44 protein-coding genes and 1 pseudogene (1 of these 45 only partly in view) are annotated in these 57,671 nt (G+C 71.4%); 31 read left to right on the top strand and 14 right to left on the bottom strand.

What is annotated here, in order from left to right:
• Positions 1-101: 101 nt before the first annotated feature.
• Entirely contained in the window at positions 102-845 is a 744-nt protein-coding gene (locus tag AB0K10_RS10935; protein ID WP_363682145.1) for a glyoxalase, read from the top strand.
• Between the two features lie 45 nt (positions 846-890).
• Here AB0K10_RS10935 and AB0K10_RS10930 read toward each other — a convergent pair whose 3' ends face one another.
• Positions 891-2,141, bottom strand: a complete 1,251-nt coding sequence (locus AB0K10_RS10930; protein ID WP_363682143.1) for an MFS transporter — start codon at positions 2,139-2,141, stop codon at positions 891-893.
• 81 nt (positions 2,142-2,222) lie between these two features.
• Between AB0K10_RS10930 and AB0K10_RS10925 the strand changes: the two genes are divergently transcribed.
• Entirely contained in the window at positions 2,223-3,107 is an 885-nt protein-coding gene (locus AB0K10_RS10925; RefSeq protein WP_363682141.1) for a LysR family transcriptional regulator, read from the top strand.
• Between the two features lie 3 nt (positions 3,108-3,110).
• Here AB0K10_RS10925 and AB0K10_RS10920 read toward each other — a convergent pair whose 3' ends face one another.
• Complete coding sequence (locus AB0K10_RS10920) at positions 3,111-4,151, bottom strand: RNA polymerase subunit sigma-70 (protein WP_363682139.1); 1,041 nt, start codon at positions 4,149-4,151, stop codon at positions 3,111-3,113.
• Positions 4,152-4,277: 126 nt separating this feature from the next.
• Between AB0K10_RS10920 and AB0K10_RS10915 the strand changes: the two genes are divergently transcribed.
• A complete protein-coding gene (locus AB0K10_RS10915; RefSeq protein ID WP_363682137.1) occupies positions 4,278-4,850 on the top strand; it encodes a dihydrofolate reductase family protein in 573 nt (190 codons plus the stop codon).
• Positions 4,851-4,885: 35 nt separating this feature from the next.
• Here AB0K10_RS10915 and AB0K10_RS10910 read toward each other — a convergent pair whose 3' ends face one another.
• Positions 4,886-5,296, bottom strand: coding sequence for an NUDIX domain-containing protein (locus AB0K10_RS10910; RefSeq protein ID WP_363682135.1), 411 nt, complete (start codon positions 5,294-5,296; stop codon positions 4,886-4,888).
• Positions 5,297-5,353: 57 nt separating this feature from the next.
• Between AB0K10_RS10910 and AB0K10_RS10905 the strand changes: the two are divergent.
• The 5 genes and pseudogenes from AB0K10_RS10905 (at position 5,354) to nrfD (ending at position 12,339) form a co-directional block, all read left to right on the top strand.
• Positions 5,354-5,784, top strand: a pseudogene (locus tag AB0K10_RS10905) (ASCH domain-containing protein).
• 287 nt (positions 5,785-6,071) lie between these two features.
• Positions 6,072-6,869, top strand: coding sequence for a PrsW family intramembrane metalloprotease (locus tag AB0K10_RS10900; protein WP_363682133.1), 798 nt, complete (start codon positions 6,072-6,074; stop codon positions 6,867-6,869).
• A gap of 146 nt (positions 6,870-7,015) precedes the next feature.
• Positions 7,016-10,291 (top strand): formate dehydrogenase, encoded by a 3,276-nt coding sequence (gene fdh, locus AB0K10_RS10895; RefSeq protein ID WP_363682131.1) that lies wholly within the window; start codon positions 7,016-7,018, stop codon positions 10,289-10,291.
• A 3-nt stretch (positions 10,292-10,294) separates the two neighbouring features.
• A complete protein-coding gene (locus AB0K10_RS10890; protein WP_363682129.1) occupies positions 10,295-11,338 on the top strand; it encodes a 4Fe-4S dicluster domain-containing protein in 1,044 nt (347 codons plus the stop codon).
• Positions 11,335-12,339, top strand: coding sequence for an NrfD/PsrC family molybdoenzyme membrane anchor subunit (gene nrfD / locus AB0K10_RS10885; protein ID WP_363682127.1), 1,005 nt, complete (start codon positions 11,335-11,337; stop codon positions 12,337-12,339). Before AB0K10_RS10890 ends, nrfD begins: the two co-directional genes overlap by 4 nt.
• Positions 12,340-12,401: 62 nt before the next feature.
• Here the strand turns inward: nrfD and AB0K10_RS10880 are convergent, their stop codons facing one another.
• Positions 12,402-13,958 carry an OFA family MFS transporter gene (locus tag AB0K10_RS10880; RefSeq protein WP_358099443.1) on the bottom strand — a complete coding sequence of 519 codons (1,557 nt, stop codon included), beginning with the start codon at positions 13,956-13,958 and terminating at the stop codon, positions 12,402-12,404.
• A gap of 161 nt (positions 13,959-14,119) precedes the next feature.
• Entirely contained in the window at positions 14,120-14,719 is a 600-nt protein-coding gene (locus tag AB0K10_RS10875) for a winged helix-turn-helix domain-containing protein (RefSeq protein WP_363682125.1), read from the bottom strand.
• Between the two features lie 242 nt (positions 14,720-14,961).
• On the opposite strand from AB0K10_RS10875, the gene AB0K10_RS10870 reads away from it, so the two are divergent.
• Complete coding sequence (locus AB0K10_RS10870) at positions 14,962-19,374, top strand: S8 family serine peptidase (RefSeq protein ID WP_363682123.1); 4,413 nt, start codon at positions 14,962-14,964, stop codon at positions 19,372-19,374.
• Between the two features lie 92 nt (positions 19,375-19,466).
• Here the strand turns inward: AB0K10_RS10870 and AB0K10_RS10865 are convergent, their stop codons facing one another.
• Positions 19,467-19,970: a winged helix-turn-helix domain-containing protein gene (locus tag AB0K10_RS10865; protein ID WP_363682121.1), complete on the bottom strand. Its 504-nt coding sequence runs from the start codon at positions 19,968-19,970 to the stop codon at positions 19,467-19,469.
• Between the two features lie 279 nt (positions 19,971-20,249).
• Between AB0K10_RS10865 and AB0K10_RS10860 the strand changes: the two genes are divergently transcribed.
• The 4 genes from AB0K10_RS10860 to AB0K10_RS10845 are packed head-to-tail and all read left to right on the top strand — an operon-like array spanning position 20,250 to position 24,007.
• Entirely contained in the window at positions 20,250-21,311 is a 1,062-nt protein-coding gene (locus AB0K10_RS10860) for a phosphatase PAP2 family protein (protein WP_363682119.1), read from the top strand.
• Positions 21,312-21,327: 16 nt separating this feature from the next.
• Positions 21,328-22,023 (top strand): response regulator transcription factor, encoded by a 696-nt coding sequence (locus AB0K10_RS10855; RefSeq protein WP_363682117.1) that lies wholly within the window; start codon positions 21,328-21,330, stop codon positions 22,021-22,023.
• Complete coding sequence (locus AB0K10_RS10850; protein ID WP_363682115.1) at positions 22,020-23,486, top strand: HAMP domain-containing sensor histidine kinase; 1,467 nt, start codon at positions 22,020-22,022, stop codon at positions 23,484-23,486. The genes AB0K10_RS10855 and AB0K10_RS10850 overlap by 4 nt, the downstream gene beginning before the upstream one ends.
• Positions 23,483-24,007, top strand: a complete 525-nt coding sequence (locus AB0K10_RS10845; RefSeq protein WP_363682113.1) for a hypothetical protein — start codon at positions 23,483-23,485, stop codon at positions 24,005-24,007. Before AB0K10_RS10850 ends, AB0K10_RS10845 begins: the two co-directional genes overlap by 4 nt.
• Positions 24,008-24,023: 16 nt before the next feature.
• Here AB0K10_RS10845 and AB0K10_RS10840 read toward each other — a convergent pair whose 3' ends face one another.
• Genes AB0K10_RS10840 through AB0K10_RS10830 form a run of 3 tightly spaced genes read right to left on the bottom strand, consistent with a single transcriptional unit; the run spans position 24,024 to position 27,297 of the window.
• Positions 24,024-25,043, bottom strand: a complete 1,020-nt coding sequence (locus tag AB0K10_RS10840) for a D-alanine--D-alanine ligase family protein (RefSeq protein ID WP_363682111.1) — start codon at positions 25,041-25,043, stop codon at positions 24,024-24,026.
• Complete coding sequence (gene alr / locus AB0K10_RS10835) at positions 25,040-26,197, bottom strand: alanine racemase (protein ID WP_363682109.1); 1,158 nt, start codon at positions 26,195-26,197, stop codon at positions 25,040-25,042. The genes AB0K10_RS10840 and alr overlap by 4 nt, the downstream gene beginning before the upstream one ends.
• Positions 26,194-27,297, bottom strand: coding sequence for an acyltransferase (locus AB0K10_RS10830; protein WP_363682107.1), 1,104 nt, complete (start codon positions 27,295-27,297; stop codon positions 26,194-26,196). Before AB0K10_RS10830 ends, alr begins: the two co-directional genes overlap by 4 nt.
• A gap of 164 nt (positions 27,298-27,461) precedes the next feature.
• On the opposite strand from AB0K10_RS10830, the gene AB0K10_RS10825 reads away from it, so the two are divergent.
• Positions 27,462-28,331 (top strand): LLM class F420-dependent oxidoreductase, encoded by an 870-nt coding sequence (locus tag AB0K10_RS10825; protein ID WP_363682105.1) that lies wholly within the window; start codon positions 27,462-27,464, stop codon positions 28,329-28,331.
• A gap of 67 nt (positions 28,332-28,398) precedes the next feature.
• Here AB0K10_RS10825 and AB0K10_RS10820 read toward each other — a convergent pair whose 3' ends face one another.
• The gene (locus AB0K10_RS10820) at positions 28,399-30,660 is read right to left on the bottom strand and encodes a catalase (RefSeq protein ID WP_363682103.1); all 2,262 of its coding nucleotides are present in this window, start codon (positions 30,658-30,660) and stop codon (positions 28,399-28,401) included.
• Between the two features lie 215 nt (positions 30,661-30,875).
• Between AB0K10_RS10820 and AB0K10_RS10815 the strand changes: the two genes are divergently transcribed.
• The 10 genes from AB0K10_RS10815 (at position 30,876) to AB0K10_RS10770 (ending at position 42,174) form a co-directional block, all read left to right on the top strand.
• The gene (locus AB0K10_RS10815; protein ID WP_363682224.1) at positions 30,876-31,739 is read left to right on the top strand and encodes an alpha/beta hydrolase; all 864 of its coding nucleotides are present in this window, start codon (positions 30,876-30,878) and stop codon (positions 31,737-31,739) included.
• A 131-nt stretch (positions 31,740-31,870) separates the two neighbouring features.
• Positions 31,871-32,653 (top strand): ATP-binding cassette domain-containing protein, encoded by a 783-nt coding sequence (locus tag AB0K10_RS10810; RefSeq protein ID WP_363682101.1) that lies wholly within the window; start codon positions 31,871-31,873, stop codon positions 32,651-32,653.
• Positions 32,650-33,372, top strand: coding sequence for an ABC transporter ATP-binding protein (locus tag AB0K10_RS10805; protein ID WP_363682099.1), 723 nt, complete (start codon positions 32,650-32,652; stop codon positions 33,370-33,372). The genes AB0K10_RS10810 and AB0K10_RS10805 overlap by 4 nt, the downstream gene beginning before the upstream one ends.
• A 28-nt stretch (positions 33,373-33,400) precedes the next feature.
• Positions 33,401-34,279, top strand: a complete 879-nt coding sequence (locus AB0K10_RS10800) for a branched-chain amino acid ABC transporter permease (protein ID WP_363682097.1) — start codon at positions 33,401-33,403, stop codon at positions 34,277-34,279.
• A complete protein-coding gene (locus AB0K10_RS10795; RefSeq protein WP_363682095.1) occupies positions 34,276-35,391 on the top strand; it encodes a branched-chain amino acid ABC transporter permease in 1,116 nt (371 codons plus the stop codon). The genes AB0K10_RS10800 and AB0K10_RS10795 overlap by 4 nt, the downstream gene beginning before the upstream one ends.
• Positions 35,392-35,471: 80 nt before the next feature.
• Positions 35,472-36,758 (top strand): ABC transporter substrate-binding protein, encoded by a 1,287-nt coding sequence (locus AB0K10_RS10790; RefSeq protein ID WP_363682093.1) that lies wholly within the window; start codon positions 35,472-35,474, stop codon positions 36,756-36,758.
• Positions 36,759-37,027: 269 nt separating this feature from the next.
• Positions 37,028-37,639, top strand: coding sequence for a TetR/AcrR family transcriptional regulator (locus AB0K10_RS10785; RefSeq protein WP_363682091.1), 612 nt, complete (start codon positions 37,028-37,030; stop codon positions 37,637-37,639).
• Positions 37,640-37,709: 70 nt separating this feature from the next.
• The gene (locus AB0K10_RS10780; protein WP_363682090.1) at positions 37,710-40,481 is read left to right on the top strand and encodes an AAA family ATPase; all 2,772 of its coding nucleotides are present in this window, start codon (positions 37,710-37,712) and stop codon (positions 40,479-40,481) included.
• A 60-nt stretch (positions 40,482-40,541) separates the two neighbouring features.
• Complete coding sequence (locus AB0K10_RS10775) at positions 40,542-41,690, top strand: acyl-CoA dehydrogenase family protein (protein WP_363682088.1); 1,149 nt, start codon at positions 40,542-40,544, stop codon at positions 41,688-41,690.
• Positions 41,691-41,706: 16 nt separating this feature from the next.
• On the top strand, positions 41,707-42,174 hold the full coding sequence (locus AB0K10_RS10770; RefSeq protein ID WP_363682086.1) for a MaoC family dehydratase: 468 nt from the start codon (positions 41,707-41,709) through the stop codon (positions 42,172-42,174).
• Between the two features lie 268 nt (positions 42,175-42,442).
• On the opposite strand, the gene AB0K10_RS10765 is transcribed toward AB0K10_RS10770, so the two are convergent.
• The 3 genes from AB0K10_RS10765 to AB0K10_RS10755 form a co-directional block, all read right to left on the bottom strand.
• Complete coding sequence (locus tag AB0K10_RS10765; RefSeq protein WP_363682084.1) at positions 42,443-43,639, bottom strand: cellulose binding domain-containing protein; 1,197 nt, start codon at positions 43,637-43,639, stop codon at positions 42,443-42,445.
• Between the two features lie 268 nt (positions 43,640-43,907).
• Positions 43,908-44,918: an acetylxylan esterase gene (locus AB0K10_RS10760; protein ID WP_363682082.1), complete on the bottom strand. Its 1,011-nt coding sequence runs from the start codon at positions 44,916-44,918 to the stop codon at positions 43,908-43,910.
• 14 nt (positions 44,919-44,932) lie between these two features.
• Complete coding sequence (locus AB0K10_RS10755) at positions 44,933-45,967, bottom strand: substrate-binding domain-containing protein (RefSeq protein WP_363682080.1); 1,035 nt, start codon at positions 45,965-45,967, stop codon at positions 44,933-44,935.
• Between the two features lie 316 nt (positions 45,968-46,283).
• Here AB0K10_RS10755 and AB0K10_RS10750 point away from each other — a divergent pair, with 316 nt between their 5' ends.
• The 6 genes from AB0K10_RS10750 (at position 46,284) to AB0K10_RS10725 (ending at position 55,334) form a co-directional block, all read left to right on the top strand.
• The gene (locus AB0K10_RS10750) at positions 46,284-48,689 is read left to right on the top strand and encodes a glycoside hydrolase family 3 N-terminal domain-containing protein (RefSeq protein ID WP_363682078.1); all 2,406 of its coding nucleotides are present in this window, start codon (positions 46,284-46,286) and stop codon (positions 48,687-48,689) included.
• Positions 48,686-49,678, top strand: a complete 993-nt coding sequence (locus tag AB0K10_RS10745) for an ABC transporter permease subunit (protein ID WP_363682076.1) — start codon at positions 48,686-48,688, stop codon at positions 49,676-49,678. The genes AB0K10_RS10750 and AB0K10_RS10745 overlap by 4 nt, the downstream gene beginning before the upstream one ends.
• A complete protein-coding gene (locus AB0K10_RS10740; RefSeq protein WP_363682074.1) occupies positions 49,675-50,613 on the top strand; it encodes a carbohydrate ABC transporter permease in 939 nt (312 codons plus the stop codon). Before AB0K10_RS10745 ends, AB0K10_RS10740 begins: the two co-directional genes overlap by 4 nt.
• Before the next feature lie 45 nt (positions 50,614-50,658).
• Positions 50,659-52,302, top strand: a complete 1,644-nt coding sequence (locus AB0K10_RS10735) for an extracellular solute-binding protein (protein WP_363682072.1) — start codon at positions 50,659-50,661, stop codon at positions 52,300-52,302.
• 163 nt (positions 52,303-52,465) lie between these two features.
• Positions 52,466-53,152 carry a hypothetical protein gene (locus AB0K10_RS10730; protein ID WP_363682070.1) on the top strand — a complete coding sequence of 229 codons (687 nt, stop codon included), beginning with the start codon at positions 52,466-52,468 and terminating at the stop codon, positions 53,150-53,152.
• 43 nt (positions 53,153-53,195) lie between these two features.
• Entirely contained in the window at positions 53,196-55,334 is a 2,139-nt protein-coding gene (locus AB0K10_RS10725) for an alpha-glucuronidase (protein WP_363682068.1), read from the top strand.
• Between the two features lie 4 nt (positions 55,335-55,338).
• On the opposite strand, the gene manD is transcribed toward AB0K10_RS10725, so the two are convergent.
• Positions 55,339-56,547, bottom strand: a complete 1,209-nt coding sequence (manD, locus tag AB0K10_RS10720; protein ID WP_363682066.1) for a D-mannonate dehydratase ManD — start codon at positions 56,545-56,547, stop codon at positions 55,339-55,341.
• A 309-nt stretch (positions 56,548-56,856) separates the two neighbouring features.
• Between manD and AB0K10_RS10715 the strand changes: the two genes are divergently transcribed.
• A protein-coding gene (locus AB0K10_RS10715; protein ID WP_363682064.1) for a PHB depolymerase family esterase crosses the window boundary here: on the top strand, positions 56,857-57,671 show its 5' portion. It continues 586 nt past the right edge of the window; the window shows 815 of its 1,401 coding nt (coding positions 1-815); its start codon is at positions 56,857-56,859; its stop codon lies beyond the right edge, outside the window.

The raw sequence follows: 57,671 nt of genomic DNA, 5'->3' as shown, positions 1-57,671 counted from the left end.
GGTCGGAGTGCGCCTCCTCCCTGGGTAGGAGGCCGGGTCCGGCGCGGCCCACCGCGACTGCTGGCACAATGACCGGCCTGCCGAGCGGACCGGGAGTGACCATGACGACCAGTGCGGACCGTGTGCGGCCGAACGAGACCACAGTGCCGCTGCTGCCCTGCCCGGCGCCGGAGGAGACCCTGGCCTTCTGGCGTGCGTTGGGCTTCGAGGTGCCCCACGAGCAGTTGCGGCCGTACGTGTACCTGGTCGTGCAGTTCAGCGGGTTCGCGCTGCACTACGGGCCCGCGCCGCAGGGCCTCGACCCGGCGAAGGAACAGACCGGCGGCTGCCTGGTGATGGTCGACGCCGTAGCGCCGTACCACGCCGCCTTCGCCGAGGCGATGCGCCGTGCCCACGGCAAGGTGCTGGTCAAGGGCCTGCCCCGGCTCACCCGCTATCGTGCCGGGGCGTCCCGGTTCAGCGTCGTCGACCCGTCGGGCAACACCATCATCTTCATCCAGCGCGACGAGCCGGAGGATCTGGAGTACGGCGGCTCGACGGAGCTTGAGGGGTTGGCCCGGGTGCTCGACAACGCGCGGATCCTGCGCGAGTTCAAGATGGACGACCGGGCCGCCTACCGGGCGCTCGACTCGGGGATGCGCCGTCGCGCCGAGGACGCCCCGGCGGTCGAGCAGGCGACGGCGCTGGCCGGCCTGATCGAGCTGTCGATCGCGCTGGGGAAGTCCGATCGGGTGCCCGAGTGGGGCGCCCGGCTGCGCGCGCTGACGTTGACCGAGGAGGAGCGTACGCAGGCGCGGGCCTATGTCGCGGACCCGGTGGTCCTCGAACCGTGGTGGTCCGAGTGACCGCCGAGGCCGGGGTCGGGCCGCGTCGGCCCGGCCCCGGCCGGGTCAGCGGGCTGCGGAGCTGCGGCGGAACAACACCCTCACGCCGGCGAGCAGGACGAGCAGCAGCCCGGTGAACCAGGTCATCGCCGTGATCGTGCTGACGGTTCGGGTGGCGGTCCCGATGCCGACGGCCGGCAGGCTCATCCCCAGGTAGGCGATGAGGAACAGCCCGGCAAGGGCCTCGCCGCGCCGGGCGGGCGCGGCCATCGCCGCGACCGTGCCGACGGCGGCCTTGAACAGCACGCCCGCGCCGACACCGGCGACCACACCACCGACCAGGAACGCGGTCAGGCTGGCGGTGTGCATGCCCACCAGCACGACGGGCACGCCTACCGCCTGCGCCAGCAGCCCGAGCCGTACCTTCGTCGGGGCGGGGAGCCGGTTGGTGACGGTCTGCGCCACGGCGGCGCCGCCGAACACGGCGAACACGACAGCGCCGGCAAGCGCCCGCGACGGCAGGTGCAGGGCGCCCGCGACGAAGCCCGGAGCGACGGAGGTGAACAGGCCGAACACGGCGAACGACGCGAAGCCGGCGGCGGCAGCGGCCACGTACCCGGGCCGGTCGCCGTGGTCGGCGCTGATCCGTTGCGGCCGGTAGGTCGGCTTGACCAGACGCTCCTCGACGGTCTCCGGGGTCGCCGCGACGGCCACGATGCTGGCGGTCAGCAGCACGGCGAACACCAGGTACGGGGTGCGCAGCGGCGCGTGGACGTACTGGGCGAGGACGCCCGCGACCAACGCGCCCACGCCGAGCCCACCGATGTTGGCGGCCGTCGAGACCACCTCGAAGCGCTGACGGGACGCGCCGGGTCGGTGCGCCGCGTGCAGTTCCTGCAGGTACGCGGTGGCGGTCGCGGTGATCATGCCGATGCCCAGTCCGCTCACCAGGCGGGCGACCAGCAGCACCGGCAGGGACGCGTCGCCCAGGAACAGCGCGGCGGCGACCAGCTCCAACGCCAGCGCCGGAATGAGGATCTTCTTCCGGCCGACCCAGTCGGACACGTGCCCGGCGAGCAGCAGGCTGATCACCACACCCACCGCGTACGCCGCGAACACGATCGTGACCATGAACGTGGAGAAGCCGTCCCGGGCCATGTAGAGCGGGTAGAGCGGGGACGGCACTGTGCAGAACGCCATCGCGGTCAGGAACGCCAGGGCGATCGCCCAGAAGCCCCGGCCATGGCGGCGAGCGGATCCTCCGTCGCGGGCGGTCGCGGTGGCGGGCCGGCGGGAGGACAGGGTGGTCAACGACATGAACCCACTGTCACCCCATTCGATCATCACGTCCAACGAAAGTTGGCGCTAGTAACGATCGCGATCGGTGATACTTGCGGCGTGGAACTCCGCCAACTCGAGTACTTCGTCGCCGTGGCCGAGGAGCAGAACTTCACCCGCGCCGCCGCCCGCCTGCACGTCGTCCAGTCCGCCGTCTCCGCGGCCGTCAAGACCCTGGAACGCGAACTCGGGGCGCCGCTGCTGGACCGCAACTCCAAACGCGTACTCCTGACCGACGCCGGCGCGGCGCTGCTGCCCCGCGCCCGCGTCGCCCTCGACGCGGCCCGCGACGCCCGCGACGCCGTCGCCGAGGTGCACGGCGGCCTCCGTGGCACCCTGCGCATCGGCACGATGACCTCGACCAGGCTCCTGCACCTGCCGGCACTGCTCGGCGAGTTCCACCGCCGGCACCCCGGGGTGCTGCTGCACACAAGCGTCGCCCCCGCCGGCTCCCAGGGGCTCATCGACGCGCTCACCGAACGCCGGCTCGACCTCGCGTTCGTCTCCCTGCCCGGCGCACCGCCGGCGGAGATCCACCTGACCGAGCTGGCCCGCTCGGTCATCGACCTCGTCGTGCCGGACGACCATCCGCTGGCGGCCCGCGAGGCGGTGACGCTGGGCGACCTCGCCGGCCTGGACTTCATCGACTCCCCGGTCGGGTACGGCAACCGCGCCGTCACCGACCGGGCGTTCGCCACCGCCGGGCTGTCCCGGCGCGTCACGATCGAGATCCCCGACATCGGCACCGGCGCCGAGCACGTGCGGCACGGCCTCGGCATCGCGCTGCTGCCCCGCTTCGCCGTCGGCGACGCCGAGGGCGTACGCACGCTTACCGTCACCGACGCCGACCTCGACTGGACGGCGTCGCTCGCCACGCCTGTGGACCGCCCGGTGGGTGCCGCCGCCCGCGCCCTCATCGCCCTGACCGGCGACTTCCTGCCCTGACGGCTATCCCACCCGGCCGCTCGTCTGAGTCCGCCGCAGGCTGGTCAGGGGCGTTGACGCAGGCACCAGTTCCGGCGCGTGGCCCGCGATTGTCGCCGGGAGTCCGAACCTGTCGAACATCGCCGGGTCGACGAATGTCACGCAGCAGCGGATCAGGCCACCCCGCACGCTGAAGAGCTGGAGTGAGTGCGCCCGGACGCCCCCCGTATCCGGGTCCGGTGCGTACGCCGCCAGCGCCGTGGTGCCGTTGGCCCGCACGGGCACCAGGCGCCAGCCCGCGCCCCGCATGGCGAAGACGCGTTCCAGGAACCGGCGGTAGTGCGTTTTGCCGACGAGCCAGAGCGCCACCGGGGGCATCTCCAGCACCACGTCATCGGAGAGCAGCCGGGTCAGGCCGGCGAGGTCGGCCGCCTCGAACGCCACCAGGTAGCGCTCGACCACGGCGCGTTCGTCGGGGTCGGCGGGCTCGCGCAGCTCGTCGAGCACCGGCCCGGCGGCCCGCAGCGTCGCTCGGGCCCGCTGGAGGCTGCTGTTCACCGAGGCCACGCTGCTGTCCAGAGCCTGCGCCACCTCGACGGCCGACAACTGGAGCACCTCCCGCAGCACGAGCGCCGCGCGCTGTCGAGCGGGCAGCAGTTGCAGCGCCGCGACCAGGGCGAGTCGGAGCCCCGCACGCTGCTGGACGGCGTCGGCGGGGTCGCCGAGCCGTGCGTCCGGAAACGGTTGCAACCAGGGAACGTCGAGGCGGGGGATGAGCGGCGCGGACGGGTCACCGGCCGGGTTCAGCCCGCTCGGCAGCGGCCGACGAGCCCGTCCCGCCAACGCCGTGAGGCAGGCGTTTGTCGCGATGCGGTGCAGCCAGGTACGCAACGACGACAGCTCCGGGTCGTACTGGTCGGCGGCCCGCCAGGCCCGCAGCAGCGTCTCCTGCACCAGGTCCTCGGCCTCGTGCAGGGAACCGAGCATCCGGTAGCAGTGCGCCAGCAGGTCGCCACGGTACGCCTCGTACCGGTCGTCCCGGTCCTGCGCTGTCGCCTCGGCCACGCCGGAGAGCGTACGCCGAGGCGCGGCCAGGATTCCCTCGCATGGACCGATGAGTTCGGCGCGCGGCGTCGGTAGGTGTCAGGTACAGGCGGTCCACGGCGGGCCGCCGCGGTGAGAGGAATCCGCATGGGCGACATCATCGTCATTTCGTTCTCCACCCTGGACGGGGTGGTCTCCGACCCCGACGGGCGCTGGGGCACCGGCCACGGCGGGTGGGCGTTCCGGCACGGGGCGGGGCCGGTCAGCGGCGACAAGTTCCGCCTCGGGGCTCGGATGGAGCAGGGCGTCCAGCTCTACGGCCGGCGCACCTGGGAGCACTTCGCCAAGCTGTGGCCGGGTCGCGACGGGGGCTACGCCACGCTGATGAACACCGTGCCCAAGCGGGTGGCCACCACCAGCGGCATCGACGCGGCGGCCTGGCCGAACTCGGCGCCGATCGACGGCGACCCGGTCGCCTGGGCCACCGACGAACGCACCCGGCGCGACGTCGTCGTGGTCGGCAGCCTGAGCCTGGTCCGACTGCTGGCCGCGGCCGACGTCGTCGACGAGTACCGGCTGATCACGTTCCCGACGATCGTCGGCGCGGGCGACCGTCTGTTCGCCTCCGGCACGCCCGCCGACTTTCGGTTCGATGTGGTGGAACCCGTCGAAGCGGGCGCGTTCACCGTGCTGCGGCGCGATCGGGCACAGGAGCGCTGAGCGTGGACCATCGGGGCAACCACCCACACCGGATGTCAAGAGTCCCCGAGGTGCAGCGACAGCGCCACCACGGTGGAGGCCGCCAGTTCACGATCGCGCACCTCGTCGTGCCGGACGAACACCATGGCCTGGCCCTCGCCGAGCACCACGTCCTCCTGTCGCGCGGTGGTGGTGCCACGGAAGACGTGCACCGTCACCGTGTGCGGGAAGCCGGCCTCGTACGGGCGCGGGCCACTCCACAGCAGACGCAGCTCACCGGCGCTCAGGCCCGTCTCCTCCAGCAGTTCGCGGCGGGCCGCCTGCTCGGGCGACTCGCCGGGCTCGACGTGGCCGCCGGGAAGGCTCCACTGGTTCGGCGAGACGGGAGCGTGCTCGTCGCGATGCTGCATCAGCACCGCCCCGCAGGAGTCGACGAGCAGGACGAGGGCGACGTCGTAGGTGGCCATCCACGAGACCATGCCACGCCGGCCCTCGTCACCTGTGGTCGGGCGTACCCTCCGTTAATGAGTTTGGATGATCTTCCGGTGGTGGAGTTCGGGTTTCCCGGGCCGCTGCGGGACACGCTGGTGGCCGCGGTCCTGTCCGGCGCGAAGACCTCCACGTCCGCGCTGCTGCTCGGATACGAGCACGCCAACGAGTCGCTGCCCGAGGTCGGTCAGCGATCCGCGGTGGTGGACTCCGACGGCCGGCGGGTGGCGGCGATCGAGGTGACCGACGTGCGGGTGGTCCGGCTCGCCGACGTGGACCTGGAACACGCCCTTGCCGAGGGGGAGGGCGACGAGTCGGTGGCGCAGTGGCGAGCGGGGCACGAGTCGTTCTGGCACAGCACGGAGGTGCGCGCCGAGCTGGGCGACCCCGGTTCACCGTCGACGACGACACCCTGGTGGTGACCAAGCGCTTCCGGCTGCTCCGGCCCACCAGCCTAGACGAATAGGTCCTCACTCCAGACGGGGTTGGGTTGCGGCGAAGGGCGCTGGCCATCCGTGTTGGCTGCCCGCCGTGTCGATGTGCTGTTGAGCGATATACCGCAGAGGTATGAATATGACTCTGCGGTATACCGCTGACGGCCGCGTCCGCTCCCACGGAGGTGACCGACGGTCACCGCCATCGGTTGTCCGACCCGCCGACGCGGCGACCCGAAATGGGCGAGGTACGTCGGCAGTCGCGGGATCTCAGCGCCGAGGCTGGTCTTCGTAACACCGATCCGCGAGACTGCGCGGTATGCGTGATCGTTCTCGCCGGTGGGCGTGGGTCGGGGTCCTCGTCATCGGGCTGATCCTGTACGTGGCGGTGCTGCGGACCCTCGTGCGCACCCAGAATCCGAACTTCGTGCCGGCGCTGATCCTGCTCGGCGCGACCCTGGCCCCCCTGACGTTCCTCACGTTCGCCCAGGCGCGTACCGGGCGTTGGCAGGTTCCGGCGTCGGTGCTGGTGACGTCGGCGTTCTTCGGCGGGGTGATCGGCACGGTGGTCGCCGGCACCCTGGAGTACGACACCCTGCGCGGCCTGGGCACCCTGCCCATGCTGTTCGTGGCACTGATCGAGGAGTCGGCGAAACTGATCGTCCCCGTGGTGCTGCTGTTCACGGCCCTGGCGCAGCACCGTCGCCGCCTGCCGTCCGACGGCCTGGTCATCGGTGTGGCGGCCGGCATGGGCTTCGCGGCTCTGGAGACGATGGGGTACGCCTTCACCGCGCTGCTGAGCTCGCACGGCAACATCGGCGCGGTGGAGCAGACGCTGTTCATCCGCGGTCTGACCGCGCCCGCCGGGCACACCGCGTGGACCGGGCTCACCGCCGGAGCGCTGTGGGCGCTGCTGGCCAGCCCGAGCGTCGGCCGGCTGTTCGGGTTCCTCGGCACCTTCGGAGGCGTCGTCGTCCTGCACACCCTGTGGGACACGTTCTCCGGTTCGCTGATCTTCGTCGTGCTGGCGATCGTCAGCATCGGCTGGCTGTTCTGGGAGCTGCACCGCTACCGGACCTTCGGCGACCGCCTGGTCGCCCCGCAACCGCCGAGCTGATCGCGACCTCATACACCCTGCCTCCCTCGGCCGGCGGAAAGTGGCCGGGGGAGGCATCGCTCTGCTGATCCCGCTGCGCCCGGGCCGACACCTCATCTAGTGTCGGACTGTTCACATTTAGTGGCTTTCGTCGGGAAGGTGCAGCGATGGGGGTGCGCCGCTGGGTCGAGCGCTGGCCGCTCTATCGCCAGCTCACCGGCCCCGACCCGTTGGGCCGGGGCGCTGCGGCCAAGTCCGTCCGGTCGCTGACGCTCACCGCCCGCACCGACACCGCCGACTCGGTCGCCCGGTCCGTCTGCCCGTACTGCGCCGTGGGGTGTGGTCAGCGGGTGTACGTCGCCGACGGGCAGGTCACGCAGATCGAGGGTGATCCGGACAGTCCGATCTCGCGGGGTCGGTTGTGTCCGAAGGGCGCGGCGAGCAAGAGCCTGGTGACCAGTCCGCTGCGGCAGACGACTGTCCGCTACCGACGGCCGTACGGCACCGAGTGGGAGGATCTCGACCTCGACACGGCGATGAACATGATCGCCGACCGTGTCCTCGCCGCCCGGGACGAGACCTGGGAAGACCGTGACGACGAGGGCCGGCCGCTCAACCGGACGCTGGGAATCTCCAGCCTGGGTGGGGCGACGCTGGACAACGAGGAGAACTACCTCATCAAGAAGTTGTTCACCGCGATGGGGGCTCTCCAGATCGAGAACCAGGCGCGTATTTGACACTCCGCCACCGTCCCCGGTCTGGGGACCAGCTTCGGTCGCGGCGGCGCCACCCAGTTCCAGCAGGACCTGTCGAACTCCGACATGATCGTCATTCAGGGTTCGAACATGGCCGAGGCGCATCCGGTGGGTTTCCAGTGGGTGATGGAGGCCAAGCGCCGTGGGGCGAAGGTGTTCCACGTCGATCCGCGGTTCACGCGCACGAGCGCGGTGGCGGACGCGTACCTGCCGATCCGGGCGGGCACGGACATCGCCCTGCTCGGTGGCGTGATCCGCTACATCCTCGACAACGAGCTGGACTTCCGCGAGTACGTCGTGGCGTACACGAACGCGGCCACCATCGTGACCGAGGAGTACCGGGACACCGAGGACCTGCACGGGCTCTTCTCCGGCTTCGCCGAGGAGAACGCCAGCTACGACCAGAGCAGTTGGCAGTACGAGGGCGCCGAGCAGAACGTCTCCTCGCAGGACACCGAGACGCAGCGGGAGACGGCGGCCGGTCTGGAGCACGAGTCGCACGGCGCGCCGGTGGGCGGCGACACCCAGCGCGACGAGACGTTGCAGCATCCGCGCTGCGTGTACCAGATCCTCAAGCGGCACTTCTCCCGCTACACGCCGGAGATGGTGGAGCGGGTCTGCGGCATCCCACAGGACAAGTTCCTCGAACTGGCCCAGGCGTGGGCGGCCAACTCGGGCCGGGAGCGGACGAGCATGCTCGTCTACTCGGTCGGGTGGACCCAGCACAGCGTGGGCGTGCAGTACATCCGCGCGGGGGCGATCATCCAGTTGCTGCTGGGCAACATGGGCCGGCCCGGTGGGGGCGTCATGGCGCTGCGGGGACACGCCAGCATCCAGGGCTCCACCGACGTGCCGACGCTGTTCAACCTGCTGCCCGGCTACCTGCCCATGCCGCACCACGCCGACCACCCCACGCTCGACGAGTGGGTGGACAGCATCCGGCATCCGGGGCAGAAGGGCTTCTGGGGCAACGCGCGCGCCTACGGCGTGAACCTGCTCAAGGCGTACTGGGGTGACGCCGCGACCGCCGACAACGACTACTGCTACGGCTACATGCCCCGCATGACCGGGGACCACGGCACCTACCAGCAGGTGCTCGACATGATCGACGGGAAGATCAAGGGATACTTCCTGCTCGGGCAGAACCCGGCCGTGGGCTCGGCGCACGGGCGGGCGCAGCGCCTGGGCATGGCCAACCTGGACTGGCTGGTTGTGCGGGACCTGTTCATGATCGAGAGCGCCACGTTCTGGAAACACGCCCCGGAGATCGAGACGGGCGAGATCGTCCCGGAAGAGTGTCGTACCGAGGTGTTCTTCCTGCCCGCTGCCTCCCACGTGGAGAAGGAGGGCTCGTTCACCCAGACGCAGCGGCTGCTGCAGTGGCGGGAGAAGGCCGTCGAGCCGCCGGGCGACGCCCGCTCCGAGCTGTGGTTCTTCTACCACCTCGGCCGCATCGTCAGGGAACGGCTCGCCCGCTCGACCCGGGCCCGCGACCGGGCGCTGCTCGACCTCACCTGGAACTACCCCACGCACGGTCCGCACGCCGAGCCGAGCGCCGAATCGGTGCTCTACGAGATCAACGGGTACGACGTGGCAAGCGGCCGCCCGCTGTCGAGCTACACGGAGATGAAGGACGACGGGACCACCGCCGGCGGCTGCTGGATCTACACCGGTGTGTACGCCGACGGCGTCAACCAGGCCGCCCGCCGCAAGCCCGGCTCGGAGCAGTCCCTGGTGGCGCTCGAGTGGGGCTGGGCGTGGCCGTCCAACCGGCGGATCCTCTACAACCGTGCCTCGGCCGACCCGGACGGCAGGCCGTGGAGCGAGCGCAAGAAGTACGTCTGGTGGGACCCGGACAAGGCCGAGTGGACCGGCTACGACGTGCCGGACTTCGAGAAGAACAAGGCGCCCTCGTACCGGCCGCCGCCGAACAGCTCGGGCGTGGCGGGCATCGCGGGCGACGACCCGTTCATCCTCCAGGGCGACGGCAAGGGCTGGCTCTACGCGCCCAGCGGTGTGCTGGACGGGCCGCTGCCGACGCACTACGAGCCGGTGGAGTCGCCGGTGCGCAACCCGCTCTACCGGCAGCAGGCCAACCCGGCCCGCAAGGTCTACACCCACCCGATCAACACCCTCAACCCGAGCCCTCCGGAGCAGCACAGCGACGTCTTCCCGTACGTCTTCACGGTCAGCCGGCTCACCGAGCACCACACGGCCGGCGGCATGAGCCGGACCGTCGGGCACCTCGCCGAGCTGCAACCGGAGATGTTCGTCGAGGTGTCGCCGGAGCTGGCCGCCCTGCGGGGATTGAGTCACCTGGGCTGGGCGCACCTGGTCAGCGCCCGCGCGGCAATCGAGGCGAAGGTCCTGGTGACCGACCGGATCACCCCGCTGCGGGTGGACGATCGGATCATCCACCAGGTCTGGCTGCCGTACCACTTCGGCTACGAGGGTCTGGTGACCGGTGACTCGGCCAACGACCTGTTCGGCATCACGCTCGACCCCAATGTCCTCATTCAGGAGAGCAAGGTCGGCACGTGCGACGTGCGGCCCGGCCGACGCCCGAGGGGCCAGGATCTGCTGGACCTCGTCGTCGACTACCGGCGACGGTCGGGGGACCTGAGCCACCGTTACCCACCGCTGGTCACGACCGACGTCGCCGACAGCAGCAGCGACCAGGAGGCCTGACCGATGCCCCACGCCAACGCCCTGTACGGGCCGCTCGATCCGGCCTCGGACGCCGGTTACGGGGACGCGCCGCCGCGGATGGGGTTTTTCACCGACACCAGCGTGTGTATCGGCTGCAAGGCGTGTGAGGTGGCCTGCAAGGAGTGGAACGGCGTTCCGGAGAGTGGTCTGGATCTGCTGGGCATGTCGTACGACAACACCGGTGCGTTGACCGCGAACTCGTGGCGACACGTCGCGTTCGTCGAGCAGCCGCGCTCGGTCGGCCGGGAGACGCCGGCGTTCGAGGGCTATCCGGACGGGCCGGCGGTCAGCCCGGCGACGGCGGCCGTGGGCGCGCGGACCAGCACCGACACCGGCACGGACCCGGGTCTGCCACCCGGCTCACCGGTCGCGGCGGCCCGCATGTCGGGCGGGCCGGAGTTCCTGGGGATGCCGGGTGGGCAGCCGCCGGGGCGGGGTACGGGTGTGGAGCAGCGGTCGGATTTTCGGTGGTTGATGATGTCGGATGTGTGCAAGCACTGCACGCATGCGGCCTGCCTGGATGTGTGCCCGACGGGGTCGTTGTTCCGGACGGAGTTCGGGACGGTGGTGGTGCAGGAGGACATCTGCAACGGCTGCGGTTACTGCATTTCCGCGTGCCCGTACGGGGTCATCGATCAGCGTAAGGATGATGGTCGGGCGTGGAAGTGCACGTTGTGTTACGACCGGTTGGGTGCGGGGATGACGCCGGCGTGTGCGCAGGCGTGTCCGACGGAGTCGATTCAGTACGGGCCTTTGGACGAGTTGCGGGAGCGGGCGGCGGCGCGGGTCGAGACGTTGCAGGAGCGGGGTGTGCCGGAGGCGCGCCTGTACGGGCATGACCCGAATGATGGTGTGGGTGGTGACGGGGCGTTCTTCCTGCTGTTGGACGAGCCGGAGGTGTACGGGTTGCCACCGGATCCGGTGGTGACGACGCGGGACCTGCCGGCGATGTGGAAACACGCAGGCCTCGCCGCGCTCACGATGGCAGCCGCCACGGCTGTCGCGTTCCTGGGCAGGCGGCCATGACCGACGCGACGCGTCGCCGCCACGGTCGCGGCCACGGCGGCGAGCAGCTCACCGTGCCGCCGGCCGAATTCCGCTCCTACTACGGCCGACCGATCCTCAAGGCGCCGGTGTGGAAACGCGACATCGCCGGTTACCTGTTCAGCGGCGGCCTCGCCGCCGGCGGTGCGCTGATCGGCGCGGGAGCCCAGCTGACCGGCCGCCCCGCCCTGCGCCGCGTGGGCCGCTGGACGGCCCTCGGCGGAACCGTCGGCAGCGCGTACCTGCTGGTGCACGACCTCGGGCGGCCGGAGCGTTTCCACCACATGCTCCGGGTCGCCAAGCTGACCTCACCGATGTCGGTGGGCACCTGGATCCTCACTGTGTTCGGACCGGTCGCCGGTGTGGCGGCGATCGCCGAGCTCGGGCCACGGCTCCCGCAGCACGGTGTGCTCGGCCTCGCCCGCCGGCTCGCTCCCTCCGTCGGCGACGTCGCCGGCCTGGCAGCCGCGGCCACCGCCCCGGCGCTGGCCACGTACACCGGGGTCCTGCTCGCCGACACCGCCGTACCGGCCTGGCACGACGCGTACCCCTATTTGCCGTTCGTCTTCGGCGGCAGCGCCCTCGCGGCGGCCGCCGGGGTCGGTCTCATCGCGGCGCCCGCCGCCGAGACCGTGCCGCTGCGGCGGCTCGCCGTCGCCGGCGCGGCCATCAAGTTGGTCGGCGGTCATCGGATGGAGCGGTTGAGGATCACCGGTGAGCCCTACCGGCACGGTCACAGCGGCCGGCTGGTCCGGGCCGGAAACGTGCTGCTCGGCGTGGGCGCGGTCGCCGCGCTGCTCAGTCGGCGCAGTCGGGCACTGTCGGTGCTCGCCGGCGCGGCCCTGGTGGCCTCGTCGGTCGCCACCCGGTTCGGCATCTTCGAGGCGGGCACGGTGTCGGCGCGCGATCCGCGGTACACGGTCGTACCCCAGCGGGAACGCCTCGCCGAGCACGGCCCGACGGTGGCCGACGGCCGACTCTGAGCGGTGCGCGGGGGGCAGCGCCCCGCGCGAGGCACCGCCCGCGCGCGACGCGGCCCGAACGATCAGCCGGTGAACAGCTTCGCGGCGGTGATGGCGGTCTGGACGATGCCGTAGCCGAGCAGCGCCGCGACGAGCAGCCAGGACAACCAGAGCCGCCCGGTCTGGCCGCCGACGTGCTCGGGCACCGGCGGCCTGCTCTGCGGACCGAGGGCGACCGGCTCGGTCACGCTGGCGCGCGCCACGGGCGAGGTCGAACCCCGGTCCGGCTCGTGGAACCGGTCGGGCACGGCGCGGACCAGGAGGTTGGCGACGAAACCGATGGCGAGGACGCCGACCATGGTGAACAGCGCGGGACGGTACGCCGAGGCGGTGAGCGTGCCGGGCTTGCCCTGCGTGTCGAGGATGCGGTTGACGATCAGCGGCCCGGCGACACCCGCCGCCGACCAGGCCGTCAGCAGCCGGCCGTGAATGGCGCCGACCTGGAAGGTGCCGAAGAGGTCCCGCAGGTACGCGGGCATGGTGGCGAAGCCACCGCCGTAGAAGGAGATGATCAGCGCGGCGATCAGCACGAAGACGGCCGTGGCGGCGTGCCCGGCCACGGCGAGCAGGGCGTAGAGCACCATGCCGACGCCGAGATAGATCAGATAGATGGGCTTGCGGCCGATGAGGTCGGACGTCGTCGACCAGACGAACCGCCCGGCCATATTGAACAGCGACAACACACCCACGAAGCCGGCCGCCGCCGACACCGAGACGGCTGTGGAGCCGTTGTCCCGGAAGAAGTCCTGGATCATCGGGCTGGCCTGCTCCAGGATGCCGATGCCCGCCGTGACGTTGCAGAACAGCACGATCCACAGCAGCCAGAACGAACGGGTCCGTACGGCGTTGGACGCGGACACGCTGGCCCTCGTCACCAGCGACCGGGTGGCGACGCGAGCGGGGTCGAACCCGGCGGGCCGCCAGTCCGGTGGGGGAACCCGGACGTTGAACGGGCCGAACATCATGATCACGAAGTAGCCGATGCCGAACGTGACGAACAGCCCCACCAGCGCGGAGCCGGACGCCACCGCGGCGGGGTTGGCCGGGTTGTAGTCGGAGTCGTAGAGCGACAGCAACTGACGCGCGAGCGGACCGGCGACCAGGGCGCCGCCACCGAATCCCATGATCGCCAGACCGGTGGCGAGACCCGGCCGGTCCGGGAACCACTTGATCAGCGTGGACACGGGCGAGATGTAGCCGATGCCCAGCCCGATACCGCCGATGACGCCGTAGCCGAGGTAGAGCAGCCACAGTTGCTGGGTCGCGATGCCGAGCGCGCCCACCAGGAAACCGGTGGCCCAGAAGCAGGCCGATACGAACATGGCCCGGCGGGGACCATTGCGCTCCACCCACCGGCCACCCACCGCCGCCGATGAGCCCAGCATGACGATGGCGATGCTGAAGATCGCCCCGATCGCCGTCTGGCTGGCGTCGAAGTGCGCGATGAGGGAGTTCTTGTAGACGCTCGTCGCGTAGACCTGGCCGATGCAGACGTGCACGGCCAGCGCCGCGGTCGGGATGAGCCAGCGGCTGTATCCCGGGGGAGCGACGGTGTGCCGAGGGTCGAATACCGACAGCATGGGCTCCGCACCTCCTGCGGCTGAGTGGGCAGGGGCCCGACGCACGTCCGGCGTTCGCCGTTGATCGGCTGCTTCTCACGGTACGTGGTCGCCGGCTCACCGCTCCCGGTTACCGGAAAACGGGCGGTGCGTGCTGAGAAACTGCCTACATCAGGCAGCCGTCAGGCACGCCCGATTCGCGGCTCCTGTCGGCCGGTGAGGCGCAACCCGACACCGCGTACGGCCTCGATCGTGGCACCGGTGCCGAGGGTCCGCAACTTGCGCCGCAGCCGCTTCACCAGGGACTGCACGTCCGCCCTGCGCTCGCGCCCCTCGTCGTGCCAGACCGACCGGTGCAGCTCGGCATAGCTCCAGATCCGGACCGGCTCGGTGATCAGGCAGGTCAGCAGGTCGTGTTCCAGCCGGGTCAGGTCCACCTCGCGAGCCGCGTACCGCGCGGTGGACCGGGCCGAGTCGATGACCAGGGCGGCTTCGGGCTCGGTGGTGGGCGTCCGGCTCGGCGGTGGCCCGTCGGGCGGCCCGGTCCGTTGCTGCGGCACCGCGATGAGCCGACGCAGCTCGTCGAGGTCGGCCACCAGCAGCAGCGGCGCGATGCCGTCGAGACGCTCCGCGAGCCGGATGCGCTCGGTCGGCGACGGTGTCACCGCGATCAGCAACGGAAACGGTTCGTCGGCCGGATCAGCCCCGGCCAACGTCGTTTCGTCGTCCTCGGCCACCACACCGCCCGGGATCGATGGGCATCCCTGCCCAGCTATCGTCATGGTCCTGACAATGTTTGGCAAGCGCGCCGCCAGCAGGGCAACCGTTAGCGACAAGTTGCTCACAGCAAGTTCTTGATCGTCCTTTCCTCTCGATCATAGTGTCCACTCGGGCAACCGGCGTGACCCGCGCGGTGCATGGGGAGGCATGAGGGGTCCGTTCGCTCGGTTCCGTCGAGCGGGATCTCGCGCACTTCTCACATGGCCCATCACACCCCTGGGTCGTTCTGAGGGAGGCAGCACCGATGATCAGACGTCCACAATGGAGACGCACGGCCAGATCGCTGGTCAGCGCCAGCGCGGCGATGATTCTCGCCGCCACGTGCCTGGCCAGCGTCGGCTCGGCCGCGCAGGCCGCGCCCGGTTCGCTGGGAGCGGGCACCGCCGCCGGGGACAAGATCCGACCGGAGCTCGCCCGGCAACTTGAGGCCAAGAGCGCAGGGGACTTCTGGATTCGGTTCAAGGACCGGGCCGACCTGAGCAAGGCCAGCGCCATCAAGGACTGGACGAAGCGCGGCGCGGCCGTCGCCCAGACGCTGCGGGAGACCGCCGCCGGGAGCCAGGGCAAGATCCGCGCCGAACTCGACAGCTCGGGCACGAAGTACGAGACCTTCTGGGCCACCAACGCCATCAAGGTGAACAGCGGCTCCCTGGCGATGGCCCAGAAGTTCGCCGCCCACGCGGAGGTCGAGGGTCTCTACCCCCCGGTCGCCTACCAGCTTCCCGAACTCACCAAGGGCACCGACGAGAAGACCGTCAACGCCGTCGAGTGGGGCGTCGCCAACATCAACGCCGACGACGTCTGGTCCCAGTACGGCGTCACCGGCGAGGGCGTCACCATCGCGAGCATCGACAGCGGCGTGCAGTACGACCACCCGGCGCTTGTGAACTCCTACCGCGGCAACAACGGCGACGGCACGTTCGACCACAACTACAACTGGTTCAACGCCGCCGGGACGTGCGCCGACGCGCCCTGCGACGACGACGGCCACGGTACGCACACCATGGGCACCATGGCCGGCTCCGCCGGCGCGAACCAGATCGGTGTCGCGCCCGGGGTCAAATGGATCGCGGCGAACGGCTGCTGCCCCACCGACGCGGCGCTCATCGAATCCGGCCAGTGGATGCTCGAGCCGACCGACCTGAGCGGTCAGAACCCGGACGCCAGCAAGCGGCCGAACATCATCAACAACTCCTGGGGCACCAGGGAGCCGTCCAACGAGCCCTTCATGGAGGACGTGACGCTGGCCTGGACCGCCTCGGGCATCTTCGGTGTCTTCTCCAACGGCAACAGCGGGCCGGCGTGCGAGACCAGCGGCTCGCCGGGCAGCCTCGCCAGCAACTACTCGGCCGGCGCGTACGACGTCAACAACAGCATCGCCAGCTTCTCCGCCCGGGGGGCCGGGCAGAACGGCGAGATCAAGCCCAACATCTCCGCTCCGGGCGTGAACGTCCGGTCGAGCATTCCCGGCAACGGGTACGGCACCGCCAGCGGCACGTCGATGGCCGCCCCGCACCTGGTCGGCGCGATCGCTCTGCTGTACTCGGCGGCGCCGTCGCTTGTCGGTGACGTCGACGGGACCCGAGCCCTGCTCAACGGCACCGCGATCGACAAGGCCGACGACCAGTGCGGTGGCACCGCCGCGGACAACAACGTCTACGGCGAGGGCCGACTGGACGCCCTCGCACTGCTCAACGCCGCCCCGACAGGCGACATCGGCACCCTTGCCGGCACGGTCACCGACGCGGCCACCGGCGCGCCGATCGCCGGCGCGACAGTGACCCTCACCGGGCCGGCCTCGCGTGAGATCACCACCGGCGCCGACGGCAAGTACTCGACCCAGGTCCCGACCGGCGACTACCAGGTCGTCGTGTCGGCCTTCGGGTACGGCAGCACCACGAAGACCGCGACTGTCACCAACCGCGCGACCACCACTCTCAACGTCGCCCTGACGGCGGTGCCGCGCGTCAACGTCACAGGCGCGGTCACCGACGGCTCCGGCCACGGCTGGCCGTTGTACGCCAAGGTGACAGTGAGCGGCGTGTCCGGCGTCTACGACTACACGACGCCGTCGAACGGCCGATACAGCATCACGCTGCCGGCCGGGCAGACGTACACCCTGACGTACGAGTCGCAGTACCCGGGCTACCAGACCGTCACCAAGGAGGTGGTGGTCGGCACGCGCAACGTGACCGCAAACGTCGCGGTGCCGGTGGACACCACCACCTGCACGACGGCGCCCGGCTACACGTTCGGCTCCGACGGCGAGTACGAGACCTTCGACGCCACGACCACGCCGGCCGGCTGGACGGTGGTCGACAACGCGGGCAGCGGCGACGTCTGGAAGTTCACCGACGACGGCGACCGGGGCAACCTGACCGGTGGCAGCGGCAACTTCGCGATGATCGACAGTGACGCGTACGGCGCGGGCACCACACAGGACACCTCCCTGGTGAGCCCGGTGGTGGACCTGACCGGCGTCACGGCCCCGGTCATCCGGTTCAACCAGGACTTCAACCAGTTGAACGACGACACCGCCGACGTCGACCTCAGTATCGACAATGGCGCGACCTGGACGAACGTGCTCCGCCAGGAGACCGACGTGCGGGGCCCGAAGCTCACCGAGATCCCGATCCCGCAGGCGGCCGGCAAGGCGCAGGTCCAGGTGCGGTTCCACTACTACGACGCCTCGTACGAGTGGTGGTGGGAGGTCGACAACGTCCTCATCGGCAGCCAGGTCACCTGCGTACCTGTCGACGGCGGTCTGGTCGTGGGCAACGTCCGCGACAAGAACGACAACAGCTACATCAACGGCGCCACCGTCACCAGCAACGACCGGCCCGCCGAGAAGGCGGTCACCGTGGCGACCCCGGACGACCCGGGGCTGCCCGACGGGTTCTACTGGATCTACTCGACGCTCACCGGCACCCACAAGTTCACCGCGACGGCCGGCAACTACGTCAGCCAGAGCAAGCAGGTCGACGTCGAGGCCGACTGGGCCACCACCGCGAACTTCGTCCTCGCGGCCGGCCGGTTGTCGGTGACACCCACCCAGCTGAGCGCCACGGTCCAGATGCCCAACGGAAAGGCCAGCAGGACGTTCACCGTGACCAACACCGGCGGCGCGCCGGTCGAGGTCGGCTTCGGTGAGCGTGACGACGGCTTCGAGCTGCTGCGGGCGGACGGTTCCCGGGTGACCCGGCAGCAGACGCTCGGCGCGGCCGGCGCACCGGAGCAGCGGTTGAGCGTCACGACGTCGTTCGCTGCCAAGGCGTCCGGCAAGGCGTCGACGGCGACCCCCGCCGCGGCCGGCCCGCAGGCCGCACCGTGGACGGACATCACCGACTTCCCGGCCAACATCATGGACAACCGGGTGGTCACCCTGGACGGCAAGGTGTACTCGATCGGCGGTGGCGACGGAAGCGCCTCCACCGTGAAGACCTACGCCTACGACCCGGTCGCGCAGACCTGGACGGCGGTGGCCGACCTGCCCGATGCCCGTAACGCGCTCACGGTGGGCGTGATCGGCGGGAAGATCATCGCAACGGGTGGTTGGGGCGCCGCCGGCCCGGACGCCACCACCTGGTCGTACGACCCGGGGGCCAACACCTGGACCGAACTGGCCGACAACCCCGCGCCGCGCGCCGCGGCAGGGCAGGCGGTCGTCGACGGCAAGCTCTACGCCGTCGGTGGCTGTACCACCTCGGGCTGCGTGCCGATGTCGAACAGTGTGGTCCGCTACGACCCGGGCACCAACGCCTGGGAGACGCTGGCGAACTACCCGAAGTCGGTCGCCTTCGCCTCCTGCGGCGGCATCGACGGCACCCTCTACTGCACCGGTGGCAACGACGGCACCGCGGCGCAGAAGGCCAGCTACGCCTACGATCCGGGCGCCAACACGTGGACCCCGATCGCGGACGCGCCAGTCGACAACTGGGCCAGCTCGTACGCGGTGGCCAGCGGCAAGCTCCTCGTCGTGGGCGGTTCGCAGGGCGGCGCCATCAGCAACGCCGGCTTCGCCTTCGACCCGGCCACCAGCTCGTGGTCGAACCTGCCGAACGCCAACACCGCCCGGTACCGGGGTGGCGCGGCGTGTGGCTTCTACAAGATCGGCGGCTCGTCGGGCAGCTTCAACGCGGCACCGGACAGCGAGGTGCTGCCGGGCTTCGAGGGGTGCGCCGAGGCGGCCGCCGACGTCAGCTGGATGACCATCGACAAGTCGACGGTCACCCTCGCGCCGGGTGAGAAGGTCACGGTCACCGTCGGGATGACGGCGAACGTGGACCAGCCGGGCACCTACTCCGGTGCGGTCACGATCAGGGAGAACACGCCGTACTCGGTGGCGCCGGTGACGGTGACCATGACGGCGACGCCCCCGAAGACCTGGGGCAAGCTGATGGGGACGGTGACCGGTACGAGCTGCCAGGGCGCGACCTCGCCGCTCGCCGGCGCGGTGGTCCAGGTCGACTCGTGGGCGATGTCGTGGACGTTCGCGACCGACAGCGCCGGCAAGTACGCCTACTGGGTGGACCGTCGGAACAACCCGCTCACGATGATCGTCGCCAAGGACGGCTGGAAGCCCCAGACCCGTCAGACGAAGATCGACACCGCCACTCCCGCGGTGGAGAACTTCGCGTTGGCACCCATCCGGTGCTGACACCTGAGCGGTAAGCGGTAGCGCACCGATCCGGCCCGCCTGGTCCTCGACCAGGCGGGCCGGACCAGCCTCCGCGACGATCGGGCGTGCGCTCAGACGGGGGCGAGCCGGAAGCCGACGCCGCGGACCGCGTGGATCGTGGCGGCGGCGTCCAGCCGGGCGAGCTTGCGGCGTACCCGACGGACCACGGAGTGCATGTCGGACCCGCGGCCGAGGTGTCGGTTGCCCCACACCTCAAGGTGCAGTCGCTCGTAGGTCCAGACCTGCCCGGGAGCGTCGACCAGGCAGAGCAGCACGTCGTGCTCCAGCCGGGTCAGGTCGATCTCCTGGTCGCGCCAGCGCACCACCCGGCGGTCGGAGTCGACGCTGAGATCCGGCGGTGGCTGCGGGCTCGGCGCGACCTCCGCGAGCACCGTCGGAACCGGGGGAGGTGCGACGGGGGGCATCTCGACCACCCCGAGGAACTCCCGCGCCTGGTCCACGTTCGAAACGATCAGGAAGGCGTCGGTCCCGCCGAGCAGACGGGCCAACTGCCGGCGCTCGGCCGGCGAGGACGCGATGCCGATGACCAGCGAGGCGACCGAAATACCCTGCATTGCCCAACCCCTTCCGGTTCCCCACAATCACTCCGGATGGTTTTCGCACCGCCGAGGACTGCCATCGATCGGCGTCCTGACCCTAGTGGTGGCTCGTCTCGGCTGGGTAAAACATAGTTGCATGTAAGCATGTGAATGCTGGCTCACGTCAGGGCAGCGCGGACGGCTTGGCGACACCACGCCGGATCGCCCGGTTTCTCCGGTGCTCATCGGCAGTTGTGACAGAACGAAGACAATCCACGGACGGCGTCCGGACCTGGCGGGCCGAGCATTGTCGACATGTCACACGGATCGTCGTACCCCGTCGGATTGTCGTCGCCCGGCCCGGCGCGAGCGCTGCCCTCCGGTCGCGCCGCGGCGCCGCCGGGCCTGCGGCTGCTGGGAGCGGCCGTCGGTTTCCTGGTCGCCCTGGGTCTCACGGGTGTGCTGTTCGTGTGGACCGGCCCGGGGCAGTGGATCGACGGACTGCTCCTGCCGCGCGCCGAATCCGGTGGCGGTTACGAGCAGGACAGTGACCTGGTCGGGCCGGCGAAGACCGTCCTGGCGACCTTCGGCAGCCCGACGCTGCTGGCCGTCCTGCTCGGTGGGGTGCTGGTGGTGGGCGTGTTCGGCCGCCGGCTGCTGGCCGGCGTCGTGGGCGTGGGCGTGGTGCTCTGCGCGGTCGCGACGGCCGGTGCGGTGAAGTCAGTGCTGCCCCGCCCGGACCTCACGATCGAGGGTGCGACCTCCCACAACAGCTTCCCCAGCGGTCACGTCGCGGTCGCGACGGCTCTGGTGTTGGCCTTCCTGCTGGCCCTGCCCGGCTGGGCTCGACGGTGGCTGGTGGTGCCGGGCGCGGCGGGTGTCTCGGTGATCGGCGCGGCCACCATGATCGCGGGATGGCACCGGTTCAGCGACGTGCTCGGCGGCGTCCTGCTGAGCGTGACGTTGTTCTGCCTGGCCGCGGCGGCGCTGACGCTCCGGCCCGGCCACGACACGCCGCCCCCGCGTGCCACACCTGTCGCCGGCCGCGCCTGGCGCGCGGTCGCGCAGGGGGTGGTGGGGTTGATCGTGCTCGGCTGGGTGGTTCGGGTGCTGGTGCCCGGTCTGGCCACCTCGCTGCGGTGGGGGCCGCTCGTGGCCATCCTGGCGGCGGCGGGGCTGAGTGTGGTGGCGGTGGGCGTGGCCGTCTTCCTGGTCCGGTCGGTGGAGTTCGTCGGGCCTGTCGGTTCGCCACAGCGGCAGCGGCCGACCGACCCGGGGGCCATGGAACGCCTGGTGACGACGGACGTCCGGACGGCATGGCCCCGGCGGGTCGATATCACCCACGAGACATCGACCAAAAGCGAGCAATTCTCATGATGGGATACTTGACGGCATGCCACAGGTCCTGCTGATCGAAGATCACCAGACGGTCCGCGACGGACTGCAGTTGGCGCTCACCCGTCAGGGTCACACGGTGGTGGCCGTGGAGACCGGCGAACAGGGGCTGGAACGGCTGCGGACGACGGCGTCCGACGTGGTGGTCCTCGATCTCATGCTGCCCGGTATGGACGGTTTCGAGGTGTGCCGCCGGATCCGGCAGCAGGGCGACCTGCCCATCATCATGCTCACCGCCCGCAACGACGACATGGATGTGGTGGCCGGCCTGGAGGCGGGCGCCGACGACTACGTGGTCAAGCCGGTGCAGGCCCGGGTGCTCGAGGCGCGCATCCGGGCGGTGCTGCGCCGCACCGGCGGCGACGCGCGGCGTCCCGGCCCGGAGCGGCCCGGGCTGCACCAGCACGGTGCGTTGACCATCGACCGGGCCGCGCTGGTGGTCAGCAAGGACGGGTCTCCGGTCAGCCTGGCCCCGACGGAGCTGCGGCTGCTGCTCGAACTCGCGCACACTCCGGGCCAGGTGCTCAGCCGCCAGCAGTTGCTGGAGGCCGTGTGGGAGCACGGGTACCTCGGCGACTCGCGGCTGGTGGACGCCTGCGTCCAGCGGCTGCGCGCCAAGATCGAGGATGAGCCGTCCGCGCCGGTCTACATCCAGACGGTACGCGGCTTCGGATACCGGTTCGGGCCGCTGTGACCCCCTGGCACTGGGCCCGCGCCATGGCGCTGGGTCTGCGCGTACGACTGCTCCTGGCCTTCGCCCTGCTGGGGGTGACCACCACGGCGGTGGTGGCCAGCGGAAGCTACTTCCAGGCCCGGACCGTCATCCTCCAGCAGGCGCAGGACGCGGCGGTGGCGTCGCTTACCGACCAGCTGTCGAAGGTGTACCCGGTCGTCAGTCTGCCGCCGAGCCAGGAGGAACTTGAGGTGCTGGCCCAGCGCCTCTCCGACCGGGAGGTGGACGCCGTGGTCCACTACGGGGATCTGTGGTCGCACGGCACCGGCGCGGCCGACGTGCTCACCCCGGAGCTGCAGCGGGAGGTGGCGGGCGGTCGCGTCGCCTGGCAGCGCGTCAATCGCTACGGGACGCCCGTGCTGCTCATCGGCACGCAGCTCAGGTTCGAACGGTCCGATGGAACGTCCGTGCCGTCGGGCGTGGAGGTCTACTCGGTGCGCAGCCTCGTCACGGAGCAGCAGAGCGTCGACCGGCTCGCCGAGTTGGCGTGGGTGACCGGCGGTCTCTCCCTCGTCCTCGCCGTCCTGCTGGCCCTGCTGGCCGCGCAGGGCGTGCTGCGGCCGGTACGGGAGCTGGGCCGGGCGGCACGCAAGCTCGGCGAGGGTGACCTGTCCACCCGGCTGACCGTGCGGGGTGTCGACGAACTGGCCGACGTGGCACGCACCTTCAACGACACGGCCGGAACCCTGGAGCGTCAGGTCGGTGAGCTGCGGCGGATGGAGGCCGACGCGCGGCGCTTCGTGGCCGACGTGTCGCACGAACTCCGTACGCCCCTGGCCGCGATGACGGCGGTCACCGACGTGCTGGACGAGGAGGCGGACCGGCTGCCGGGGGACGCCGGGCAGGCCGCCCGGCTGGTCAGCCAGGAGACGCAGAACCTCACCCAGCTGGTCAACGACCTCATCGAGGTCAGCAGGTTCGACTCCGGCACCGCCCGGCTCGCCCTCGACGAGGTCGACGTCGCCGCGGCGGTCAACGCGACCCTGCGGCTGCGGCGGTGGGCCGATCGGGTGCACACCGACCTGCCGTCCGGTGTCATCGCCCGGCTCGATCCCCGCCGGCTGGACGTCATCGTCGCCAACCTGGTCGGCAACGCCTTCCGGCATGGCACCGAGCCGGTGTCCGTACGCCTGCGCGCCGAACCGGACTGGATCACGATCGAGGTCGCCGACCAGGGGCCCGGGTTGGACCCGGAGGTGCTGCCGCACGTCTTCGACCGCTTCTACAAGGCCGACACCGCGCGGACCCGCTCCGAGGGCAGCGGCCTGGGCCTCGCCATCGCCTGGGAGAACGCGCGCCTGCACCGGCACGGCGGGCAGTCGGGAAGTCTGGTGGCGGGCAACACCCCCGACTGCGGCGCGGTGTTCACGCTGCGCCTGCCCCGGGCGGCGTCGGAGACGGTGGACGCCGGAGGCGTACGGTGATCCGCGCATGCCGAAGGCGTACGGCGCTCCGCCGCCGCGTGGCGCGGACGCTGCTCGCGGGTGGGCTTCTGCTCACGTTGTTCACGGCGGGCTGCGGAGTCCGGCCCAGCGACGTCATCACCGGCCGCGCCGCGGTGACCGGTCCGTCGGCGGGCGCGGGCCTCTACCTGATCTCGCACGGCGAGCTGGCGCTGGTCCTGCGCGCGACCAAACCCGGTCCCGGTCCCTCGTCGCCGACCGAGACGCTCGCGCTGCTCGCGGCCGGTCCCACCCCGAGCGAGCGCAGCGCAGGGCTCAGCAGCGAGGTGCCACCCGGCGTCGCGCCGGCCCAGGTGACGCCGAGTGTCGACGAGCCCGGCATCACGGTGACGATGTCGGGCGCGGTGCTGCCGCTGTCGACGGTCGCGGCCAACCAGATCATCTGCACCGTGGTGTTCGCCGTGTCGGGACAGGGCTCCGCCCCGGTCACGATCGTCGGCTCGGACGGCACCCGGCCACCCTGGCCCTGCCCGCTCGAGTGACCGGGGCGAACGCCGCTCACACCAGATCGACCGCCCGCGCGGGCCGCGGCAGCCCCGCCGAGGCGACACGACCACGGTCGGCGAGCGCGCCGGAGATCAGGATGTCGAGCAGGGCCGGAAACGCGATCCCGGCCCGCTGCCAGATCTGCGGGAACTGCGACGCGGCGGTGAATCCCGGGAAGGTGTTGACCTCGTTCACGATGGGTTCCGCGCCCTCGGCGGGAAGGAAGAAGTCGACACGCAGCAGACCCCGACAGTCGAGGGCGTGGAAGGCGCGGATGGCCCGGTCCTGGAGCACCTCGGTGGTGGCCGGGTCGAGCGGGGCGGGGATCTCGAAGACGGCCCCGCCGTCGTACTTCGCGTCGTAGTCGAAGAAGCCGGCGCCGCTGACCCGGATCTCCAGGGGCGGCCCGGCCTGCACCCGGCCGTCGGGGTACTGCAGGACGGCGACGTCGATCTCCCGACCGCGTGCCCCCTGCTCGACGAGCACCTTCGGATCGACCTCCCGCGCCTGGTCGAGCGCGGCCGGCAGGGCAGCCCAGTCCGTCACCCGGACCACACCCAGGCTGGATCCGGCCCGTGCCGGCTTGACGAAGACCGGCAGGTCCAGTCGCTGCTGCTCGGCGGTTGACAGGTGCTCCCCCGACCGGAGGGTCACACCGGGGCTGACCCGCAGACCGTCCGCGGCGAGGAGCCGCTTGGTGACGCCCTTGTCCATGCCCGCCGCGCTGGCGAAGACGCCGTTGCCGACGTACGGCACGCCGAGCCACTCCAGCAGGGACGCGACTGTGCCGTCCTCGCCGTACGGGCCGTGCAGGGCCGGGAACACCACGTCCTGGGCGCGCAGCACCCGCAACGCCTGGGGCAGGGGAGTGGGGTGGCCGCCGACGTGCCACCCGCCGTCGGTGTCGATGAGCACCTCGGTGACCTGGTACCGCTCGCGGTCCAGCCCGGCCAGGATGCTCTCCCCCGAGCGCCGCGACACCTCGTGTTCGCCGCTCTGTCCGCCGTACAGCACTGCCAGTCGCGTTGTCATGCGACGTCCGCCCTTTCCTGGAGATGGTCGCGGCCCACCCGGGCCCCGATGCCGGTCAAGATTTCGTGTGGGTTGGTGCCGGCCCAGCGCGCCCATTCGGCGACGGTCGGCGGGCCGGCGGTCGGCGCTGTGGTCTCGTGGTCGCCGGGGCCGAGCACGACAACCGGGTCGCCGATGGCCACCGGCACGTCACCGGCGTCGACCACGCACTGGTCCATGGCGATGCGCCCGACGACCGGGCGGCGTCGGCCGCCGAGCCACACCTGCGCGCGGCCCTCGGTGGCGCGGGGCAGCCCGTCGGCGTAACCGAGCGGCAGCAGCGCCAGCGTCGTCGGCGCACCCGTGACGTACTCCGGCCCGTAGGAGACGCCCGTGCCGGCGGGCACCCGCTTCACGTTGACGACTGTCGTCCGCAGCGTCAGGGCTGCCCGCAGCCCGAACTCTCCCGGACCTGTCGCGCCGAACGGGTCGACGCCGTAGAGGGCCAGCCCGATCCGGCAGAGGTCGAAGCGGGTCCCGGGCGCCGACAGCGCCGCCGCCGAGTTGGCCAGGTGCACGAGGTCGGGGTCGAGGCCGGCGGCCCGGGCGAAACGCAGCGCCTCGGAGAACGTCCGCACCTGACGGGCCAGCCCCGGGCTGCCCGGCACGTCCGCGTCGGCCAGGTGCGACCACACACCACGCACCCGGACCCCGCCCTCCACCTCGTACTTCCGGGCCCAGGTGACCAGGTCGGGCCACTCGTCGGGGCCGGCGCCGTTGCGGGTCAGGCCGGTGTCGGCCTTGAGCTGCACCGTCGCGGGCACGCCGAGGCGTCGGGCCGCGTCGGCCACGGCGTGCAGGTGGGTGGTCGTCGACACGCCCACGTCGACGTCCGCGGTGATCAACGCGGCGAAGTCGTCGTTCGGTCGGTGCAGCCAGCTCAACGTGGGTACGCTGATGCCCGCCCCGCGCAGGGCCAGCGCCTCGACCGCCGAGGTCACCCCCAGCCAGGTGGCGCCGGCGCGCAGCGCCGCCCGGGCGACAGGGACCGCCCCGTGGCCGAACCCGTCCGCCTTCACCACTGCCATCAGCGCGGTGTCGGTGACCGACGCGACAGTCCGCACGTTGTCGGCGATCGCCCCGAGGTCGACCACCGCCTCGGCCAGCCCGCTCATGCGGCGCCCACCGGGTGGGAAGGTGCCGGGGCCGCTTCGCGCCGGGGCACGGGAAGCGCGAACATCCAGCGGGCGTGCACCGCCAGCAGCCCGCGATGGATGGCCAGGCTCAGGCCGACGACGAGCGCGGTCAGCAGAACCGGGTAGCCGAGCACGACCAGGCTCTGGACGACCGGGTCCAACCCGGAGACCGGGTTGAGCAGCAGCCGGTCCAGCAGGGCCAGGACCGGCATGTGAATGACGTAGACAGGCAGGGTGGTGCGCCCGAGCGTGGTCAGTCGGTCACTGAGGGTGGATGACCGCGTCAGGCGGGCGGCGGCGGTGATACCGAACGCCACCGCCACGACCGACACCACAGGCCACACGCCGAACCACCGCTGGGCGCCGGCCGCCGCCATCGCGACGAGCGCGAGGGCGTACGCCCCGGCCGTCAGCACGAGTCGTCGCCGGGTGGCCGTCGTCGCCCACCGCTCGATCCACGGCCGCAGATACAGGCCGGCGAGGAAGAAGACCAGGTTCTGGTAGAGGCCCGCGCGGTTGCCGGGCGTGGCCAGCAGGCCGGCGGCCGCGATGGCGGACAACACCGCCGCGGGTACGACGACCAGCACCCGGGGCAGCCGGCGGGCCGCCTTGGCGAGCGTGAAGTAGAGCGCCAGGGCGTACAGGTACCAGAGGTTGGAGGGTGTGACGGTGAGCTGTTCCAGCAGACCGAGTGCGGATGCGGCGTGATCGGTCGGGAAGTCCGGCGCCAGGGCCAGGACCGCGCTGTGGATCAGCAGCCACACGGCGTACAGGTAGAGGAACCCGGCGACGCGGCTGCGGGCGACGGTCCGCCAGGGCCGCTGGACAGCGTTCGCCGCGAAGACGCCGGAGATGGTGAAGAAGAGCGGCATCCGCAGCGGCAGGAACTGCTCGCCGAGCGTGCCCCACAGGCCCGGCACGGGTGCGCCGACGTGCCAGTCGATGCGCAGGTAATCCTTGACGACGACGTGCCATCCGACGACGAGGATGATGCAGACGCCCTTCGCGGCGTCCGCCCACTGCGCGCGGGGTGGACGCGTCGGGTGGCGGAGGTCGGTGGTTGTTGGCTGCGGGATCACTCGGTCGAAGGTGTCAGCCGGATATCCGTACGTGATCCACGAATTGTCATGAACCGGTAATGGATGTCGGCGGGGCCGCCGGGTCCCGGACCGCGAGAGGTTGGCGAAGCAGTGCACAGTCGCGCGGCGGGGAAACCTCTAGGCTCGGTCGTGGAGGTGCCGACATGAAGCTCGGGCTGCACTACTGGAACTTCTCGACCCCGGCCGACCCGGCCGCCATCGCACCGACGCTCGCCGAGGCGGCCACCACCGCCGAGCAGGCAGGTGTGGCGTCGTTCACGGTCATGGACCACTTCTTCCAGATGGAGGCGCTGGCCCCGGCCGAGGAGCCGATGCTGGAGGCGTACACGACGCTTGGTTACGTCGCGGCGAAGACCCAGCGGATGACGTTGGGTGTGCTGGTCACCGGCGTGATGTACCGGTATCCGGGGTTGCTCGCCAAGACCGTGACGACCCTCGACGTGCTCTCCGGCGGCCGGGCCCGGCTCGGCATCGGGGCGTCCTGGTACGAGCGGGAGCAGCGCGGCCTGGGCGTGCCCGTGGTGCCGGTGGCCGAGCGGTTCGAGCGGCTGGAGGAGACGCTGCGGATCTGCCGGCAGATGTGGAGCGACGACAACGGGCCGTTCGACGGGCGGCACTACCAGCTCACGGAGACGATCAACTCGCCCCAGCCGCTGCGCCGGCCGCACCCGCCGATCATGATCGGCGGCAGTGGCGAGAAGAAGACGCTGCTGCTGGTCGCCCGGTACGCCGACGCCTGCAACCTGTTCGGCACGGGCGCCGAGGGGATCGCGCACAAGCTGGACGTGCTGCGCGGGCACTGCGCCGCCGAGGGCCGCGACTACGACAGCATCGAGAAGACCGTGCTGGCCTCCAAGCCGCCGCTGGAGGACCTCGACGAGTTCCTCGCCGAGGTGTCCGCGTACGCGGCGCTGGGGGTCACCGAGGTGCAGGTCACACCGGACCGGCACCCGGTGGAGTTCGCCCAGCGGCTCGGCGACGAGGTGCTGCCCCGACTGGCCGACATCGGCTGATCCCGCCCAACGCCACGAGGGGCTGCCCTCCGCCGAGCGGAGGACAGCCCCTCGGTGACTACCCGGGTCAGCCGACCGAGGCGGGGAACCTCTCCCACACCCGGTGCGCGGCCATCAACTGCTGCACCCCGGTCAGCGCCTCGGCACCCGAGCCGGCGGCCACGATGCCGGGGGTGCCCGCCACCCCGGCCTGCTCCAGCACTGTGACGCCGTCGCCCCAGGCGCCGATCGCCTTGGCGTGCCGCCAGCACTCCTCGACCAGCAGCAGCACGCGGGGGTCGACTGTCGCCGCGTCCGGCCGGCCGGCCTTGGCGTCGCGGGCGGGCAGCGCGTCCGGTGCGGGCACCGGCGCTCCGGCCAGCAGGAGCGCGTCGAACTCGACCGACCGGCCGGTGGCGAAGGTCCGTTGGACGGGCATGCCGTCCACCATGCCGCCGTGCGGGGCGATCAGCAGCGGCACCATGCCAGCCTCGAACACGGCCCGGCGCACCTCGCCGACGCCGTCCAGGTCACCGTCGGGGTCCACGACGATCCCGACCGTGCGGCCGTCGGCGGGCCACGCCCTGCCGACCTGCGACAGAGCCGGGCTCGGCGCGACGTCGGCCAGCGGCACCGTCGGCTGCGGCGCGGGCAGCCCCAGGCCCGTGGCGACCTGCTCGCACAGCACCGGGTCGATGTTGGCGAGGCACTGCAGCTGGCGCTCCTTGATCGCCTGGTGGTAGCACTTGCCCAGCTCGAAGGTGTACGCCCGGATGATGTGTTCCTTCTCGACAGGCGACATGCTCAGCCAGAACAGGCGTACCTGGCTGTAGTGGTCGTCGAACGACGCCGGGTTGGCGCGGACCTTGGGCGCCTGCGCCACGGTCACCGGCACGTCGAGGAACGCGTGCTCGGCGTCGCCGGCCGGGAAGGGGTTGCCGCCGTCGAGCGAGTTCGGCCGGTACGGCGCGACCCCGGCGTGCACGGCGTGCTGGTGGAAGCCGTCGCGGAGCATGTCGTTGACCGCCGCGTGCGGGCGGTTGATCGGGATCTGGGCGAAGTTCGGCCCGCCGAGGCGGGTGAGCTGCGTGTCGACGTACGAGAAGAGCCGGCCCTGCAACAGCGGGTCGTTCGTGACGTCGATGCCCGGCGGGAGGTGCCCGAGGTGGAAGGCGACCTGCTCGGTCTCGGCGAAGAAGTTCGTCGGCGTCCGGTTGAGGACCAGCCGGCCGATCGGCTGCACCTCCGCCAGCTCCTCCGGCACGATCTTCGTGGCGTCGAGCAGGTCGATCCCGGCGAAGGTCTCCTCGGGGGTGTCGGGGAAGACCTGGATGCCGAGTTCCCACTCGGGGAACGCGCCGGCCTCGATGGCGTCGTAGAGGTCCCGGCGGTGGAAGTCCGGGTCGATGCCGCCGAGCATCTGCGCCTCCTCCCAGGTCAGGGAGTGCACACCGAGCTTCGGCTTCCAGTGGAACTTTGCCAGCACCGTCTCCCCGGCCTCGTTGACGAGGCGGAAGGTGTGCACACCGAAGCCCTCCATCGTCCGGTACGAGCGCGGGATGCCCCGATCGGACATGTTCCACATGGCGTGGTGCTGCGCCTCGGTGTGCAGCGAGACGAAGTCCCAGAAGGTGTCGTGGGCGCTCTGCGCCTGCGGGATCTCCCGGTCCGGGTGCGGCTTCGCGGCGTGGATGATGTCGGGGAACTTGATGGCGTCCTGGATGAAGAAGACAGGCATGTTGTTGCCGACCAGGTCGAAGGTGCCCTCGTCGGTGTAGAACTTGGTGGCGAAGCCACGGGTGTCGCGGACCGTGTCGGCCGAGCCGCGCGACCCGAGCACTGTGGAGAATCGGACGAAGACGTCGGTCTCCCGGCCCTTCTTCAGGAAGCCGGCCCTGGTGACCGCCTCGGCGGTGCCGTAGGCCGTGAACACTCCGTGCGCCCCCGCGCCCCGGGCGTGCACCACACGCTCCGGAATGCGCTCGTGGTCGAAGTGCGTGATCTTCTCGCGCAGGTGGTGGTCCTGGAGCAGGACCGGCCCCCGCGGCCCGGCCTTGAGCGAATGGTCGGTGTCGCGCAGGCGCGCCCCGTTCGCCGTGGTCAGGTACGCGCCCTGCTGGCCCTTCGCGGTCGCCGGCGCGCCGGTCTCGGCGCCGGTGGGCGTACGGGTCTGCGGTGCGCCCTGTTCCGGCTTCGGGGGCAGGGGACCGTGGGGCGAGGTCGGCTCCTCGACGGGCGGGGTTGCGCTGCCCGGGGCACCGGGCACCTCGGGCGTCAGAGCGTCAGTGATCTTTTCTGAGGCGGTCTTCACGACGTTCTTGACCGCCTCGGCGGGCTTGCTGGAATCCACTTGGCGAACCTCTCCATGGAGCGTTTGGGCAGGCCCCTGCACCCCTACCCCTGGTCGGAGTGCCGAAACGCGCGGAAGATCCGATCTGCGGGCGGGACTGGTGATTTCACCGATGCGCGGGGTGACCGGAGCGGCGAAGACTGACGAACGTCGATATCGCTCGACTCTAGGGAGTGCCCGACGTGTCGTCACCAACCACCACCCGCCCCCGTTCCATGCCTGCTCGGGCCGTCCGGCTCGCGCTGGCCGCCACCCTCCTCGCCGCAGGTGTCCTCGCCGGACCCGCCCCCGCGCAGGCGGCCAGTCCGTACGAGCGGGGCCCCGCCCCGACCACCGCGATCCTGGAGGCCAGCCGCGGCCCCTTCGCCACCGCCTCGCAGAGCGTCTCCTCGCTGAGCGTCACCGGCTTCGGCGGCGGGGTCATCTACTACCCGACAAGCACCAGCGAGGGCACGTTCGGCGCCATCGCCATCTCGCCCGGCTACACGGCCGCGTGGTCCAGCATCAGCTGGCTCGGGCCGCGGATCGCCTCGCACGGCTTCGTGGTGATCGGGATCGAGACCAACACCCGGTTCGACCAGCCGGACAGCCGTGGCCGGCAGTTGCTCGCCGCGCTCGACTACCTCACCGAGCGCAGCTCGGTGCGCAGCCGTATCGACAGCAGCCGCCTCGCGGTCGCCGGCCACTCGATGGGTGGCGGCGGCACCCTGGAGGCGGCTTCGTCCCGTCCGTCGCTGCAGGCCGCCGTGCCGCTCGCGCCGTGGAATCTGGACAAGAGCTGGTCCGAGCTGCGGGTGCCCACGCTGATCATCGGCGGCGAGAGTGACACTGTCGCGCCTGTCGCGTCGCACTCGGTGCCGTTCTACACGAGCATCCCGGCCTCGGCCGAGAAGGCCTACCTGGAGTTGAACGGCGCGAGCCACTTCTTCCCGCAGACGGTCAACACACCGACGGCGCGGCAGATGGTGGCCTGGTTGAAGCGGTTCGTCGACGACGACACCCGCTACGAGCAGTTCCTCTGCCCGGGTCCGAGCGGCTCGGCGATCGAGGAGTACCGCAACACCTGCCCCAGCTACTGAGCACGCGGGTCGGGGCGGTCGCCGGTTGGCGGCCGCCCCGTTCGTGTCAGCCCATTGAAGGTCTTGACGCCAAATCCGAGAAACGTACACTGCGAGTGTAAATAACACCCGCCACGGCAGAGGGATGGGTGATGGAGCGCGGGCTCGAACTGCACGGCATCGGCGTCCGTTTCGGCGGCCTCACCGCCCTCGACGACGTCTCGCTGCGGGTGCCACCCGACCGGGTGGTGGGCGTGATCGGGCCCAACGGCGCCGGCAAGACCACGTTGTTCAACGTGATCTGCGGCTTCGTGTCGCCGCAGACGGGGTCACTCACCCTCGACGGCCGGCCGCTGCGACCACGGCCGCACCGGCTGACCCGACTCGGCATCGCCCGGACCCTGCAGGGGACCGGGCTCTTCGCCGGCCTCAGCGTCCTGGAGAACGTGATGACGGGCGCGTCGCACACGGCCCGCGCGGGCTTCGCGTCGGCGCTGTTCGGGCTGCCCCGCAGCGACCGCGACGAGCGTCGGCTGCGCCAGCACGCCCTCGACGTCCTCGACGACCTGGGGATCGCCGGGCACGCCGCCGCCGCGCCGGGCACGCTGCCCTTCGCCGTACGCCAGCGGGTAGCCCTGGCCCGCGCGCTCGCCGCGCGGCCCCGGCTGCTGCTGCTCGACGAACCCGCCGGCGGCCTCGGGGCCGACGACATCGCCGAGCTGGCGGAGCTGGTCCGGCAGCTTCCCCGGCGCGACACCGACCCGTGCGCGGTACTGCTCGTCGAGCACCACATGGACCTGGTGATGGCCGTCTGCGACGAGCTGGTGGTGCTCGACTTCGGCCGGGTCATCGCGGCCGGCACGCCGGACGAGATCCGCGACGACGCGGCGGTCACCGACGCATACCTGGGCGCCCTCGTCGAGGAAACCGCATGACCGGGCCGGATCTGCTCGTGGTGCGGGGGTTGGTGGCCGGTTACGGGGCCACGCCGGTGTTGCGGGCCGTCGACCTCACCGTGCCGGCCGGCACGATCGCCGCCGTCGTCGGCGCCAACGGCGCCGGAAAGACGACGCTGCTGCGCGCGCTCTCCGGCATGATCCGTCCGGCCGCCGGCCAGGTGCTCCTCGCGGGCGAGGACCTGCGGGGTACGCCTGTGGAGCAGCTCGTCCGGCGCGGCATGGCGCACGTGCCGGAGGGGCGGGGCGTGATCAGCGAGTTGACAGTCGACGAGAACCTGCGGCTCGGCGGGTTGTGGCGGCGCGACCGGGCGGACGCCGGCCGTGCTCTCGGCGAGGTCTACGAGCTGTTCGAGCCGCTCGCCCGGCGTCGCCGGCACCTCGGGCACCAGCTCTCCGGTGGTGAGCGGCAGATGCTCGCGCTCGGCCGGGCGCTTGTCGGCCGGCCGCGCCTGCTGCTGCTCGACGAGCCGTCGCTGGGCCTGGCGCCCCGGGTGGTCGCCCGGACCATGGCCCTGCTGCGTCAGCTGCGCGACCGTACCGGCCTGACCGTGCTGCTTGTCGAGCAGAACGTGCGTAGCGCGCTCGCCGTGGCCGACCAGGGTGTCGTGATGTCCCTGGGCCGGGTGGTGGTCGCGGCCCCGGCGGCCACGCTGCGCGACGACGACGACCTGCGCCACGCGTACCTCGGTTTCTGACCCACCTGGTCCCCTGGAGGGAGGACTGTTGGACCGCTTCGTCTTCCTCACCGTCGACGGTCTGTCGCGGGGCGCGGTGTACGCCGCGTTCGCGCTGGCGCTGGTGCTCATCTGGCGGGCGGCGCGTGTCGTCAACTTCGCTCAGGGGGCGATGGCCGTCGCGGCCGCGTACGTCGCGTACTCGGTGTCCGCCGCGACCGGCTCGTACTGGCTCGGCTTCGTGGTCGCGATCGTCGCCGGTCTGCTGCTCGGCGCGCTTGTGGATCGGGTGGTGATGCGGCACGTCGACCACGCGTCGCCGCTCAACCCGGTGATCGTCGCGCTCGGGCTGGTGCTGGTGCTCCAGGCCGTGCTGGGCATGGTGTACGGCAACGAGTTCCGTCCCGCCGACGTCCCGTTCAGCCGGTCCGCCCTCACCGTCGGCGGGGTCGCCGTGCTGTCGCCGTACGACCTGTTCGTCTTCGCCACGATCGGGGTGGTGGTCAGCGCGTTGGCCTGGATGTTCGCGCGTACCGCGGTGGGGTTGCGGATGCGCGCGGCGGCCTTCGCGCCGGAGGTCTCCCGCCTGCTCGGGGTCAACGTCGGTGGGATGTTGACGCTCGGTTGGGCACTCGCCTCCGGCGTGGGCGCGCTCGCCGCGATGCTCGTCATCCCGACCGAGTTGGGTCTGCACCCGCACGCCATGGACCTGGTGTTCGTCTCGGCGTTCACGGCGGCGGTGGTCGGCGGTCTGGACAGCCCACCGGGGGCGGTGGTCGGTGGCCTGGTGGTGGGCCTGCTGCTCTCCTACGTCAGCGGGTACGCCGGCAGCGACCTCACCCCGCTGGCGGTGCTCGTGCTGCTGCTGGCGGTGCTGCTGGTCCGGCCCGGCGGGTTGTTCGCCCCGGTCGCGGCGAGGCGGGTGTGAGCGCCACCCGGGCGGCCCTGCCGCCGAGGCAGCGAGAGGGCGAGGCGGGCGAGCGCCCGGTCGACCGGGGACGTCGCGGCTCCACCCTGCTGCGGCACCTCGCCGTGCTGCTCGCCGTGGGTCTGGTGCTGGTGGCGGTCAGCTACGCCGTGGAGCCGTTCCGCAACTTCCAGCTCGCCACGGTGGCGGCGTATCTCTGCGCCACCGCCGGGCTGACGGTCCTCACCGGGCTCAACGGTCAGCTGTCGCTGGGGCACGGGGCGTTGATGGCGACAGGCGCGTACACCGTGGCCCTGTGCCAGAACGCGTTCCTCGACCGGGGGTTGACCGGCGGCTGGCTGTTGGCGCTGTCGCTTGTCGCGGCGGTGCTGGGCACGGTCGCGGTGGGCGCGGTGGTAGGTGTGGCGGCGGCCCGGCTGCGCGGGCCCTACCTCGCCGGGGTGACCCTGGCCGTGGCCGTCGTGGTGCCGGCGTTGGCCGTCACCTTCGACGGCGTCTTCAACGGCGAGCAGGGGCTGTCGGTGCCGGTGGAGCCGCCGCCGTTGGCGCTCGGCGCGTACTTCCCGTACGAGCGGTGGCAGCTCTGGCTCTCGGGCGCTGCCACCCTGCTGGCCCTGCTGCTGGTGGCGAACCTGATCCGCAGCCGGTACGGGCGGACGTTCCGGGCGGTGCGCGACGACGAGGTGGCGGCCCGGCTCGCGGGCATCCACGTGGCGCGCACCCAGGTCCTCGCCTTCGTGGTCAGCGCCGCCACGGCCGGGCTCGGCGGCGGCCTGCTCGCGATGCTCGCGCAGAGCGTCTCGCCCGGAGCGTTCTCGTTGACCCTGTCGCTCTTCCTGCTGATGGCGGTGGTGATCGGCGGCCTCGGTCGCCTCGCCGGCGCGTTGTGGGGGGCGGTGCTGCTTGTCGCCCTGCCCGACCTCACCCATTCCGTGACCGAGCTGCTCACCCTCTCGCCGGCGGTGGCGCAGCGGCTGGAGGGCAACCTCCCGCTGGCCATCTTCGGCGTCACGCTGATCGTCGTGATGATCGCCGCGCCCGGCGGTGTGCAGGGTCTGTTGTCCCGTCTCGGCCGGGCCCTGCTGGCCCGCTGGCCGGCGCGGCGTTCCTGAGCTGTCCCCGGCCCGGCCTCGGCCGGGCGCCTCACCACACCATCACCACTGAACCGGACCGAGAAAGGTCGGTGTTTCCGATGCACCGTACGGCGCGACGCGGTCTCGCGATCGCCAGCACCATCGCCCTGCTCGTCACCGCCGCAGGCTGTAGTGGCGACGACGGCCCCACCTCCGGCGGGGGGTCGGTGCCGGGGGTCACCGACACCGAGATCGTCGTCGGCACCCACATGCCGCTCACCGGGCCGGCCTCGGCCGGCTACTCCAAGATCGCCCCGGCGACGAAGGCGTACTTCGACTACGTCAACGCCAATGGTGGCGTGCACGGCCGGAAGATCACCTACAAGGTCATGGACGACGGCTACAACCCGGCGAACACCCAGCAGGTGGTACGCCAGCTCGTGTTGCAGGACAAGGTCTTCGCCGTGCTCAACGGCCTGGGCACGCCGACGCACACCGGGGTGCTCGACTTCCTCAAGACCAACCGGGTGCCGGACCTCTTCGTCGCGTCCGGCAGCCGCAGCTGGGACCAGCCCGACAAGTATCCCGGCACGTTCGGCTTCAACCCGGATTACACGATCGAGGGCAAGATCCTGGCCAACTACGCGAAGGCGAACCTGGCCGGCAAGAAGGTCTGCTTCCTCGGGCAGGACGACGACTTCGGCCGCGACAGCCTGGCCGGCGTGGAGAAGGTCCTCGGCGCCGGGGCCGTGGCGGTCAAGCAGACGTACGTCACCAGCAACACCAACGTGGCGCCGCAGATCGGCGCGTTCAAGGCGGCCGGCTGCCAGGTCGTCATGCTGGCGACAGTGCCCGGCTTCACCGCGCTCTCCGTCGGCACCGCCGCGCGGCTGAGCTTCAAGCCGCAGTGGCTGGTCTCCAACGTCGGCGCCGACCACCCGACCCTGGCCAAGCAGCTCGGCGCCGCCGCCCCGCTGCTGGAGGGCATGGTCGGCACCAACTACCTGCCGATGCAGAACGACACGGCGAACCCGTGGATCCAGCTCTTCACGAAGATCAACAAGACGCACAACGGTGACGCGCCGTTCGACGGCAACACCGTCTACGGCATGTCGGTCGGCTACCTCTTCGTGCAGGTGCTCCTCGCCGCCGGCAAGGACGTCACCCGCGAGAAGGTGCTCGACGCCGTCGAGAAGGGTGGCTTCCAGGGGCCCGGGCTCGCGCCGCTGCGGTTCTCCGCCGACGACCACTCCGGCTACGGCGGGCAGCGGTTGAGTCGGGTGAGCGGGGGAGTGCAGAGCTACTTCGGGCCGACGTACGAGACCGACGAGGGGGACGGCCCGGTCGCCGAGTACACGGCCGCGCCTGTCGCGCCGCCGGCGAACGGGGTGCCGACAGTCTCCTGACGAGCCTGCCGTTCGGTCGTACGACCCGGGGTGGCCACCTCCGGGTCGTACGACCGTGCCCGGCCGGTGGCCCGGCACGGTCGACGCGGAACGTTGACCGACGCCGATCGACCCTCTTACTATCTGCATCGTGAATGCAATTTCAGGTCACCTCGCGGCTGGCCGGTCCGGATGACATCGTTCGTGCGGGCCCGGAGCTGCCTGATCATCGCCTGTCTAGACTCGGCCGGGAGTCGGGCGACGTCGTGGCGGTGAAGGGGCGGGGGCGGATGAACAGGGTCGAGGCCCCGGGGCGGGTCGACGGGCGGACGGCCCGGGCCGAGCGCACCCGGGCAGCCATCGTCGAGGCGCACCTGGCGCTCATCGCCGAGGGTGACCTGCGGCCGACCGGGGAACGCATCGCCGAACGGGCCGGCATCTCGCTGCGTACGCTCTGGACCAACTTCAAGGACATGGAGACGCTCTTCGAGGCGAGCGGCGCCGAGGTGCTGCGTCAGCAGGATGCCGCGTACCGGCCGATCTCGCCCGCGTTACCGCTGGCAAAGCGGGTCGACGCGTACTGCCGGCAGCGGGCCCGGCTGCTCCAGCTCATCACGCCGTCGGCGCGGGCCGCGCAGATGCGCGAGCCGGTCTCCGACCAACTGCACCGCAACCGCCTCAAGCACATCGACCGGGTCCGCGACGAGGTCGAGCAGCTCTTCGCCGCCGAGCTGACACACGCCGGGCGGGGGCGCGAGCAACTGCTCAACGCGCTGGTGGCGGCGAGCATGTGGCCGGCCTGGTCGATGCTGCGCTACGGCCTCGGGCTGGGCGTGGACCAGGCCCGCGCGGTGATGTCCCGGACGGTGGGCGCGCTGTTGGCCGAGGTGGCGACCGACTGATCCCGGCTCGCCCCTCTTTCCATCCGGTGACCGATGGGTAACACTGGGGCACATGGTTACTGCATACTCAGTGCAAATAACCGTGTTGCGCGGCCGGGACGACCAGTGCCGGGCCATCCGGAGTCTGCTCGACGGCGTGCGCGACGGCGGCGGCGGAGCGCTGCTGCTGCACGGGGAGCCGGGGTCGGGCCGGTCGGCGTTGCTCTCCTACGCCCACCGGTACGCGAAGGACTGCACAGTCCTCACCGGAGCCGGGCTGCCCCAGGAGGCGACGCTGCCGTACGCCGGCCTGCAACGCCTGCTCGAACCGGTGCTCGACCGGGTCACCACCCTGCCCGAGCCCCGACGGCACCTGCTGTGCCGCGTGCTGGACGGGGAGGGCTGCCCGCCCGAGCGTCGGCTGGCCCTGTCGGTGGCAGTCCTCGGCCTGCTCGCCGCGGCCGCCCGGGAACGACCGCTGCTCGCCACCATGGACGACGTCGACCGGGGCGACCCGCAGACCGCGCAGGTGCTGGCGATCGTCGCCCGCCGGCTTCGGCACCTGCCGGCGGCCGTCCTGCTCACCGCGGACGCCACCGCCACCGTCGACGGCATCGCGGCGTACCGGCTTGCGCCGTTGAGCGAACGGGACAGCATCGCTGTCCTCACCGACCGGCTGCCCGAGCGACCCGCCGCGCCGGTCGCGGCCACGCTCGCCGGGGTCGGCGGCGGCAATCCGCAGGCCCTCGTGGACCTCGCCGAGGTGCTGAGCCCGGGACAGTGGCGTGGGGAGGAGCCGCTGCCCGCCGCGCCGCCGGCCGACGGCGCGCTCGCCCATGCCTACCGGACCCGCCTCGACCGGCTGCCGCCGGACACCCGCCGGATGCTGCTGCTCGCCGCGCTCGACGAGTCCGACGAACCGGCGACCTTCATTCGCGCGGCCGACGCCGCCGGCCTGGCCGTCGAGGCGCTCGCCCCCGCCGAGGCCGCCGGCCTGGTCCGTGTCGAGCCGGGGGGTGTCACGTTCGCGCAGCCGCTGGCCCGCACGATGGTCGCGGCCGGTGCGCCGCTCGCGCAACGGCGGGCGGCACACCGGCTGCTAGCGGAGGTCCTCGACCGGGACGGGCAGCGGCTGCGCCGGGCCATGCACCTCGCCGCCGCGACGGCGGGCGCCGATCCGGCCCTCGCCGACGAGTTGGAGCAGGCCGCGGTCGGTGGGCGCAACGGCTGGGCAGTGGCGTCGGCAGCGCTGTGCCGGGCCGCCGCGCTCAGCGACCGCCCGAGCGACGCCGCGGCCCGCCTGCTCGCGGCCGCCCGTTACGCCTGGGCCGCCGGCCAACCCGGCCAGACCCGGCTCCTGCTCGACCGCCTCCGCGCGACCTGCGTGGATCCGACCGTCACCGGGCACGCCGGGCTGCTGCGCGGCGAGCTGCAACTGCGCTGCGACGACGCCGCCGGCGCGGCGGCCACGCTGCTGTCCGCCGCGCGAACGGTGGCCGGGGCCGACCGCGCCGTTGCCATGGAGGCGCTGGCACGGGCCGGCGAGGCCGTGTGCTTCGCCGGCGACCAGTACCGGTACGCGGAGGTCGGCCGTCGGGCCGCGACCCTGCGGCGCCCGAACGACCCGCCGGCGGTGGAGCTGACGGGCTGCCTCGTCACCGGGGTGGCCGCCACGCTGCGGGGTGACCACGAGCGGGCCGGGCCCGCGCTGCGCCGAGCCGTCGTGCTGGGCGGCCGGTTGGCCGGGCCGGCGCTGACCCCGACCGCGCTCACCTGCGCGGCGGCGGCCGGGCTGGTGGTCGCCGTGGACGGGGCCGCGCACCGGCTCGCCGAGCGCGCCGTCGGGTTGGCGCGGGAGCGGGGCGAACTGTCCATGCTGTCCCGGGCGTTGGAGCTGCGCGCGGTCGCCGAGTACTGGTTGGGGCGGCACGAGGCGGCGGCGGAGACCTCCTGCGACGGGCTGCGGGTCGCCCGCGCCGCCGGGCAGTTCAACTGCGCCAATGTCCATCTGGGCATGCTCGCCGTGCTGGCGGCCGTCCGGGCCGACCGGGAAACCAGCCTGCGGCGGATCCGGGAGATCGGCCCGACGCCGACACCGGGTAGCCGGCCACACGCGCTCGCCGGATGGGCGCTGGCCGTGCTCGACCTCGTCGACGGTCGACACGCCGAGGCGGCGGCAAGACTGGCCTCGCTGGCCCGGCTCGGCACCGGCCGGGGCCAGGTGCTCGTCCAGGTGATGGCCACCCCGTACCTGGTGGAGGCGGCGGCCCACCTGCCGCACCGGCCGGCGGCCACGACGGCGCTCGCGGCCTTCGACAGGTGGGCGAGCAGCACCGCGAGCCCGCTTCGCCGCGCGCTCTCGGCCCGGTGTCACGCGCTGCTCGCGCCCCGGGGCGGCGTCGAGGCAGAGCGGGAGTTCCGGACCGCGCTGCGGCTGCACCCGACGGAGGACGGCGCCTTCGAACGGGCGCGTACCGAGCTGCTCTTCGGCCAGGAGCTGCGGCGCATCCGACGTCCACGGGACGCCCGGGGGCACCTGCACCAGGCTCGGGAGACGTTCACGCTGCTCGGCGCGGATCGCTGGGCCGAGCAGGCCACGGCCGAGCTGCGCGCTGCCGGGGAGTCGGTCGGTCCGCCGGACCTGCCGGCGGCGCGGTTGCTGACCGGCCAGCAACTGCGGATCGCGCAACTGGTCGCCGAGGGCGCCACCAACCGGGAGATCGCCGCCCGGATGTTCCTGTCCACCCGCACGGTCGACCACCACCTGCGCAACGTCTTCCACCGGCTGGGCATCCGCTCCCGTACCGAGTTGGCCCGTACCTTCGCGGCCGAGCCGCACGCCGGTCTGACCTCCGACCGGTGAGGGCAGCCCGCCCGCCGTCCGGTCTGGACGGCGTAAACTATCACCGCTAGTTTATGCGTCATGGAGCTCACCCTGACCGCCGAGCAGGCAGCGGTCCGCCAGCTCGCCGCCGAGTTCGCCGACCGGGAGTTGACGCCGTACGCCGCCGAGTGGGATCGGCGCGAGTCGGTCGACCCGGCCATCGTCGACAAACTCGGTGACCTGGGTTTCCTCGGGTTGACCATCGCCGAGGCCGACGGCGGCTCCGGCGGCGACCACCTCGCGTACTGCCTGGTCCTGGAGGAGCTCGGCCGGGGCGACTCGGCCGTGCGTGGCATCGTCTCCGTCTCGCTCGGCCTGGTCGCCAAGTCGATCGCCGCCCACGGGTCGGCCGCGCAGCGGGCCGATTGGCTGCCTCGGCTCTGCTCCGGCGCCGCGCTCGGCTGCTTCGGGCTGACCGAGCCGGACAGCGGATCGGACGCGGCCGCGCTGCGCACCCGCGCGGTCCGCGACGGCGACGACTGGCTGCTCACCGGCACGAAGACGTTCATCACCAACGGCACGACCGCCGACGTCGCCCTGATCTTCGCCCGCACCGGCGGCCCTGGCCACCGGGGCATCACCGCGTTCCTGGTGCCCACCGACAGTCCGGGTCTGACCCGGCGCGAGATCCACGGCAAGCTCGGCCTGCGCGGGCAGGCCACCGGTGAGCTGCGTCTCGACGACGTGCGAGTGCCCGACACCGCCCGCCTCGGCGCCGAGGGCGCCGGCTTCCGGCTGGCCCTGGCCACCCTCGCCAAGGGGCGGATGTCGGTGGCGGCCGGCTGCGTCGGAATCGCGCAGGGCTGCCTCGACGCGGCGGTGGGCTACGCCGGGCAGCGGACCCAGTTCGGCAAGCCGATCGCCGGTCACCAGCTCGTCCAGCAACTGCTCGCGGCCATCGCCGTGGACACCGCGGCCGCCCGCCTGCTGGTCTGGCAGGTCGCCGACCTGATCGACCGCGACCATCCGTTCGCCACCGAAGCGTCGATGGCGAAGCTCTTCGCCAGCGAGGCCGCGGTCCGCGCGGCCAACAACGCGGTCCAGGTCTTCGGGGGGTACGGCTACATCGACGAGTACCCCGTCGGCAAGTACCTGCGCGACGCGCGTGTCGCCACCCTCTACGAGGGCACCAGCCAGATCCAACAGCTCCTGATCGGACGCGCGCTCACCGGCGTCAACGCCTTCTAGTTCTAAGGACACCCGGATGCGAGTCTTCACCTCCGTCGACGAGCTGACCACCGCGGTCGGCGAGACCCTCGGGCCCGGCCCCTGGCAGCGGATCGAGCAGGACCGCGTGAACCTTTTCGCCGACGCCACCGACGACCACCAGTGGATCCACGTCGACCCGGTCCGCGCGGCGGCCGGGCCGTTCGGCGCCACGATCGCGCACGGCTACCTGACCCTGTCGCTGTTGCCGGCGCTGGCCGGGCAGCTCTACCGCGTCGAGGGGGTCACGATGGGAGTCAACTACGGGCTGAACCGGGTGCGCTTCCCCGCGCCGCTGCGGGTCGGCGCCGCCGTGCGGGCCACCGCCGTCATCGCGGAGGTGTCACCGGTCAGCGGTGGCGGGGTGCAGATGGTGACGGCGGTGACCGTGGAGAGCGACGGCGGCGGCAAGCCCGTGTGCGTCGCCGAGACGGTGAGCCGCCTCTACGGCAAGGCGGACGGCTGACTGTCTTCCCGCACCGCTTGACCCATCCGTCCGTGCGGGGGCGGCGACGGCATCCGTCGCCGCCCTCGCCGCCCGTCGTCGGTCCGGGCCCCGCACGGCACCGCGTTGGCGGGCATTACCGGCGCGGGGTCAGGGACCACCTACGGTCCCTTTGCTCTGCTTCAACCGGCGCACCAGTTTGAGCCGTTCGTGTTGCGTGTATTGAAGCAGAGCAAAGGGCGTGGGGAGGTGTGCCCGCCCCGGGCGGTCACGCGGTCGGTTAGGAGCGTCAGGCGACCGTGCAGGCGGCGCCGTTGAGCGTGAAGGCGGAGGGCTTACCGGCGTTGCCGGTGTGGGTGGCCTGGAAGCCGATGTCGACAGACGTGTTCGGGGCGATGGTGCCGTTGTAGGAGACGTTGCGCGCGGTCACCGCCCCGCTGGTCGGCGAGTAGCCGGCGTTCCAGCCGCCGGTGATGCTCTGGCCGCCCGGCAGTGTGAACGCCAGGGCCCAGCCGTTGATCGCGCTGCTACTCGTGTTGGCGACCGAGATGGACGCGGTGAGCCCGTTGTTCCAGGCGTTGACCGTGTACGTGACGCGGCAGCCCTCCGACGGCGGCGGCGTGGTCGGCGGTCCGGTGGTGGGCGGCGGGGTCGTCGGCGGGGGAGTGGTGGGCGGCGCGGTGGTGGGCGGTGCCGTGGTCGGTGGCGCGGTGGTGGGAGGCGTGTCGCCCCCGATGCTGCCGGGCACCGTGCGCAGGGCGTCGTACCAGGCGACTGCCATCTTGCGATAACCCGTGGCGTTGGGGTGGACGCCGTCGGCCAGGTCGCTGAGCGTCAGCGCGCGGTACATGTCGACCAGGTGGACGTGCTTACCGGCGGCGGCCCTGGTCTGCACGATCCCCGGGATCGCCGCGTTGTAGCCGCGGACCTGACTGTCCGCGCCGGACTTCGGGATGATCGTCGCGACGAACACGTCCGCGTTCGGCGCGGTGTTCGTGATGCGATCGACAAGGGTGGCCAGCCGAGCCGGAGCGCCGGAGGTGTCCCCGTACATGTCGTTGGTGCCGATGTGCAGCAGCACGGTGCGCGGGTTGGTGGCGCGCAGCCAGTTGACGATGTTGGCGTCGATCTGGGCGATGGTCCACCCGGAGTGGCCCTCGTGGTCGTGGTCACCGAGGCTGGCCGGGCCGTTGAACCCGGAACCGACGAAGTCGATCCGGTAGCCGCCGGAGGCGAACCGTTGCCAGAGTTCGATCCGGTAGCCACCGGCGACGTTGAAACCGTCGGTGATCGAGTCGCCGAGGGGCATGACGCGTACCCCGCCGTTGGACTCGGCGCTCGCGGGCGCGGTCGCCACCGGGACGGCGGCGGTCATGGCCGCGACGGCGGCCAGGGCCGCCCACCACAGTCGGGCCCGGCGGTGCCTCGGCGTCGTGGGGGTGGCGGGCGGCGGGGGGACGGGGTTGCCGAGGATCGATCTGCTCATGGGGCTTCCTCAGGTGGTGGGGGCGCGACGACCGCGGCCCGCCGACGAGGCGCAACCGCACGGTACGCGAGGGTGAGCTGCGCGAGGACCAGGAACCCGGACGTCAGAACCGCTGGTCGTACGCACTGGTCATCGACGATCGGAGACGACGGATCGATGAGACCCGGCCGGGATGTGCCCTGCACCCCGCCCGGACGCACCATAGCTTGTTATCGCTAACACCGGCAACGGATCGAACGTCGACGATGGTCGGGAGTGGGCGAGGCGGTCAGTCCCCGCCCACCGTGTCGTTCGGCGCGAGCGTCGCCGCGAGCCAGCGCAGCTGCCGTCGGACGTGCACGGCCTCGCCGCCCTCATGCCCGTTGAACGGGTAGACGTGCATCTCCCGCTGCGGCGGGGCCGGCCGTCCGGTCGCGGCGCCGTACTGGTTGTAGGCGGCGAAGCCGGTGCTCGGCGGGCAGACGGTGTCGCGCAGGCCGATGCCGAAGTGCGCCGGCGCGGTCGCCCGCCGGGCGAAGGTCACCCCGTCGACATAGGACAGCGTGCGGCGGACCGCGTCCTCGGCCTCCCGGTGCACCGCCAGGTACCGGCCGATCTCACCGTACGGCGACACGTCGCTGAGCGTGACGGCACGCTGGACGTCGCAGAGGAACGGGGCGGTCGTCAGCACCGCCGCGAGGTCGTCGACGAGGCCGGCCACGGCCAGGGCCAGGCCACCGCCCTGGCTGTTGCCGACCACGGCGACCCGGCCCGGGTCGACGCCGGGCAGGACGCGAACCACCTCGACGGCCCGGACCGCGTCGGTGATCAGACGCCGGTAGTGGTAGTCGTGCGGATCGAGGATTCCCCAGGTGGCCGGCCAGGGGCCACCGGGCCTGCCGTGCGGGTCGGCGGTGTCACCCGCGCCGTGCTGCCCCGCCTGGCCGCGGTTGTCCATCAACAGGTGCGCGTATCCGGCGACCGGCCAGGTCAGCCGCTCGTGCGGCAGGCCGCGCCCGCGCCCGTAGCCGGCGTACTCCACCACGGCGGGCAGTGGCCCCCGCACGCCCGCCGGGCGGGTGTACCAGGCTCGCACCGGGTCACCGCCGAAGCCGGCGAACGTGACGTCCCAGGAGTCGAGCAGGCGCAGATCGGTGGGTTCGGGACGGACGTCCACGAGCACCGGACGGGTGGCGGCCTCGGCCAGGGTGCCACGCCAGAACTGGTCGAAGTCCTCGGGCTCGGCGACGGCCGGGGCGTACCGCTCAAGCTCGTCCAGAACGGGGTCGGAGTGGGGCACGGTTCCTCGCAGGGTCAGGGCTGCTGGGCGGGGGGTGCGGTGCTCTCCCGGACGACCAGCTCGGTCACCAGGTCGATTCGGCTGGTCGCCGGGCCGTTGCCCCCGACCAGGTCGAGCAGCATCTGGGTGGCGATGCCCGCCATGTCGCGCAGCGGCTGGTTGATGGTGGTGAGAGCCGGGTCGGTCCAGGTGGCGACCGGCAGGTTGTCGTACCCGATCACCGAGAGGTCCTCGGGGACGCGTAGGCCGCACTGCCGGGCGGCCCGGAGCACCCCCATGGCCTGCGTGTCCGAGCCGGCGAAGATCGCCGTGGGCCGGTCCGGCCGGTTCAGCAACTGGAGGCCGTGGGCGTGCCCGGCGCCTGCGGAGAAGCTGCCGTAGCGGACCAGGTCGGGGTCGACGCTCAACCCGATCTCCTCGTGGGCGTGCTGGAAGCCCGCAGCCCGGGCCCGGCTGCACAGCACGTCGGGCGGCCCGGAGATGACGGCGTTTCGTCGGTGGCCCAGCTCCAGCAGGTGGCGAGCCGCGAGCAGGCCACCGTTCCAGTTGTTCGACCCGACCGTGGGCACGGAGGCCGAGGTCGCGCTGTCGGTGTCGATCACGACAAACGGGACGCCCTGACGTCGCAGCTGCTGTTGCTGCGCCTCGGCCAGGTGACAGAGGACGAACAGCACACCCGACGGGCGTTGGCTGAGCAGCGCGTCGAGCCACCGTTGGGGTGGGCGGTGCGCACCGTCGAGTTGGGAGACCGCGAGGCCGATGCCGGCGATGCTGGTCACCGCCTCGGCGCCGCGCAGGACCTCCATCGCCCAGCCGGTGTCGAACTCGTGGAACACGAGATCGATCCGCCCCGCGCCGGGCGACCGCCGCGCGCGACGCTGGTACTGGTGACGATCGAGACTCTCCTCGATCCGGGCGCGGGTGCCGGGAGCGACATCCTCGTGGCCGTTGAGGACCTTGGACACCGTGGCGACCGAGACGCCGACGTCATGGGCGATCGTCGCGATGGTGGTGGAGGCGGGTGGGCCGAGCGGGCGGTGCTCTGTCATCGCAGCCTCGTGCAGCGTCGAAATTTTCGGAAGACCTTAGCACGATCGTCCGGTCAGGACGGTCGCTGCGAGCGTGGATCGGCTGCTGCCGGGACCGTTTCCGGGCGCGTTCATGACTCAGCGCAATGGCCGGTGCAACGCGTCGTACGACGGAGTCGTTCCACGACCGATCGAGCCCCTTGACTACATCCGGGCGGTGGACTTAGGTTGCCGAAAAGGTTGCTTGGGTTTCCGGAAAGTTTCGGGTCGCACACCGTCCGCCACGGACCGATCCCACGAGGATGCGGGAACGTGGCCGGAGCTAGGGGGTCTCGGCATGAGAAGTCAGCTGCCCGCCGACGGCGAAACGGCGTCCCGCGACGCCACACCGTGGCGCGACGCGCGGCTGTCACCTGCCGAGCGGGCCGAGGCGCTGCTCCCGCTGATGTCGGTGCGGGAGAAGATCGCCCAGCTCGTCGGCGTCTGGGTGGGCGCGGACGCCTCCGGCGAGGGCGTCGCCCCCCACCAGTCCGACATGGTCGCCGAGACACCGGCCTGGGACACCGTCATCGCCCACGGGCTGGGCCAGCTCACCCGCCCGTTCGGCACCGCGCCCGTCGACCCGGTGCTCGGCGCCCGGTCGCTGGCCGCCTCCCAGGCGCAGATCGTCGCCGCCAGCCGGTTCGGCATCCCCGCCCAGGTGCACGAGGAGTGCCTCACCGGGTTCGCCGCCTGGCGGGCCACCGTCTACCCGACCCCGCTGGGTTGGGGCGCGTCGTTCGATCCCGCCCTGGTCGAGGAGATGGCCGGCCGGATCGGCCGGTCGATGCGCGCCGCTGGCGTACACCAGGGGCTCGCGCCCGTCGTCGACGTCACCCGCGACTACCGCTGGGGCCGCACCGAGGAGACGATCGGGGAGGACCCGTACCTGGTGGGGACGACAGGCGCGGCGTACGTGCGGGGCCTGGAGAACGCCGGCGTGGTGGCCACCCTCAAGCACTTCGCCGGCTACTCCGCCTCCCGGGGTGGCCGCAACCTCGCCCCGGTGTCGATGGGGCGCCGCGAACTGGCCGACGTCATCCTGCCGCCGTTCGAGATGGCCCTGCGCCTTGGCGGCGCACGCTCGGTAATGAACTCGTACGCCGAGATCGACGGCATGCCGGCCGCCGCGGACGAGCAGCTGCTGACCGGGCTGCTGCGCGACGAGTGGGGCTTCACCGGCACCGTGGTCGCCGACTACTTCGCCGTCCGGTTCCTGCAGACCCTGCACGGTGTCGCCGAACGGTCCGCCGACGCCGCCCACCTCGCCCTGCGCGCCGGGATCGACGTCGAGCTGCCCACCGTGGACGCCTTCGGCGACCCGTTGGTGGAGGCGGTCCACGCCGGCGAGATCGACGAGGCGCTCATCGACCGGGCGCTGCGTCGGGTGTTGATCCAGAAGATCGAGCTCGGCCTCCTCGACGAGGACTGGCGGGAGCTGCCCGACGACATCGCGGACCTGCGCCTCGACGACGAGATCGGCCGGGACATCGCCGTACGCCTGGCCCGCGAGTCCGTCGTCCTGCTGCGCAACGGCGGCGTCCTGCCGCTGCCCGTCGCGAGCCGCGTGGCCCTGGTCGGGCCGGTCGCCGACGATCCGATGGCGATGCTCGGCTGCTACTCCTTCCCCAACCACGTCGGCGTCAACCACAGTGACCACGGCCTCGGTCTCGAGATCGCCTCGCTGCGTGAGGAACTGGCCCGCCGGGTCCCCCTGCTCACCCACGAGCCGGGCTGCACCATCACCGGCGAGGACACCTCGAGCATCCCGGCCGCGGTCGCCGCGGCCACCGCCGCCGACGTGTGTGTGCTCGCCGTCGGCGACCGGGCGGGAATGTTCGGCCGGGGCACCTCCGGTGAGGGCTGCGACGCCGCCGACCTGCGGCTGCCCGGGGTGCAGGCCGAGCTCGTCCGGGCCGTCCTCGCCACGGGCACGCCGGTCGTGCTGGTGCTGATGACCGGCCGGCCGTACGCGCTCGGCAGGGAGTTCGACGCCGCGGCGGCCGTCGTGCAGGCGTTCTTTCCCGGCCAGCTCGGCGGGCAGGCGCTCGCCGAGGTGCTCACCGGCGCGGTGAACCCGTCCGGGCGGCTGCCGGTCAGCGTCCCCCGCGACGCCGGTGGGCTGCCGGGCACCTACCTGTCGCCGCCACTCGGGCACCGCAGCAAGGTGTCCTCGATCGACCCGACACCGGCGTACCCGTTCGGCCACGGCCTGAGCTACACGACCTTCGAGTGGTCCGACGCCACTGTCGTGGAGCCGGCGGATGCAACGGGGGCCGAGACGGTGGCGTGGCCCGTCGACGGCGAGGCGCTGGTGCGGATCACCGTCTCGAACACCGGTGACCGGGCCGGCACCGAGGTGGTGCAGCTCTACCTGCACGACCCGGTGGCGCAGACCACCCGCCCGGTGATCCGGCTCGTCGGCTACACCCGGGTGCCGCTGGAGCCCGGCGCGGCGGCCCACGTGACGTTCGGCGTACCGGCCGACATGGCGTCGTTCACCGGTCGGTCCGGTCGGCGCATCGTCGAACCCGGCGCGGTGGAGCTGCGGTTCGGGCGGTCGAGCGGAGAGATGGCGGCGGCCCTTCCGCTGCGGCTCACCGGGGCCGAGCGCCAGGTCGGCCACCAGCGGGAACTACTCACGTCGGTGCGGATCGAGCCCCTGGTGGCCGTCGCGCACTCCGCACAGGAGGGCCGAGGATGACATCCGAGACGTTACGGCCACCGCCGCCGGCGCCGCCCGGTGTTCCGGCGGAGGCCACCGTTCCCGCGCCGCGGGCGCCGCGTCGACGTCGCACCTGGCGGCAGGCGCTGCGCCGGGACTGGCAGCTCTACTCGCTGGCCGTTCTGCCGCTGCTGTTCTTCCTGGTCTTCCGGTACCTCCCGATGATCGGCAACGTGATCGCCTTCCGCCGGTTCAAGCCGGGCGGGAGCATCTTCGGCGAGTACTGGGTGGGGCTGCGGTACTTCCGGATGTTCCTCACCGACCCCACCTTCTGGGACGTCTTCACCAACACGCTCGTGCTCGGGACGCTGACCCTGCTGTTCTGCTTCCCGCTGCCGATCGTTCTGGCGTTGCTGCTCAACGAGGTGCGCGCCCGCCGGCTGCGGCGGTTCGTCCAGTCGGTGTCCTACCTGCCGCACTTCCTGTCGATCGTGATCGTGGCGGCCATGGTCATGCAGTTGACCTCGGTCGACGGCACCGTCAACCAGATCGTGCAGGCCACCGGCGGCGATGCGGTGCCGTTCCTGCAACGCGCCGAGTGGTTCCGGACCATCTACGTGTCGTCAGAGGTCTGGCAGACGGTCGGCTGGGGCACCATCCTCTACCTCGCGGCGCTCACCACCGTCGACGACGACCTGTACGAGGCGGCCCGGATCGACGGCGCCAACCGGTGGCGGCAGACGTGGCACGTGACGCTCCCGGGCATCCGCCCGACCATGGTGACGTTGCTGATCCTCAACATTGGCAACTTCATGGCGGTCGGGTTCGAGAAGATCCTGCTGCTCTACAACCCGCTGACCTACCCGACCGCCGATGTGCTCTCCACGTACCTGTTCCGGATGGGCTTCGGGTCCAGCAACTTCAGCTATGCCGCCGCCATCGGATTGTTCGAGGCGGTCATCGGGCTCACGCTGGTCCTGACGGCGAACCTGATCGCCCGTCGCACGGTGGGGACGAGCCTGTGGTGACAGTCGACGCCACCGACACCGCCACCGGGAGCGGCCTGCCAACCCCCGCGCGACCGCGCGGCATCCGTCCGAGTCGGGGCTACCGCGTCTTCCAGGCCTGCAACGCGATAGTGCTCACCATCGTCGTGGTGGTGACGCTGTACCCGTTCGTCAACGTCGTGGCCCGCTCGCTCAGCGACGAGCAGTACATCATCGGCGGCAAGGTCAACCTCGTGCCGCTCGGGTTCAACCTGGACACCTACCGGCTCGTGCTCAACGATTCGCTGTTCTGGACGAACTACCGCAACACCCTGTTCTACACGGTCGTCGCCACCGCCATCTCGATCGTGCTGACCACCTGCTACGCGTACGTGCTGTCCAAGAAGCACCTGCGGGGCCGTACGGCGCTGATCGGTATCGCGGTCTTCACCATGTTCTTCACCGGCGGCCTGATCCCCAACTACGTGCTGGTCACGAGCCTGGGCATGAAGAACACCGTCTGGGCCATTGCGGTGCCCAACGCGATAAACGTGTTCAACCTGCTGGTGATGAAGGCGTTCTTCGAGAGCCTGCCCACCGACCTGGAGGAGGCTGCGGCAGTCGACGGGCTCAACACGTACGGGATCCTGCTGCGCATCGTGCTGCCGCTGTCGAAGGCGATCGTCGCCACGATGGTGCTGTTCTACGCGGTGGCTTTCTGGAACTCCTGGTTCGCCGCCTTCCTCTACATGGACCAGCAGGAGCTGTGGCCGGTGACGGTCTATCTGCGCAACCTGATCGCGGGGGCCACCGGCGCGGAGAACGTCGGCGTGATCGCCGAGGCCGACGAGGTGCAGGCCGACGCGACGATCAAGGCCGTGACGATCGTGCTCACGACCCTGCCCATTCTCGCGGTCTACCCCTTCGTCCAGCGGTACTTCGTCCGCGGCGTGATGCTCGGCGCCGTCAAGGGCTGACCGGCACGTCCACCTTTTCCCTCCACCGAACCCGAAAGGACCGCCATGCTCCACCGATCGTGGCGCCGCGCCGCGACAGCGGCAGTAGCCGCCCTGCTCGCGGCCACCAGCATCGCCGCCTGTAGCGACGACCCGTCCGACGCCAAGGACCTGTCGGAGAACCGGGCCGGTGCGATGGCCGACTACGGCATCGGCAAGCAGTTCAAGGCGAGCGAGCCGGTCTCCTTCTCCATCCTCTACAACAACCATCCGAACTACCCGCTGCGCGACGACTGGCTGTTCTGGAAGGAGCTGAAGTCGCGGGCCAACGTCACCCTCACGCCGGTCGCCGTGCCGCTGAGCGACTACGAGCAGAAGCGCAGCCTGCTGATCGGCGCCGGCGACGCTCCGTTGATCATTCCGAAGACGTACCCCGCCCAGGAGGACGCCTACGTCTCCTCCGGGGCGATCCTGCCGGTCAGTGACTACCTCGACCTGATGCCGAACCTGCAGGACAAGATCTCGAAGTGGAACCTCAAGCCCGAGATCGACGGGCGGCGCCAGGAGGACGGCAAGTTCTACCTGCTGCCGGGGCTGCACGAGAAGCCCTGGCAGGACTACTCGGTGGCGATCCGGACCGACATCCTCGACGAGTTGAACCTCACGGTCCCGAAGACCTGGGACGAGCTGTACACGGTGCTCAAGGCCATGAAGGCCAAGTACCCGGACGTGTATCCGTTCTCCGACCGGTGGAGCAAGCCCAACCCGGCCGGCAACCTGCTCAACCTCCTGGCTGTCTCGTACGGGCTCCAGGGCGCGGGCTGGAACTTCCAGCACACCTCGTGGGACGCGAACGCCAAGAAGTTCGTCTACACCGGCGCCACGGAGCAGTACAAGCAGATGCTCCAGTACCTCAACAAGTTGGTGTCGGAGAAGCTGCTCGACCCGGAGAGCTTCACCCAGACCGACGACCAGGCCCGGCAGAAGCTCGCCAACGGCAAGTCCTTCGTGATCAGCGCCAACGCGCAGGCCGTGGTGAACGACTACCGACCCGACCTCGCGAAGACCAACCCCAAGGCGACGATCTCCAAGATTCCGCTGCCGATCGGGCCGGCCGGTGAGGTCAACCCCGCCAGCCGGTTGGAGAACGGCGTGATGATCTCCTCGAAGGCCCGCGAGAGCAAGAACTTCGTGGCGATGATGCAGTTCATCGACTGGCTCTGGTATTCCGATGCCGGCCAGGAGTTCGCCAAGTGGGGCGTCGAGGGAACGACGTTCGTCCGGGACGCCGCCGGCAAGCCCAAGCTGGCGCCCGACGTCAACGTCATCGGCCTGAACCCCAAGGCGCCCAAGCATCTGCAGAAGGACTTCGGCTTCTACAACGGTGTCTTCGCCTACGGCGGCAAGCCGGAGCTGGTGCAGGGCTTCTTCGCTCCCGAGGAGCAGGAGTTCCAGAAGGTGCTCAACGCCCGTCCGCCGGTCGCGGTGCCCCCGCCGCACCCGCTCAACGACGAGGAGCGGGAGCAGGCGTCACTGTGGGAGACGCCGCTGAAGGACGCCGTCTACCAGGCGACCCTGCAGTTCGCGCTCGGCCAGCGGAACCTGTCCGAGTGGGACGCCTACGTGGCCGAGTTGAAGGGCAAGAACATGGACGCCTACCTGACCATGGTCAACAAGGCGTACGACAGGTACCAGAAGGACCACGGCTGATTGTCGGCCGGTCCGGTCGTGCCCGTCACGACCGGACCGGCCGCACACCGTCACCCGCGCACCGCAGCGAAGAGGACGAGATGACGCGCATGACCGTGTCGGCGGATCCGCAGGGCCGACTGTCCGACCCCCGACGCCGTGACGCCGGGCGGGGAGACCAGCGGTGAGCACCGCGCACGCCTGGCGGCAGTTCGGCGACGGCCCCCTGTCCCGGTTCGCGTCCCGCGTCTACATCCTGCTCGTGGTGGAGGTGCTGCTCCTCGTCACCACGCTGCCCGGCCTGCTTCCGCTGCTGCTGCTCGGCCGCGACCCCCGCAACCTGCCGCTGGCCGCGCTCCTGCTGCTGCCGATCGGCCCGGCGATCTGTGCCGCCCTGTACGCCCTGCGCCACCAGCCGCCCGATCTGACGGACCTGCGGCCCGCAGCCCTCTTCTGGCGGGGCTACCGGCTCAACGTCGGGGGAGCGCTGCGGGTCTGGGCCCCGACGTTGCTGTGGCTGACCGTGCTCGCGTTGAACCTGGCCTACCGCGGTGCGATAGGCCTCCCGAGGTGGTGGGTGGCGCCGCTGGTCCTGATCGCGGTCGGTGTGACCCTCTGCGCTGCCAACGCGCTGGTCATCACCGCACTGTACGAGTTCCGCACCCGCGACGTCCTGCGGCTGGCCGTGCACTTCCTCCTCCGTACCCCCGGGGTCACCCTCGGCAACGCCCTGCTGCTCGCCGCGGCGGCCGGGGTCACCGCGGTCTTCTCCGAGGCGGTCCCGGTGCTGCTCGCCTCGGTACTGGTCCTGGCGGTCCTGCGCGTCGGCGACCCGATGATCGACCTGATCCGGAAGGAGTTCACCGCATGAGCCTGTCCGCGACCGCCGAGGTGCGCTTCGACCGGGAGGACACGTGAACGCCTACGAGTCGACGGACCTGGAGGAGTCGATGTTCGTGGCAGAGCCACCGGGCGTCGAGGACCCGCGCGTGCATCCCGCCTGGCTCCCACCGGAGGCGTTCCGGGCGCTCGGCGCGCGCCGCGTCCTCGTGCACGGCGACGGGCTGCTCGTCGACACCGTCCTCGACGAGGTGACGCGTGCCTGCACCCGCTACGGCGGCCGGGTCTGGCATTCGCCCTCCTGGGACGTCGACGTCGACCTGGTCCTCCTCCTGCGCGACGCCGACGAGCTGCCCAGCTCCGCGGTCGAGGCGGCGCGGTCGGCCGGAGAGGCTGCGCTCGTCGACCTCGGCGGCGATGCGACGCTCGGCGACGAGGGGTTCCTGCTGACCCGCGCCGGTGACCTGACGGTGCTGCTGGCCGACGCGCCCGCCGGTCTGCTGTACGGGCTGTTCCACGTCGTACGGCTCTGCGCGGCGGCGTTCGACCCGGCCCGCCCACCCGAGCTGCACCGGCCGGCGCTGCGTCGGCGCATGCTGAACCACTGGGACAACGTGGCCGTGCACCCGGTGATGGGTCAGGTCGAACGGGGGTACGCGGGCGGCTCGATCTTCTGGGCCGGCGGCCGTCCGCGCGGGGACCTGGCGCGGATCCGGGAGTACGGACGGCTGCTGGCCGCCAGCGGGATCAACGCGATCTCGGTGAACAACGTCAACGTGGGTCACGCCGAGGCGCTGCTGCTCACCGACCGGCTCAACGACGTGGCGCAGATCGCGGGCGTGCTGCGCCCGTACGGCATCCGGGTTCACCTGTCGGTCACCTTCGCCGCGCCAGTGGTCCTCGGTGGACTGCCGACCGCCGACCCGTTCGACGAGGACGTCCGCGCCTGGTGGGCGGCCACCACCCGGCGGGTGTACGAGCGCATCGACGACTTCGGCGGCTACGTGGTGAAGGCCGACTCCGAGGGGCAACCCGGCCCGTTCACCTACGGGCGCGACCACGCCGACGGAGCGAACGTGCTCGCCGAGGCGCTCGCCCCGTACGGGGGAGTGGTGCACTGGCGGGCGTTCGTCTACAACCACCACCAGGACTGGCGGGACCGGTCCACCGACCGGGCGCGGGCCGCGTACGACCACTTCGCCCCGCTCGACGGGCGGTTCCGCACCAACGTCGTCCTGCAGGTGAAGTTCGGCCCGGTGGACTTCCAGACGCGGGAGCCGGTCTCGCCGGTGCTCGCCGCCATGCCGGCCACCCGGATCGCTGTCGAGTTGCAGGTCACGCAGGAGTACACGGGTCAGCAGCGGCACGTCTGCCACCTCGGGCCGTGCTGGAGCGAGGTGCTGCGCTTCGCGCCCTGGGGTCCCGGCGGGCGGACGATCGCCGACGTGGCCACCGGGGAGGCCGGCACGGGCGGTGGCCTGGTCGCCGTCGCCAACACCGGCGACGACCCCTTCTGGACCGGGCACCCGCTGGCGCAGGCCAACCTGTACACGTTCGGCAGGTTCGCCTGGGATCCGCGCCTCGACCCGACGGCGGTCCTCGACGAGTGGATGACGTTGACGTTTCCCCCGTCGGCGACCGCCGATCCGGAGCTGGTGCGGCGGACGTTGCACGAGATCATGGACGACTCCTGGCGGACGTACGAGCGGTACACGGCACCGCTGGGCGTCGGCTTCATGGTTCATCCCGGCGACCACTACGGGCCCGACGTCGACGGGTACGAGTACTCGCGGTGGGGCACCTACCACTTCGCCGACCGCGACGGCGTCGGCGTGGACCGCAGTCGCGCGACGGGCACCGGCTTCGCCGGCCAGTACCCGCCCTACTGGGCCGACGTCTACGAGTCGCCGCAGACGTGCCCCGACGAACTGCTGCTCTTCTTCCACCACGTCCCGTACACGCACGTCCTGCACAGCGGGTCCACGGTCATCCAGCACATCTACGACACCCACTTCGCGGGCGTCGAGGAGGTGACGGTGATGCGGCGGCGGTGGCGGACCCTGAACGGGATGATCGATCCGGCCGTCTATGAGCGGGTGGCCGAACGCCTCGACGAGCAGGTGCGCAGCGCCACCGAATGGCGGGACCAGATCAACACGTACTTCTTCCGCAAGTCGGGCATACCCGACGCGCGGGGGCGGCGCATCCACTGACCGCTCACCAGGGGTGTATGGTCCCGTCCTCCAACCGGTTCACCGGCAGGTACGCGGGCGCGTACGGGTAGCGGGCTGCCGCCTCCTCGTCGATGTCGACGCCCAGCCCGGGGGTCTCGGCGGGATGCAGGTAGCCGTCGGCGTAGTGGTAGCCGTGCGGGAACACCTCGTCGGTCTCTGCGGTGTGCCGCATGTACTCCTGGAGCCCGAAGTTGGGGATCGAGATGTCGAGCTGGAGCGCGGCGGCCATGCAGACGGGCGACAGGTCGGTGGCGCCGTGTGAGCCGCTGCGGACGTGGTGCAGCGCCGCGAGGTCGAAGATGCGGCGCAGGTGGGTGATGCCGCCGGCGTGCACCACGGTGGCCCGGATGTAGTCGATGAGCTGCTCCCGGATGAGCTGCGCCGCGTCGAAGACGCTGTTGAAGACCTCGCCCACGGCGATCGGGGTGGTGGTGTGCTGCCGGATCAGCCGGAAGCCCTCCTGGAGGTCGGCGGGGACCGGATCCTCCATCCAGGTCAGCGCGTAGGGCTCCAGACTCTGGCCGAGCCGGGCCGCCTCGATGGGCGTGAGCCGGTGGTGCACGTCGTGCAGCAGCCGCAGGGTGGGGCCGAACTCGTCGCGGACCCGGGCGAACACGCCTGGCACGTGCGACAGGTAGCGCGGCGTCGACCAGGTGGCCTCGCTGGGCAGCGCCGCGTCGGCCGGCTCGTAGAAGAGCTTGTCGGCGCTGACCCCGTACGTCTTGGGCAGGCCCGGCACACCGCACTGCACCCGCACGGCCCGGTAGCCGAGGTCGACGTAGCGGGCGACCTCGACCAGCACCTCCTCGACGGTCTCGCCGTTGGCGTGGCCGTACACCGTGACGCCCTCGCGGGACCGGCCGCCGAGCAACTGGTAGACCGGCAGGCCCGCGACCTTGCCCTTGATGTCCCACAGCGCGGTGTCCACCGCGGCGATGGCGCTCATCGTGACCGGCCCGCGCCGCCAGTACGCGCCCTGGTACAGGTACTGCCAGGTGTCCTCGATCCGCGCCGGATCCCGGCCGATCAGCAGCGGCGCCACGTGGTCGCGCAGGTACGACGCGACGGCCAGCTCCCGCCCGTTGAGGGTGGCGTCCCCGACGCCTGTGACGCCCTCGTCGGTGACGATCTTGAGGGTGACGAAGTTGCGGCCCGGACAGGTCACGATGACCCGGGCGTCGACGATCTTCACTCGATCTCCTTCGTGCCTGCGGGAGTCGGGTGAGGACGCTCGCAGAGGGGTCACGCGAGGACGGTTTGCTTATCGAGAACGTGCCGATAATAGCCCGCCGACAGCAGGTGGTGAACGATGCCGCCGGCCCGTGCTCATGCGCAGGTGAACGCCCAATCCCTTGCGCCGAAAGGTTTCCGGAAACCTTGACAATCGAGTGTGCTCGATTGAAGCTGACATCGGTCACGCGAGCCGCGGTCACGGTCGGGCGAAGGGCAGTCCTCGACTCACCCCCCTTCCATGCGCCACTCTCCCGAGGAATCGCGAACCATGACACTGAAGACAAGGATGGTCGGCGTCGTCACGGCGGTCGTGACACTCGCCGCCGCCGCGCTGGCCTTCGCCACGCCGGCGTCCGCGGCGACGCTCACCCAGGTGACCGGCTTCGGCACCAACCCCACAAACCTCCAGATGCACCTGTACGTCCCGGACCGGGTGGCATCCCGGCCGGCGGTCCTGCTCGCCCTGCACTACTGCACCGGGTCGGGTCCCGCGTTCCACTCCGGCACGCAGTACGCGTCACTCGCCGACCGGTACGGCTTCATCGTCATCTACCCGTCGGTGACCCGCAGCAGCAAGTGCTGGGACGTGGCCTCACCGCAGGCGCTGCGCCGAGGTGGCGGCAGCGACCCGGTCGGGCTCATGTCGATGGTCGACTACGTGAAGCAGCGGTACTCCGCCGACCCGGACCGCGTCTTCGCCACCGGCACCTCGTCGGGCGCGATGATGACAAACGTCATGCTCGGTGACTATCCGGACGTGTTCGCGGCAGGGGCGTCCTTCGCCGGGGTGCCGTTCGCCTGCTTCGCCACCGGGGGCGCCTCGGAGTGGAACAGCGAGTGCGCGAACGGGCAGCTCATCAAGACCGCCCAGCAGTGGGGGGACCTGGTCCGCGGGGCGTACCCCGGCTACACCGGCCGGCGACCGCGGATGCAGATCTGGCACGGCACGAGCGACGAGACCCTGCGCTACCCGAACTTCGGCGAGCAGATCAAGCAGTGGACCAACGTGCACGGGCTCAGCCAGACCCCGACGTACACCGACTCCCCGCAGTCCGGGTACACCCGCACCCGGTACGGCAGCAG

Origin of the sequence: Micromonospora sp. NPDC049274, assembly GCF_040678875.1 — a bacterium.
GTDB lineage: Bacteria > Actinomycetota > Actinomycetes > Mycobacteriales > Micromonosporaceae > Micromonospora.
The sequence above is the reverse complement of the archived record's forward strand: the minus strand, read 5'-3'. Positions and strand labels throughout refer to the sequence as shown.

Coding starts and splice junctions, on each gene's coding strand:
- AB0K10_RS10745 (WP_363682076.1), top strand. CDS start 48,686: ATGACATCCGAGACGTTACGGCCACCGCCGCCGGCGCCGCCCGGTGTT.
- AB0K10_RS10890 (WP_363682129.1), top strand. CDS start 10,295: ATGCCCCACGCCAACGCCCTGTACGGGCCGCTCGATCCGGCCTCGGAC.
- AB0K10_RS10875 (WP_363682125.1), bottom strand. CDS start 14,719: ATGACGATAGCTGGGCAGGGATGCCCATCGATCCCGGGCGGTGTGGTG.
- AB0K10_RS10810 (WP_363682101.1), top strand. CDS start 31,871: ATGGAGCGCGGGCTCGAACTGCACGGCATCGGCGTCCGTTTCGGCGGC.
- AB0K10_RS10910 (WP_363682135.1), bottom strand. CDS start 5,296: ATGGCCACCTACGACGTCGCCCTCGTCCTGCTCGTCGACTCCTGCGGG.
- AB0K10_RS10915 (WP_363682137.1), top strand. CDS start 4,278: ATGGGCGACATCATCGTCATTTCGTTCTCCACCCTGGACGGGGTGGTC.
- AB0K10_RS10865 (WP_363682121.1), bottom strand. CDS start 19,970: ATGCAGGGTATTTCGGTCGCCTCGCTGGTCATCGGCATCGCGTCCTCG.
- AB0K10_RS10855 (WP_363682117.1), top strand. CDS start 21,328: ATGCCACAGGTCCTGCTGATCGAAGATCACCAGACGGTCCGCGACGGA.
- AB0K10_RS10750 (WP_363682078.1), top strand. CDS start 46,284: ATGAGAAGTCAGCTGCCCGCCGACGGCGAAACGGCGTCCCGCGACGCC.
- AB0K10_RS10785 (WP_363682091.1), top strand. CDS start 37,028: ATGAACAGGGTCGAGGCCCCGGGGCGGGTCGACGGGCGGACGGCCCGG.
- nrfD (WP_363682127.1), top strand. CDS start 11,335: ATGACCGACGCGACGCGTCGCCGCCACGGTCGCGGCCACGGCGGCGAG.
- AB0K10_RS10790 (WP_363682093.1), top strand. CDS start 35,472: ATGCACCGTACGGCGCGACGCGGTCTCGCGATCGCCAGCACCATCGCC.
- AB0K10_RS10900 (WP_363682133.1), top strand. CDS start 6,072: ATGCGTGATCGTTCTCGCCGGTGGGCGTGGGTCGGGGTCCTCGTCATC.
- AB0K10_RS10735 (WP_363682072.1), top strand. CDS start 50,659: ATGCTCCACCGATCGTGGCGCCGCGCCGCGACAGCGGCAGTAGCCGCC.
- AB0K10_RS10840 (WP_363682111.1), bottom strand. CDS start 25,043: ATGACAACGCGACTGGCAGTGCTGTACGGCGGACAGAGCGGCGAACAC.
- AB0K10_RS10765 (WP_363682084.1), bottom strand. CDS start 43,639: ATGAGCAGATCGATCCTCGGCAACCCCGTCCCCCCGCCGCCCGCCACC.
- AB0K10_RS10770 (WP_363682086.1), top strand. CDS start 41,707: ATGCGAGTCTTCACCTCCGTCGACGAGCTGACCACCGCGGTCGGCGAG.
- AB0K10_RS10870 (WP_363682123.1), top strand. CDS start 14,962: ATGATCAGACGTCCACAATGGAGACGCACGGCCAGATCGCTGGTCAGC.
- alr (WP_363682109.1), bottom strand. CDS start 26,197: ATGAGCGGGCTGGCCGAGGCGGTGGTCGACCTCGGGGCGATCGCCGAC.
- AB0K10_RS10805 (WP_363682099.1), top strand. CDS start 32,650: ATGACCGGGCCGGATCTGCTCGTGGTGCGGGGGTTGGTGGCCGGTTAC.
- AB0K10_RS10860 (WP_363682119.1), top strand. CDS start 20,250: ATGTCACACGGATCGTCGTACCCCGTCGGATTGTCGTCGCCCGGCCCG.
- AB0K10_RS10935 (WP_363682145.1), top strand. CDS start 102: ATGACGACCAGTGCGGACCGTGTGCGGCCGAACGAGACCACAGTGCCG.
- AB0K10_RS10825 (WP_363682105.1), top strand. CDS start 27,462: ATGAAGCTCGGGCTGCACTACTGGAACTTCTCGACCCCGGCCGACCCG.
- AB0K10_RS10880 (WP_358099443.1), bottom strand. CDS start 13,958: ATGCTGTCGGTATTCGACCCTCGGCACACCGTCGCTCCCCCGGGATAC.
- AB0K10_RS10775 (WP_363682088.1), top strand. CDS start 40,542: ATGGAGCTCACCCTGACCGCCGAGCAGGCAGCGGTCCGCCAGCTCGCC.
- AB0K10_RS10815 (WP_363682224.1), top strand. CDS start 30,876: ATGCCTGCTCGGGCCGTCCGGCTCGCGCTGGCCGCCACCCTCCTCGCC.
- AB0K10_RS10755 (WP_363682080.1), bottom strand. CDS start 45,967: ATGACAGAGCACCGCCCGCTCGGCCCACCCGCCTCCACCACCATCGCG.
- AB0K10_RS10930 (WP_363682143.1), bottom strand. CDS start 2,141: ATGTCGTTGACCACCCTGTCCTCCCGCCGGCCCGCCACCGCGACCGCC.